58 protein-coding genes, 2 tRNA genes, 2 rRNA genes, 1 other RNA gene and 1 riboswitch (2 of these 64 only partly in view) are annotated in these 57,671 nt (G+C 50.6%); of the genes, 18 read left to right on the top strand and 45 right to left on the bottom strand.

What is annotated here, in order from left to right; all coding sequences use genetic code 11:
• The 10 genes from dnaX to rpoE all read right to left on the bottom strand — a co-directional run.
• On the bottom strand, positions 1-206 hold the 5' portion of the coding sequence (dnaX, locus tag PJDR2_RS00770; protein ID WP_012772146.1) for a DNA polymerase III subunit gamma/tau. Its footprint begins 1,567 nt before the window's first position; the window shows 206 of its 1,773 coding nt (coding positions 1-206); its start codon is at positions 204-206; its stop codon lies beyond the left edge, outside the window.
• A 155-nt stretch (positions 207-361) separates the two neighbouring features.
• Positions 362-629, bottom strand: an RNA gene (gene ffs, locus PJDR2_RS32275) — signal recognition particle sRNA large type.
• Positions 630-689: 60 nt separating this feature from the next.
• Entirely contained in the window at positions 690-1,124 is a 435-nt protein-coding gene (locus PJDR2_RS00765; RefSeq protein ID WP_012772145.1) for a hypothetical protein, read from the bottom strand.
• A gap of 75 nt (positions 1,125-1,199) precedes the next feature.
• Positions 1,200-1,397, bottom strand: coding sequence for a 50S ribosomal protein L31 (gene rpmE, locus PJDR2_RS00760; protein ID WP_012772144.1), 198 nt, complete (start codon positions 1,395-1,397; stop codon positions 1,200-1,202).
• Between the two features lie 109 nt (positions 1,398-1,506).
• Positions 1,507-2,760, bottom strand: a complete 1,254-nt coding sequence (locus PJDR2_RS00755; protein WP_012772143.1) for a radical SAM protein — start codon at positions 2,758-2,760, stop codon at positions 1,507-1,509.
• Between the two features lie 24 nt (positions 2,761-2,784).
• A complete protein-coding gene (rho, locus tag PJDR2_RS00750; RefSeq protein WP_012772142.1) occupies positions 2,785-4,134 on the bottom strand; it encodes a transcription termination factor Rho in 1,350 nt (449 codons plus the stop codon).
• Positions 4,135-4,252: 118 nt separating this feature from the next.
• Positions 4,253-5,506: a UDP-N-acetylglucosamine 1-carboxyvinyltransferase gene (locus PJDR2_RS00745; protein WP_012772141.1), complete on the bottom strand. Its 1,254-nt coding sequence runs from the start codon at positions 5,504-5,506 to the stop codon at positions 4,253-4,255.
• Between the two features lie 329 nt (positions 5,507-5,835).
• The gene (locus tag PJDR2_RS00740; protein WP_012772140.1) at positions 5,836-6,234 is read right to left on the bottom strand and encodes a response regulator; all 399 of its coding nucleotides are present in this window, start codon (positions 6,232-6,234) and stop codon (positions 5,836-5,838) included.
• 134 nt (positions 6,235-6,368) lie between these two features.
• Positions 6,369-7,973, bottom strand: a complete 1,605-nt coding sequence (locus tag PJDR2_RS00735; protein WP_012772139.1) for a CTP synthase — start codon at positions 7,971-7,973, stop codon at positions 6,369-6,371.
• Between the two features lie 373 nt (positions 7,974-8,346).
• A complete protein-coding gene (gene rpoE, locus PJDR2_RS00730) occupies positions 8,347-8,928 on the bottom strand; it encodes a DNA-directed RNA polymerase subunit delta (RefSeq protein WP_012772138.1) in 582 nt (193 codons plus the stop codon).
• Positions 8,929-9,298: 370 nt separating this feature from the next.
• On the opposite strand from rpoE, the gene PJDR2_RS00725 reads away from it, so the two are divergent.
• The gene (locus PJDR2_RS00725; RefSeq protein WP_012772137.1) at positions 9,299-10,429 is read left to right on the top strand and encodes a S8 family peptidase; all 1,131 of its coding nucleotides are present in this window, start codon (positions 9,299-9,301) and stop codon (positions 10,427-10,429) included.
• Positions 10,430-11,089: 660 nt separating this feature from the next.
• On the opposite strand, the gene argS is transcribed toward PJDR2_RS00725, so the two are convergent.
• The 4 genes from argS to speE all read right to left on the bottom strand — a co-directional run bounded on the left by argS (position 11,090) and on the right by speE (position 14,807).
• Positions 11,090-12,769, bottom strand: a complete 1,680-nt coding sequence (argS, locus tag PJDR2_RS00720; RefSeq protein ID WP_012772136.1) for an arginine--tRNA ligase — start codon at positions 12,767-12,769, stop codon at positions 11,090-11,092.
• Complete coding sequence (locus PJDR2_RS00715; protein WP_012772135.1) at positions 12,766-13,212, bottom strand: DUF1934 domain-containing protein; 447 nt, start codon at positions 13,210-13,212, stop codon at positions 12,766-12,768. The genes argS and PJDR2_RS00715 overlap by 4 nt, the downstream gene beginning before the upstream one ends.
• A 79-nt stretch (positions 13,213-13,291) precedes the next feature.
• A complete protein-coding gene (locus PJDR2_RS00710; protein WP_012772134.1) occupies positions 13,292-13,825 on the bottom strand; it encodes a DNA-deoxyinosine glycosylase in 534 nt (177 codons plus the stop codon).
• A 154-nt stretch (positions 13,826-13,979) separates the two neighbouring features.
• Positions 13,980-14,807 carry a polyamine aminopropyltransferase gene (speE, locus tag PJDR2_RS00705; RefSeq protein WP_012772133.1) on the bottom strand — a complete coding sequence of 276 codons (828 nt, stop codon included), beginning with the start codon at positions 14,805-14,807 and terminating at the stop codon, positions 13,980-13,982.
• A 151-nt stretch (positions 14,808-14,958) separates the two neighbouring features.
• Here speE and PJDR2_RS00700 point away from each other — a divergent pair, with 151 nt between their 5' ends.
• The 7 genes from PJDR2_RS00700 to PJDR2_RS00670 all read left to right on the top strand — a co-directional run bounded on the left by PJDR2_RS00700 (position 14,959) and on the right by PJDR2_RS00670 (position 22,470).
• Positions 14,959-17,052 (top strand): transglycosylase domain-containing protein, encoded by a 2,094-nt coding sequence (locus PJDR2_RS00700; RefSeq protein WP_012772132.1) that lies wholly within the window; start codon positions 14,959-14,961, stop codon positions 17,050-17,052.
• A gap of 127 nt (positions 17,053-17,179) precedes the next feature.
• The gene (locus PJDR2_RS00695) at positions 17,180-17,488 is read left to right on the top strand and encodes a hypothetical protein (RefSeq protein WP_012772131.1); all 309 of its coding nucleotides are present in this window, start codon (positions 17,180-17,182) and stop codon (positions 17,486-17,488) included.
• A 222-nt stretch (positions 17,489-17,710) separates the two neighbouring features.
• Positions 17,711-18,664, top strand: coding sequence for a ubiquinol oxidase subunit II (gene cyoA, locus PJDR2_RS00690; RefSeq protein ID WP_012772130.1), 954 nt, complete (start codon positions 17,711-17,713; stop codon positions 18,662-18,664).
• Positions 18,665-18,685: 21 nt separating this feature from the next.
• Positions 18,686-20,662: a cbb3-type cytochrome c oxidase subunit I gene (locus tag PJDR2_RS00685; RefSeq protein ID WP_012772129.1), complete on the top strand. Its 1,977-nt coding sequence runs from the start codon at positions 18,686-18,688 to the stop codon at positions 20,660-20,662.
• A complete protein-coding gene (cyoC, locus tag PJDR2_RS00680; protein ID WP_012772128.1) occupies positions 20,663-21,289 on the top strand; it encodes a cytochrome o ubiquinol oxidase subunit III in 627 nt (208 codons plus the stop codon). It begins immediately after the preceding gene.
• A 1-nt stretch (position 21,290) separates the two neighbouring features.
• A complete protein-coding gene (cyoD, locus tag PJDR2_RS00675; RefSeq protein WP_012772127.1) occupies positions 21,291-21,623 on the top strand; it encodes a cytochrome o ubiquinol oxidase subunit IV in 333 nt (110 codons plus the stop codon).
• Positions 21,624-21,744: 121 nt separating this feature from the next.
• Positions 21,745-22,470 (top strand): peptidylprolyl isomerase, encoded by a 726-nt coding sequence (locus PJDR2_RS00670; RefSeq protein WP_012772126.1) that lies wholly within the window; start codon positions 21,745-21,747, stop codon positions 22,468-22,470.
• A 52-nt stretch (positions 22,471-22,522) separates the two neighbouring features.
• On the opposite strand, the gene PJDR2_RS00665 is transcribed toward PJDR2_RS00670, so the two are convergent.
• From PJDR2_RS00665 to PJDR2_RS00645, 5 genes are all read right to left on the bottom strand, one after another.
• Positions 22,523-23,155: a hypothetical protein gene (locus PJDR2_RS00665; protein WP_012772125.1), complete on the bottom strand. Its 633-nt coding sequence runs from the start codon at positions 23,153-23,155 to the stop codon at positions 22,523-22,525.
• Positions 23,152-24,300: a hypothetical protein gene (locus PJDR2_RS00660; RefSeq protein WP_012772124.1), complete on the bottom strand. Its 1,149-nt coding sequence runs from the start codon at positions 24,298-24,300 to the stop codon at positions 23,152-23,154. The genes PJDR2_RS00665 and PJDR2_RS00660 overlap by 4 nt, the downstream gene beginning before the upstream one ends.
• Positions 24,301-24,334: 34 nt before the next feature.
• On the bottom strand, positions 24,335-24,889 hold the full coding sequence (locus tag PJDR2_RS00655) for an anti-sigma factor family protein (RefSeq protein ID WP_012772123.1): 555 nt from the start codon (positions 24,887-24,889) through the stop codon (positions 24,335-24,337).
• The gene (locus tag PJDR2_RS00650) at positions 24,886-25,500 is read right to left on the bottom strand and encodes an RNA polymerase sigma factor (RefSeq protein ID WP_012772122.1); all 615 of its coding nucleotides are present in this window, start codon (positions 25,498-25,500) and stop codon (positions 24,886-24,888) included. Before PJDR2_RS00650 ends, PJDR2_RS00655 begins: the two co-directional genes overlap by 4 nt.
• An 84-nt stretch (positions 25,501-25,584) precedes the next feature.
• Complete coding sequence (locus PJDR2_RS00645; RefSeq protein ID WP_012772121.1) at positions 25,585-26,106, bottom strand: YwhD family protein; 522 nt, start codon at positions 26,104-26,106, stop codon at positions 25,585-25,587.
• A 103-nt stretch (positions 26,107-26,209) separates the two neighbouring features.
• Here PJDR2_RS00645 and PJDR2_RS00640 point away from each other — a divergent pair, with 103 nt between their 5' ends.
• From PJDR2_RS00640 to PJDR2_RS00630, 3 genes are all read left to right on the top strand, one after another.
• Positions 26,210-28,216 (top strand): M1 family metallopeptidase, encoded by a 2,007-nt coding sequence (locus PJDR2_RS00640; protein WP_012772120.1) that lies wholly within the window; start codon positions 26,210-26,212, stop codon positions 28,214-28,216.
• Between the two features lie 94 nt (positions 28,217-28,310).
• Positions 28,311-29,132 (top strand): hypothetical protein, encoded by an 822-nt coding sequence (locus PJDR2_RS00635; protein ID WP_012772119.1) that lies wholly within the window; start codon positions 28,311-28,313, stop codon positions 29,130-29,132.
• Between the two features lie 310 nt (positions 29,133-29,442).
• Positions 29,443-29,599: riboswitch (cyclic di-AMP (ydaO/yuaA leader) on the top strand.
• 5 nt (positions 29,600-29,604) lie between these two features.
• Positions 29,605-30,072, top strand: coding sequence for a C40 family peptidase (locus tag PJDR2_RS00630; protein ID WP_012772118.1), 468 nt, complete (start codon positions 29,605-29,607; stop codon positions 30,070-30,072).
• Between the two features lie 114 nt (positions 30,073-30,186).
• Here PJDR2_RS00630 and PJDR2_RS00625 read toward each other — a convergent pair whose 3' ends face one another.
• The gene (locus tag PJDR2_RS00625; RefSeq protein WP_012772117.1) at positions 30,187-31,422 is read right to left on the bottom strand and encodes an MFS transporter; all 1,236 of its coding nucleotides are present in this window, start codon (positions 31,420-31,422) and stop codon (positions 30,187-30,189) included.
• 106 nt (positions 31,423-31,528) lie between these two features.
• On the opposite strand from PJDR2_RS00625, the gene PJDR2_RS00620 reads away from it, so the two are divergent.
• A complete protein-coding gene (locus PJDR2_RS00620) occupies positions 31,529-32,047 on the top strand; it encodes a GNAT family N-acetyltransferase (protein ID WP_012772116.1) in 519 nt (172 codons plus the stop codon).
• 5 nt (positions 32,048-32,052) lie between these two features.
• Here the strand turns inward: PJDR2_RS00620 and PJDR2_RS00615 are convergent, their stop codons facing one another.
• Both PJDR2_RS00615 and PJDR2_RS00610 read right to left on the bottom strand, forming a co-directional pair.
• Positions 32,053-33,291: an EAL domain-containing protein gene (locus PJDR2_RS00615; protein WP_012772115.1), complete on the bottom strand. Its 1,239-nt coding sequence runs from the start codon at positions 33,289-33,291 to the stop codon at positions 32,053-32,055.
• A gap of 24 nt (positions 33,292-33,315) precedes the next feature.
• On the bottom strand, positions 33,316-33,609 hold the full coding sequence (locus PJDR2_RS00610; protein ID WP_012772114.1) for a hypothetical protein: 294 nt from the start codon (positions 33,607-33,609) through the stop codon (positions 33,316-33,318).
• Between the two features lie 168 nt (positions 33,610-33,777).
• Between PJDR2_RS00610 and motA the strand changes: the two genes are divergently transcribed.
• Complete coding sequence (gene motA / locus PJDR2_RS00605; protein WP_012772113.1) at positions 33,778-34,575, top strand: flagellar motor stator protein MotA; 798 nt, start codon at positions 33,778-33,780, stop codon at positions 34,573-34,575.
• On the top strand, positions 34,562-35,380 hold the full coding sequence (gene motB, locus PJDR2_RS00600) for a flagellar motor protein MotB (protein WP_012772112.1): 819 nt from the start codon (positions 34,562-34,564) through the stop codon (positions 35,378-35,380). The genes motA and motB overlap by 14 nt, the downstream gene beginning before the upstream one ends.
• Before the next feature lie 126 nt (positions 35,381-35,506).
• On the opposite strand, the gene rluF is transcribed toward motB, so the two are convergent.
• The 3 genes from rluF to PJDR2_RS00585 are packed head-to-tail and all read right to left on the bottom strand — an operon-like array spanning position 35,507 to position 38,853.
• Entirely contained in the window at positions 35,507-36,208 is a 702-nt protein-coding gene (gene rluF, locus PJDR2_RS00595) for a 23S rRNA pseudouridine(2604) synthase RluF (RefSeq protein ID WP_012772111.1), read from the bottom strand.
• 6 nt (positions 36,209-36,214) lie between these two features.
• Positions 36,215-36,961, bottom strand: coding sequence for an NAD-dependent epimerase/dehydratase family protein (locus PJDR2_RS00590; protein ID WP_012772110.1), 747 nt, complete (start codon positions 36,959-36,961; stop codon positions 36,215-36,217).
• A 17-nt stretch (positions 36,962-36,978) separates the two neighbouring features.
• The gene (locus PJDR2_RS00585; RefSeq protein WP_012772109.1) at positions 36,979-38,853 is read right to left on the bottom strand and encodes an ATP-binding protein; all 1,875 of its coding nucleotides are present in this window, start codon (positions 38,851-38,853) and stop codon (positions 36,979-36,981) included.
• Between the two features lie 213 nt (positions 38,854-39,066).
• Between PJDR2_RS00585 and tadA the strand changes: the two genes are divergently transcribed.
• Positions 39,067-39,537, top strand: a complete 471-nt coding sequence (gene tadA, locus PJDR2_RS00580) for a tRNA adenosine(34) deaminase TadA (protein WP_012772108.1) — start codon at positions 39,067-39,069, stop codon at positions 39,535-39,537.
• Positions 39,538-39,539: 2 nt separating this feature from the next.
• Here tadA and PJDR2_RS00575 read toward each other — a convergent pair whose 3' ends face one another.
• Positions 39,540-39,731 (bottom strand): aspartyl-phosphate phosphatase Spo0E family protein, encoded by a 192-nt coding sequence (locus PJDR2_RS00575; protein ID WP_041613239.1) that lies wholly within the window; start codon positions 39,729-39,731, stop codon positions 39,540-39,542.
• 282 nt (positions 39,732-40,013) lie between these two features.
• Here PJDR2_RS00575 and PJDR2_RS00570 point away from each other — a divergent pair.
• A tRNA-Arg gene (locus PJDR2_RS00570) sits at positions 40,014-40,091 on the top strand.
• Between the two features lie 114 nt (positions 40,092-40,205).
• On the opposite strand, the gene PJDR2_RS00565 is transcribed toward PJDR2_RS00570, so the two are convergent.
• Positions 40,206-40,931, bottom strand: a complete 726-nt coding sequence (locus tag PJDR2_RS00565) for an MBL fold metallo-hydrolase (RefSeq protein WP_012772107.1) — start codon at positions 40,929-40,931, stop codon at positions 40,206-40,208.
• A 139-nt stretch (positions 40,932-41,070) separates the two neighbouring features.
• Between PJDR2_RS00565 and PJDR2_RS00560 the strand changes: the two genes are divergently transcribed.
• Together PJDR2_RS00560 and PJDR2_RS00555 are read left to right on the top strand one after the other, a co-directional pair.
• Complete coding sequence (locus tag PJDR2_RS00560; RefSeq protein WP_041613238.1) at positions 41,071-41,400, top strand: low molecular weight protein tyrosine phosphatase family protein; 330 nt, start codon at positions 41,071-41,073, stop codon at positions 41,398-41,400.
• Between the two features lie 455 nt (positions 41,401-41,855).
• A complete protein-coding gene (locus PJDR2_RS00555; protein WP_012772105.1) occupies positions 41,856-42,374 on the top strand; it encodes a DinB family protein in 519 nt (172 codons plus the stop codon).
• A 1-nt stretch (position 42,375) separates the two neighbouring features.
• Here the strand turns inward: PJDR2_RS00555 and PJDR2_RS00550 are convergent, their stop codons facing one another.
• The 18 genes from PJDR2_RS00550 to PJDR2_RS00470 form a co-directional block, all read right to left on the bottom strand.
• Positions 42,376-42,978 (bottom strand): methionine ABC transporter permease, encoded by a 603-nt coding sequence (locus PJDR2_RS00550; protein ID WP_083778236.1) that lies wholly within the window; start codon positions 42,976-42,978, stop codon positions 42,376-42,378.
• A gap of 52 nt (positions 42,979-43,030) precedes the next feature.
• Positions 43,031-43,816 carry a methionine ABC transporter ATP-binding protein gene (locus PJDR2_RS00545; protein ID WP_012772103.1) on the bottom strand — a complete coding sequence of 262 codons (786 nt, stop codon included), beginning with the start codon at positions 43,814-43,816 and terminating at the stop codon, positions 43,031-43,033.
• Positions 43,817-43,919: 103 nt separating this feature from the next.
• Positions 43,920-44,687 carry a glycosyltransferase family 2 protein gene (locus PJDR2_RS00540; RefSeq protein WP_012772102.1) on the bottom strand — a complete coding sequence of 256 codons (768 nt, stop codon included), beginning with the start codon at positions 44,685-44,687 and terminating at the stop codon, positions 43,920-43,922.
• Between the two features lie 232 nt (positions 44,688-44,919).
• Entirely contained in the window at positions 44,920-45,345 is a 426-nt protein-coding gene (locus tag PJDR2_RS00535; RefSeq protein ID WP_012772101.1) for a NucA/NucB deoxyribonuclease domain-containing protein, read from the bottom strand.
• Positions 45,346-45,387: 42 nt separating this feature from the next.
• The gene (locus PJDR2_RS00530) at positions 45,388-46,113 is read right to left on the bottom strand and encodes a DsbA family oxidoreductase (protein WP_012772100.1); all 726 of its coding nucleotides are present in this window, start codon (positions 46,111-46,113) and stop codon (positions 45,388-45,390) included.
• Between the two features lie 22 nt (positions 46,114-46,135).
• Complete coding sequence (locus PJDR2_RS00525; RefSeq protein ID WP_012772099.1) at positions 46,136-47,194, bottom strand: hypothetical protein; 1,059 nt, start codon at positions 47,192-47,194, stop codon at positions 46,136-46,138.
• Positions 47,195-47,323: 129 nt separating this feature from the next.
• On the bottom strand, positions 47,324-47,476 hold the full coding sequence (locus tag PJDR2_RS00520; RefSeq protein WP_012772098.1) for a small acid-soluble spore protein P: 153 nt from the start codon (positions 47,474-47,476) through the stop codon (positions 47,324-47,326).
• 23 nt (positions 47,477-47,499) lie between these two features.
• Positions 47,500-47,676, bottom strand: a complete 177-nt coding sequence (locus PJDR2_RS33030) for a hypothetical protein (protein WP_012772097.1) — start codon at positions 47,674-47,676, stop codon at positions 47,500-47,502.
• 12 nt (positions 47,677-47,688) lie between these two features.
• Positions 47,689-48,033 carry a hypothetical protein gene (locus tag PJDR2_RS00515; RefSeq protein WP_012772096.1) on the bottom strand — a complete coding sequence of 115 codons (345 nt, stop codon included), beginning with the start codon at positions 48,031-48,033 and terminating at the stop codon, positions 47,689-47,691.
• Positions 48,034-48,293: 260 nt separating this feature from the next.
• Positions 48,294-48,382: transfer RNA gene (locus tag PJDR2_RS00510), tRNA-Ser, on the bottom strand.
• Positions 48,383-48,462: 80 nt separating this feature from the next.
• Entirely contained in the window at positions 48,463-49,746 is a 1,284-nt protein-coding gene (gene serS / locus PJDR2_RS00505; protein WP_012772095.1) for a serine--tRNA ligase, read from the bottom strand.
• Positions 49,747-49,782: 36 nt separating this feature from the next.
• Positions 49,783-50,370, bottom strand: a complete 588-nt coding sequence (pdxT, locus tag PJDR2_RS00500; RefSeq protein ID WP_012772094.1) for a pyridoxal 5'-phosphate synthase glutaminase subunit PdxT — start codon at positions 50,368-50,370, stop codon at positions 49,783-49,785.
• Between the two features lie 32 nt (positions 50,371-50,402).
• On the bottom strand, positions 50,403-51,284 hold the full coding sequence (gene pdxS / locus PJDR2_RS00495; RefSeq protein ID WP_012772093.1) for a pyridoxal 5'-phosphate synthase lyase subunit PdxS: 882 nt from the start codon (positions 51,282-51,284) through the stop codon (positions 50,403-50,405).
• Between the two features lie 178 nt (positions 51,285-51,462).
• Positions 51,463-52,749 carry a D-alanyl-D-alanine carboxypeptidase family protein gene (locus PJDR2_RS00490; protein ID WP_012772092.1) on the bottom strand — a complete coding sequence of 429 codons (1,287 nt, stop codon included), beginning with the start codon at positions 52,747-52,749 and terminating at the stop codon, positions 51,463-51,465.
• 286 nt (positions 52,750-53,035) lie between these two features.
• The gene (gene guaB / locus PJDR2_RS00485) at positions 53,036-54,493 is read right to left on the bottom strand and encodes an IMP dehydrogenase (protein WP_012772091.1); all 1,458 of its coding nucleotides are present in this window, start codon (positions 54,491-54,493) and stop codon (positions 53,036-53,038) included.
• Between the two features lie 166 nt (positions 54,494-54,659).
• Positions 54,660-55,841 (bottom strand): GNAT family N-acetyltransferase, encoded by a 1,182-nt coding sequence (gene eis, locus PJDR2_RS00480; RefSeq protein ID WP_012772090.1) that lies wholly within the window; start codon positions 55,839-55,841, stop codon positions 54,660-54,662.
• A gap of 125 nt (positions 55,842-55,966) precedes the next feature.
• A 5S ribosomal RNA gene (gene rrf / locus PJDR2_RS00475) occupies positions 55,967-56,083 on the bottom strand.
• A gap of 95 nt (positions 56,084-56,178) precedes the next feature.
• Positions 56,179-57,671: ribosomal RNA gene (locus PJDR2_RS00470) — 23S ribosomal RNA — on the bottom strand; it runs 1,439 nt beyond the window's last position.

The following is a 57,671-nucleotide window of genomic DNA, read 5'->3' as shown; positions in this document are numbered from 1 at the left end:
GCAGGGCCCCGTTCACAGTTAACCGCTTTCGCCAATACCTTTGCCGCCGTTGTTTTCCCCGTTCCCCGAGGACCATTAAATAAATAGGCGTGCGAAACACGATCCTCTCGAATCGCATTTTGCAACGTTTGTATAATATGCCGTTGTCCAACCATATCCTGGAACGTCTGCGGACGCCAGGCACGATATAATGCAATATGACTCACGCGTTTACGTTCCCTTCGGCTTGCTCATTCTTGTTCTCTATTATACATCATGATGTCTATAAGCAAAACAAAAACACCCGCATTTCTGGCATCTGCTTCTTCAAAACAGATCCCCATCGCTGGTGTTCCTACACTTAAACTATGAAAATGATGAACCGTGCACCTGCCCTCGATAACATGCGATCCAGGCGGCACTCTTGCGTCTCAGCTCGGGTCAGGCACTCCCCCGGCACATGAACAAACTTGCTTATGGCTGCTTCCTTCCGGACCTGACCAGGTTCACAAGCGTCCATTGCGGAGGACCCAACCGTCAACACTGATTGCAAGCGCCAAACCCTGCATCACATAACCTAAAGCAGGAATTCAACCTCGCTAAAGCGGATTGCGAGTTACAGGGCACCGCTAACTCCCCATCTAGCACGGCAAAACTAAGTATAGCCCATCCACACGCAAAGCGCAACCGTAGGATAATGGCAGCAAGAATTACCGGGATGCTTTCACTTTGACATGGTAGCGCGGCATGTTGAGCTGCACAGCCTGTTCCGTCTTTGCCCGCAGCGCCTCAACCTGGGCATCCGACAGATTGGAAGCGGCCTTGATATGAACGGTAAGATCCCCGCCGTTAAACGCGACACGGCTGCTTTTAATCCCGTCGATCGGCTGCAATACCTGATTAATAAGCTTCCTGTCCGTCTCGTAATTAAGGAATGTCTTATTATTAGGCAGGTTCGGGTTGCTATTGGAATAACCCATATATCCGTCATGGCCATAGGTCTCCACCTTGCCGTCATTCGTCCGGTGACCATTGTTCACCCCGTCGGCAGCACAGCCTGTCAAACTAGCAAAGACCAAAGCAGGTATAGCAAATCCCATAAATATTAAGCGCAGCTTGCGGCGCAGCATCTTTTTGGTAAGCAATCAAAAAACCTCCCTTTAACCATAGGATGGCTAAGGGAGGTTTTCTTATTCTGCCAAATTAAGCGGCAGATGAGATTAAATGCCGTATTTCTTTTTGAAACGATCGACGCGACCGCCTGCATCCAAGAACTTTTGCTTACCCGTGAAGAACGGGTGACATGCGGAACAAACCTCTACGCGAAGATTCGATTTAATCGAACCAGTCTCGAACGTGTTACCGCAAGCGCAAGTGATGTTGGATACGTGGTATGTCGGATGAATACCTTGTTTCATCTCGTTCACCTCTTTCTGCCCTGAACCACATGCGGGTCCAGAGTTATAAATCACACAACACGGATTATAGCACGACGACTACAAGCATGCAATGCCGATGTTTTGCCAGCTACTTGCGTGCAGCTGCCGGCGGAAGATGCGTGTACGAGCCGATAACGACATCAGGCAGTTCTTCACGGAAGATTTCAAGCATCTGCTTCATCCCGTAAATCTCGCCTTTGGCGGGAGGAATCAGCTGCAGATAGCTCTCCGGATCAATATTCAGGTTGCGCATTTGAATAAGTTTAAGTCCGGTCCGCTTCGCAAATCCGATCATCGCCTCGATCTCTTCCTCACGGTCGGTCACCCCGGGGAAGATCAGGTAGTTGATGGATGTATATACCCCTTTATCGGTCGCATACTTCAAGGATTTCTCTACATTGGCAAGCGTATAAGCACGCGGCTTGTAGTAAGCATTGTAATGCTCATCAATAGCGCTGATCGTGCTGACGCGCATCAGGTCAAGACCCGCGTCGACAATCGCGCGCATGAAGTCAGTAAGTCCCGCGTTCGTATTGATATTAATATAGCCTTGGTTTGTTTGGCTTCTGACGATCTTCATCGCTTCCACGATGATTTTGGCCTGCGTTGAAGGCTCCCCTTCGCAGCCTTGGCCAAAGCTGATAATCGACTCCGGCGTTTTCAGATGCTCCAGCATCACTTCTACGATCTCATCCACCGTAGGCTTGAAGTTCATCCGCGTCTGAGGCGCAACAAACCCGCTGTCATCCGGCTGCTCCGAAATACATCCGAAGCATCCCGCGTTACAAGAGTAGGAAACAGGCACGCCACCCTCCCAGCGCTGCAGGAACGTATTGGAAGAAGTCAGGCATTCATAACCAAGCGCACAGTGCGACAAATGCTTGTACAGCCTGTTCTCCGGATATTTGGCAGTCAGCTGCTCTACCCCTTTGCGGACATCTCCACGGTCACAGTTAAGCGGATCCCATTTGTACGGATCATCGCTTTGCTCCGCCGCTACATAGAAACCGCCGTCCTTCCAAACAACAGAGGTGTAGCCAAAGAGCGGAAACTTCTCATTCTTATCGGTCTTCACATAGCTTGGCAGTGCCAGACGCGTATAGCCCTGCGGCAGCAAAGCGCCTACGGCCTGATAGCTGCCGGAGAGCATTTTCATATCGCCGGTATCCGGATCCATAAAGACCGGACGGGTATGCGGCAGCCCTACAAGCGTAGCTCCCCTTGGCAGAGGGATCAGCTCTTCTTCCATTAATTCGACGATCATATCGCCGCTGCGCCCAAGCGCAATATAGTCAGGATGATCAAAAACATTGCCTTTCTCATCCGCGTATACGAGATTCATCTTGATGTCCTCCTTCCGGCGGCACTAGGAGCCGTGCGTCGTGCGCGGTGCTGGTCGCCTTCCGGTTGCTGCGCTGCTTTTGAGTCCCGTACCTGTGCTTGTCCGCTGCTGCGGGGCGGGTTTTTCTTCCGATGTGTCAAGCGACATCAGGAATTCCTCATTCGTCTTCGAATCGGCGAGCTTCTTCAGGAAGCCGTCGACGAAGTCAGGCGTATCGGTCATATTGCGGCGCACAACCCATAATTTATCCAATTCTTCTTTCGATAAAAGCATTTCTTCGCGGCGCGTACCCGATCTGCGGATATCGAGCGCCGGAAAAATACGGCGTTCTGCAAGCTTGCGGTCAAGATGCAGCTCCATATTGCCCGTACCTTTAAATTCTTCATAAATGATATCATCCATACGCGAGCCGGTCTCGATAAGCGCCGTCGCGAGGATAGTCAGACTGCCGCCTTCTTCCACATTCCGGGCCGCGCCGAAGAAACGCTTCGGACGATGGAAAGCTGCCGGATCAATACCGCCGCTAAGCGTTCGTCCGGATGGCGGCACAACCAGGTTGTAAGCACGGGCAAGGCGGGTAATACTGTCGAGCAAAATAACAACGTCTTTCTTATGTTCGACCAGCCGCAATGCTCGCTCAAGCACAAGCTCGGCTACCTTTATATGATTCTCAGGCACTTCATCAAACGTCGAAGCAATAACTTCGCCCTTCACGGAACGTTGCATATCCGTTACTTCCTCGGGGCGTTCATCAATAAGCAGCACAAACAACTCGATATCCGGATGATTCGTCGAAATACTGTTCGCTATTTCTTTGAGCAGTAAGGTTTTACCCGCTTTAGGCGGCGCCACAATCAGGCCGCGTTGACCAAGGCCAACAGGCGCAAGTAAATCCATAATTCGCGTAGAAAGTTTGGAAGATGCCGTCTCCAGCACGAGCTTTTTCTGTGGATAAAGAGGAGTTAGAGCGGGAAAATGAAGTCTTTCGGCCGCTTGTGCAGGATCGGTGCCGTTTACGGCGTTTACCTGGAGGAGGCCAAAGTATTTCTCAGAGTCTTTCGGCAGCCGGCATTTGCCTGATACAAGGTCGCCGGTACGAAGGTCGAACTTTCGAATCTGGGAAGCAGAGATATAAATATCCTCTTTGCTAGGCAAATAGTTGATTGGCCGTAGAAAGCCAAAGCCTTCCGGTAACGTTTCAAGTACACCCTGCATAAACATGAGGCCGCTTTTTTCCGCTTGTGCCCGTAATATTGCAAATATTAATTCCTTCTTCTTCAGCTGGCCGTAGTACGGTATTTGATACTGCTTCGCCAATTTGTACAATTCGGTCAGCTTCATTTCTTCGAGATCGGAGATCTGAAGATCTGTCATATTCTCACCACTTTGTATTCAGTTTTAGCTATCATTATATACCCGATTTGACGAATTCTATTCGTCCAATCTCCTAGAAAGACGTCAAATCGGGTGTTACATTTCGTTAAAATTATAATTATTCCGTCTCCCGCCATACATCCGCGCCAAGTCTGCGCAAGTTATCAACGAGATTGTCATAACCGCGGTCAATATATTCTACGCCAGTGATCTCCGTAATTCCTTCTTTGACGGTAAGACCCGCGATCACAAGCGCGGCACCTGCCCGCAGATCCGCAGCTTTTACCTTTGCCGCAAACAGCTCCCCGCCTTCAATAATCGCTGAACGGCCCTCCACTCGGATATTCGCGCCCATCCGGTTTAACTCCGGTACATGCTTGAAACGGTTGCTGTAGACATAGTCGCTCAAGATGCTTACTCCCTTGGCTTGAGCAAGCAGCGTCGTCATCGGCGACTGAAGATCCGTTGCAAAGCCCGGGTAGACCAGAGCCTTCACGTCAACGGCCGTATACTCCGGTGCACCGATAATACGGATAGACTCGTCCATTTCCTGAACGGTTACGCCCATTTCTTCAAGCTTCGCCGTCATAGCTTCCATATGCTTCGGAATGACGTTATCGATGGTAACATCACCGCGTGTTGCAGCGGCTGCGATCATGTAAGTACCTGCCTGAATCCGGTCCGGAATAATCGAATGACGGCAGCCATGCATGCTGTCTACCCCTTCAATCCGGATCGTCTCCGTACCAGCACCCTTAATCCGTGCGCCCATCGCATTCAGAAGCGTTGCTACATCTATAATCTCAGGCTCTTTTGCCGCATTTTCGATAATCGTGGAGCCCTTGGCCCGAGAGGCCGCAAGCATTATATTAATGGTCGCGCCAACGCTGACGACGTCGAGATAAATTTTTGCTCCGCGCAGCTCTTTGGCGTGAATCCGCATCGAGCCATGTTCGTTGGTAACGGTAGCCCCTAAGGCTTCAAAGCCTTTAATATGCTGGTCGATTGGTCTTGGTTCGAAATTACAGCCGCCCGGCAATCCGATAATCGCTTCCCCGAAGCGTCCAAGCATAGCGCCCATCAAATAATAAGAAGCACGCAGCAGCTTCACTTTTCCATTAGGCATCGGTTTCGATTCAAGTCGCGAAGGATCAATCTTCATGACATCGCCCTGCCAGCTTACGACAGCACCGAGGTCCTGCAGGATCTCACTATATACGACAACATCGCTCAAATGGGGCAAATTGTCCAATACCACTTCTGATTCTGCCAATATGGCAGCCGGAACCAGAGCGACGGCACTGTTCTTTGCTCCGCTTATTTGGACGGTGCCCCGCAGCGGACGTCCACCGCGTATCATCAATTTCTCCATCAAATATAGTCCTCCCGAAATGTAAGAAGAAACATAGGAAAACCGCCATATGGCGCGAGCTCATACTGACACGCTCGCCGTGATGGGCGGCTCATTATCCCGTACTCCTATTTAGTACACTTTGCTTGTTTTGCTTCCTTGCGAAGCGCAATTTTATCATTAATAAAAGATTAACATAACTATTAGACCTTTGATTCTGAGCCATTATACCATATCGGGACAGGGAATGGTATTTCTCTTACAGAAGTAGGCAATTGGTGAGAAACCTTTAATTTTGGACACGCAAATTAATCCTCAAAGAAGGGAATTCTCATAAAAAAAAGGGTCCCTTAGGACCCTACCGCAAAGCGGTTATTGGAATTACCGCCGTGGAGCTGCATATTAACCGCAATCCGCATCTCATCAATATCAAACGGCTTCGTGAAATGCATAACGGCACCCAGATCAGTCGCTTCCTTGATCATGTCAAGCTCGCCGTATGCAGTCATCATGATGACTTTGATATCACGGTTGATTGCCTTCACATGCTTTAAAATTTCAAGCCCGTCCATCCCCGGAATCTTCATATCAAGCAGAACGAGGTCAGGATTCTCGGCTTTTACAATTTCCAGTGCCAACCTACCGTTTGAAGCTTGGAAAGTATTGTAGCCTTCACTGCTGAACACTTCCATCAGAAGCACACGGATGCCATTCTGATCATCAACGATCAATAGCTTCTTCTTCTCCAAGATATTTACCTCCCGCGACTCGACCTACAACTGGTCAACTCTTCCATAATCGTTAATATATTCGCGCGGAGAGGTACATTATCCTGCTTTTCCATTAAAAAAATTGGAGACATCGGATGTCAGAACAGCTGTTCTTACTGTCCGGAGTATTTCAATGCCGCACGCACAAAGCCGCGGAAGAGCGGTTGCGGACGGTTCGGACGAGATGTGAATTCCGGATGGAACTGAACCGCGAGGAACCATGGATGCTCAGGAAGCTCCACCATTTCCACCAGACGGCCGTCCGGCGAAGTACCGGAAATACGAAGACCCGCCGATTCAATGCGCTCACGGTACTCATTGTTGAATTCATACCGGTGACGGTGACGCTCGTACACAAGCTCGTCGTTGTATTCAGTAGCCGCAAGCGATCCCGGCTTCAATTTGCAAGGATAGAGTCCAAGACGCATAGTGCCGCCCATATCCTCGATGTCTTTCTGATCCGGCAGAAGGTCGATAACCGGATAAGGCGTCGATGGATTGATCTCCGCGCTGTTCGCATTGAACAAGCCTGCTACGCTGCGCGCGTATTCGATAACGGCAACCTGCATGCCAAGGCAAATGCCGAAGAACGGAATTTGCTGCTCGCGGGCATAACGGATAGCCGATACTTTGCCTTCAATACCGCGATCGCCAAAGCCGCCGGGTACCAGAATACCGTGAACGCCCTTAAGCATTTCCGAAACATTCTCGTCGTCGATTTCTTCTGCGTTCACCCAACGGAGCTTCACTTCGGAGTCCGCATCGTAACCTGCATGCCCCAGAGCTTCTACAATGGAAAGGTAAGCGTCATGCAGCGCAACGTATTTACCGACAATGGCGATTTCCGTTGTTTTATGCAGCGATTTCACGCGGTTCACAAGATCTTCCCATTGCGTCATGTCCGGCTGGTTTGTTGTAAGCTTCAGATGGTTCACAACGATATCGTCGAGACCTTGCTCGCGAAGCATCAGCGGTACTTCATACAAGGTCGAAGCATCGATGCATTCAACAACCGCGTTAGCGTCGATATCGCAGAACAAACCGATTTTGCGTTTCAGGTCCTCCGACAGCGCATGCTCAGTACGGCATACGATTACGTTAGGCTGGATGCCGATGCTGCGGAGTTCTTTTACGCTATGCTGCGTTGGCTTAGTTTTCACTTCGCCCGCTGCTTTGATATATGGAATAAGCGTTACGTGAATATACATCACGTTGTCGCGCCCGATGTCGCTTTTAATTTGACGGATCGCCTCAAGGAAAGGCAAGCTTTCGATATCGCCCACGGTACCGCCGATTTCGGTGATAACAACGTCGGAGCCGGCTTCTTTGCCCGCGCGGTATACGCGCTCCTTAATTTCGTTCGTAATGTGCGGGATAACTTGAACCGTTCCGCCCAGATATTCGCCGCGACGTTCTTTGGAAATAACGTTCGAATAGATCTTGCCTGTTGTTACGCTGCTGTACTTCGTCAGGTTAATATCAATAAACCGTTCATAATGCCCAAGGTCAAGGTCTGTTTCCGCACCGTCGTCTGTTACGAATACTTCGCCATGCTGGTACGGGCTCATCGTTCCCGGGTCAACGTTGATATAAGGATCGAACTTTTGAATCGTTACTTTCAAACCTCTGTTCTTAAGCAGACGACCGAGTGATGCAGCAGTAATCCCTTTGCCAAGCGATGAAACGACGCCCCCGGTTACAAAAATATATTTTGTCACTTTGCTAATACCCTCCATGCTCCTCTGGTTATGTTTAGGTTATCCCATTTGTACAATAAACATGGATTAGCAGACTCTCTATTCCTCTGTCCAGTTTATGGATGAACAAATCAGGCTCCTGAACTTGCTTCTACAAACAAAAAAAGTGACACCCGTCTTCACGGGGCACTTTTCATTTGGCATATTATTATAACGTTTAGCTTGCCGGAAAACGCGGCAAATGCTAAATCCGCAGAGGCTTGTATCCTTCAAAAACGGGAAGGTAAGCCATTGCTGCTTATGCGGTACGTTAACCGAATCTTAAAGCCCATGCAATAGTTTACTCTGCCCGTATGCGGACTGTCAAGCTTAAACACGGCAAGCCTGAGGATGATTATTTATCGTCTTCTTCTTCCTCATCGTCTTCAAAATCTTCGTCCTCGGAGTCTTCATCGTCAAGCTCAGCATCAGCGTCGATTTCCTCTTCAGACTCATCATCTTCGAGTTCTTCGTCTTCGATGCCAACCTCTTCGTCAACTTCTTCTTCAGCTTCCGCTTCGCCGAATTCACGATCTTCATCGTAAGAATCGTAATCTTCCTCATCCGCTGTGTACGAATCATCTTCTTCATCCGCGAACAGATCTTCATCATCATCTTCGTCATTAATGATACGAGGACGCTTCGCGTTCGTGATCGGATCCTCGTTCTTTTCAACCGGATACCAGCGTTTCAATCCCCACATATTGCTTCCAACGCAGGCGAAACGGCCGTCAATATTAATCTCCGTATATACTTGAGCGATTACTTGGTTAACTCCGTCCGCAGACAGGCCGCGAACCTTCGCGATTTCCATCATCAGGTCACGGTAGTAATAAGGCGTATTGGCCGATTTCAACAATTCAAACGCCAAGTCGACCATAGGCATTTCTTTTATCCGCTCAGGATCGAGCTTCAATGCAATATTGCCGCTGCTCATATGGACACATCCTCTCTTGCTATCTTCATACTTTCGTAATCATAACCATTATCAAAGTATAGTAAAACCTATTTTATTCAAAAAAGCAAGCCGTCCCCGGGCTGCTTCCCGGCTATGCAAATCTTCCCTGCAAAAAAGAAAAAAGCGAAGGGCTGTCCCTTCGCTTTGACTGTATCCATCCGGAGCACGCATTGTGTAATGCGAGACCGGAGCGTAAGAGTCGTTAGAACTCTTACATCATCCTATGTACTGAACGTCATTTTGACACGGCTTCACGCCTAATTATCTAAAAAAAGGCAAGTTGCTCATGCGGCCGCTCTCCCTGCTTCATACAATAGTTCAGCATCGTCCGTCGGGAGGGGACGCGTAATTGGACATCACCGCTTTTCTCCATTGGTTGAAGGACACGATGGCTTGCACGGGCCAAACGACAAAAAATCGGATTATCCGATTTCAGCAGCAAGGTGACTATCGACGGTTTCTGCAGGAGTGGTCAGAAGCATCGACAGCATCCCCGGAACTGAAGCCGGTTAAGCAAATGCGCATCATTCGTGCAATATCTTGTCAGCTCCCTGTCGAAGCAACTTTATCCGGCTTTTCCGGTGGCGTATGGATCGAGGACGACCGCCGTATTACCGTTCACACCGCAGCAAAAACCATGCCACTGGAAAAAGGCATCCCCTGGGGCGTACAGCAAATCAAAGCACCGCTTGCCTGGAGCACGACTACCGGACACCGCATCAAAATCGGCGTCATCGATACCGGCGTAGACTTTAGCCATCCCGATCTCCGCCAATCGTTGTCGCGTGGCATTAACTTGCTCAACCGCAGCATGCTGCCTCATGATGACAACGGTCACGGCACGCACATCGCGGGCACCATTGCGGCCGCTAACCAGGTACAAGGCATGATCGGCATTGCTCCGCGGGCACAAATTCTCCCGGTAAAAGCATTTGACCATAACGGCAGCGCCTTTGTATCCGACATTATTCTCGGCATCGATTGGTGCGTCCGCAACCGGGTCAACATTATTAACATGAGCTTTGGCATGAAGACGCGCAGCAAAGCTCTCCTCAATGCGATAAACAACGCTTATAATGCCGGCGTTATCGTTGTTGCGTCTTCGGGCAACGACGGCAAACGCCGGACTGTCGATTATCCGGCCAGATATCCGCAGACGATCTCGGTCGGGGCAACAAACAAGCTGCGTCGCATCGCGCCGTTCAGCAACCGGGGTACGTTTATTGACATTTACGCGCCCGGCGACAAAATCTTTTCCGCTTGGCTCCGCGGCAAGTATCACGAGATGAGCGGGACATCGATGGCTACCTCCCATGTCAGCGGGGCCATCGCTTTGCTGCTGGCTCATAAGCCGGGATTGTCTCCCGCGGAGATTAAAGCGATCTTGAAAAAGTCGTACCTGCCGCTTCGGAGCACAAAGGCTCCCCGGTATACCGGGGAGCTTGATGTGATGAAGATGCTGGGGGCGGCGGACCGATAGAAAGAGAAACACACTTTGCCTTTGAATATCTGGCGGCGAACAATGTATCTCCCTACAGTTGCTGTTGACGCTGAGAAATTTGAATGTGCTCGTTGGTAAACGAGATTTCTCAGTCATCAAAGGCAAGCGCTTCGCTCTTCCGGGAGATACATTGTCCTTGCCCTTTTCATCGGTCCTGATTAAAGAAACAGAAGAAACCGTTCTGGGTACCCCGGAACGGTTTCTTTTCGTTTAGGCCGACAGCGATTGCTACGCTGTATTGAATGCAGGATATTGGCCGAGTTTAGGCCAATATTGGGAGCTATGTTGTATCGAATACATGATAATTGGGCTAAAATGGCCGATTAGTGCCTCTTTAGAGTTGATATACTGCATTAAATGCGATGTACGAAGCGCTTGCATGCTCAAATAACGAAATTTACTGTACTCCTTACAACGTGTGCAATAGTTACTGCGTGTGAGCAAAGGTTATGGCAGCGCAAGTTACCTTCGGATGGCCGCACTAGATTGGAACGCCGGCGCACGGAATGGAGATCGGCTGCATATAAGCGAAGACTTGCTCGCTCTTGCAGCAGACAGCGGGTACGAAGCGCCGCTCCCAAAACGCAGCAAAGCCGCCAGCGTAAACCGGCGGCTTTGCTTTTTGTTTAACCGAGCGGATTACATACGCTCCGGAGCCGATACGCCAACTAGACGGAGCGTGTTGGCGATAACGATGCGGACAGCGCCGAGCAAAGCGATGCGCGCCTGGGTTTGAGCCGCGTCTTCGGTAATGACGCGCTCGGCTTTGTAATAGCTGTGGAACTGCGAAGCCAGTTCATACACATAGCGGATCAGGCGATGCGGCGCGTATTGAGCCGCGGCTTCCGACACTTCCTGCGGCAGCTCGCCGAGCTTGCGAAGCAGATCGAATTCGGCTTCGGACGAGAGCTTGCCGAAGTCGATGTCGCCGATAGGCAGGATAGCAACGCTTTGCTCCTCCGCCTGGCGGAAGATGCTGCAAATGCGGGCATGCGCATATTGCACGTAGAAGACCGGGTTCTCGTTCGAAGTCGAGATCGCAAGGTCCATATCGAAATCCAGATGCGAATCCATGCTGCGCATCGTGAAGAAGTAACGAATGGCGTCAACGCCAACTTCGTCCATCAGATCCTGCATCGTAACGGCTTTGCCGGTACGCTTGGACATTTTCACTTTTTCGCCGTCCTGGAACAGGCTTACCATCTGAGCGATCAATACAACCAGCTTGTCAGGGTCATTCCCAAGCGCAGCCATAGCAGCCTTCACGCGTGGAATGTAGCCGTGGTGGTCAGCTCCCCAGATGTTGATCATTTTGTCGTAGCCGCGGCTGAATTTGTCTTGGTGATACGCGATGTCCGGCGTCAAATACGTGTACGAACCGTCATTTTTCACAAGAACGCGGTTCTTGTCGTCGCCGTAAGGCATAGTCGACAGCCACGTAGCGCCTTCTTCTTCGTACACCTGGCCTTTTGCCTTCAGTGCCTCGAGTGCCGTTTCCACTTGGCCGCTCTCATACAGCGAAGTTTCGCTGTACCAGATATCGAAGTTGACGCGGAAGAGTCCAAGGTCGCGTTTGATTTTGTCGAGTTCTTTTTCCAGACCGAATTGGCGGAAGAATGCGAAGCGCTCTTCATCGGACAAGGACAGAAGGCTGTCGCCCTTCTCTTCCGCAAGCAGCTTGCCGAAACCAACGATGTCCTCGCCATGGTAGCCGTCTTCCGGCATTTCCGCGTCTTGACCAAGAGCTTGGCGGTAACGTGCTTCAATCGAGCGCGCCAGATTGTTGACTTGGTTGCCCGCGTCATTAATATAGTACTCGCGGGTTACTTCATAACCTGCGAAGTCCAGCACGTTGCAAAGCGCATCGCCTACGGCTGCGCCGCGAGCATGGCCGAGGTGAAGATTGCCTGTCGGATTCGCGCTGACGAATTCGACTTCCACGCGTTGGCCGGATCCTTCTTTTGTACGCCCGTAGTCGTCTCCCGCAGCCGTAATCTCGCCGACAACGGAATATAAATAGCTTTTGTCCATGCGGAAGTTAATAAAGCCCGGGCCTGCAATCTCGGCCGATTGAATGCCGAACTTCTCACCGTTCAGGTTCGCGATAATCGTCTCGGCAATTTGACGCGGGTTTTTCTTGGCCAGCTTGGTAAGCTGCATAGCCGCGTTTGTCGCCAGGTCGCCGTGCGCCTTATCCTTCGGTACCTCCAGCACAAAGGCAGGAAGCTCCTCGCGAGCCGCAAGACCGCCTGCTACCGCCGCGTCCGCAATCGCCTCCTTCACCTTCTCATACATTTGCTCCAACACGTTCGTACTCATTGTTTCTCCTCCTGTATATGGAGCCGGTTAAGGAACCGGCCCGACAAATGTTCATTCATCCATAGTTCATACTGCCACTCAATCGCGCATGGCGGTTCCGCGGAAGCCGGCTTCTCGCCGTCCACTCCCTTGAGTTCAATAAATGCGGTTGCCGTCTCCATCTGAAACGATGTAAAGGGAGAGCGGTAGTAGCCGTTTCTTCGCATTTCGCCGGGCACAAACAGCTGCTCCGATTCAACGACGCCCCGGCGCGTGATCGACAGCTCGTCCTCCCGGTAACGCACAAGTGTCCGAATTGGGGAAGCACTTCCCTCCACCGGCTCTTCGTACCGGATATAAACCGATCGTTCCTTGCGGAACCATTCCCCTGTATACGTATGTACGACGGACTCCCCATCCTGGGTGCTAGTCAGCGTAATTTTAACCGCCATTCTGTCTTGCATCGCAAAAGCTCCTATATCTCCAGTCTTCTCGTATGTTACTACTATATACAGGAAGCCCCGTAATTTCAACGATTGGGCGCTATTCCGATAATTCCAGGTACGGAAGAATCGCCTTCCAAGCCTCGATCCGGTCCTCGAGATTCCGCATCTTTTGCGTGGGAATCGGACTTGTCGAAGGCATTTTCAAGAGTGCGAGATGCTGAAGCGCCGGATGGTCGCGGTAATATTTGCGGAACGTATCGTACGCCTTGCTTCCATTAAAAGCAAAGCATTTCAGCTCCGGATACTCGCCCGCCAATGCAGGCAGATCATTGGGCTCCTCGTTTTTGATGTTTACGTCAAGGCTGCCGGGCCGTTCGCAGGACTTAATCACGTCAAACACAGCCATATGATGATCCTGCAAAAAAGAAAGACGCTTCCCATAATCCTCATCCGGTACTCCCGCGCCAAACAAGCCATACACCATTCCCCAAAAATAATTGCGGGGATGACCGTAGAACTGCCGGTGCTCCAGCGACTTCACGCTTGGCGCCGTACCCAGCACCAATACGCGGGCCCGCTCGTCAATGACCGGCGGGAATGAATAGATGCGCTCCGCTTGATCTTGCTCCATATACCGTCCACTCCTTTTAGCTCCTGCATCAAAAATCTTCATTACGTATTCTACACCAGCAGCGCCTTAAAAATAAAAGAGACGCCTAATCCGTGCAGCTTATTAAAAGCCGCGGGAGAAGGTCGCCTCTTCGCATGAAACGTTACTATTAATATTACTTCACGAGGTCTTCAACAAATTTAGGCAAAACGAATGCCGCTTTGTGAAGGCGCGGAGTGTAGTACTTCGTCGGGATTTCAGTGATGGAAGCTTCGTCCACTTCAAGCGGATCGTACTTCTTGCTGCCCATAGTAAAGGTCCACAGGCCGCTTGGGTAAGTCGGGATGTTAGCGCCGTATACGCGAACGATCGGGAATACTTCCTTCACGTCTTTGTTTACGCTTTGAATCAGGTCGGCCTTGAACCAAGGGTTGTCGGTTTGAGCCACGAAGATGCCGTCTTCCTTCAGCGCTTCGTAGATGCCTTGGTAGAAACCGCGCGTGAACAGGTTAGCTGCTGGGCCAACCGGCTCCGTAGAGTCAACCATGATGACATCGTAAGTATTTTTATGATCATGAATATGCATGAAGCCGTCGTTTACGAGCACTTCAACGCGAGGGTTGTCCAGTTCGCCTGCGATGGTCGGCAGGTATTTCTTCGAGTACTCGATAACCTTGCCGTCGATATCAACGAGAACGGCTTTCTTCACTTTTGGATGCTTCATAATTTCACGGATAACGCCGCCGTCGCCGCCGCCTACTACAAGCACATGCTCCGGATTCGGATGCGTGAAGAGTACCGGATGGGCTACCATTTCGTGATACACGAACTCATCTTTAACCGTAGTCATGACCATGCCGTCGAGAACCAGCATTGTGCCGAATTCTTCCGTTTCGATCATATCGAGCTGTTGAAACTCAGTTTGTTCATTTACATACGTTTTTGTAATCTTCGCCGTAATGCCGAAGTTCTCGGTTTGTTTTTCTGTATACCACAATTCCATTTCGATAAATCCCTTCTTTCCGTCAATGGTTCACCATGTATTATAGTAGTTCGGGGCGAAAAATCAACCTTTTCTGCTCGCTTCCATGAATATCGTCACTCACGTTTTTCCATACTAAGGAAAAGGTCGTTCTTGCGAAGGGAGCACCATCATGAAGAAGCAGCAGATCAGGCCGGGCAAGCCGCGCCGCAAATATGCTTTTCCTATTATAACCGAACGTTTTCTTCCTCATGTTATGAGGTTCAAAAAAAGCCTGCGCTTAACCGCAGCCATTTCCGCCGTTGTCGTGCTTGGCATCGTGTCCATGCTCCTCTATTTAAAGTTTCAATCTCTTCCGGTCACTTCGATTAGCCAATCCTCCCGCATGCTTGATCTGCAGGGGCAGGTGATCGATACGTTCCACACCGGAGAGAATCGCAGCTCCGTACCGCTTAAAGAAATTTCACCTTATCTGGTGGAGGCGACGCTGGCGATCGAAGACCACCGCTTCTACGAGCATAGAGGGTTTGATATGAAAGGAATGGCCCGTGCCGTTCTGGTCAACGTGGAAACGATGTCGGCCAAGCAAGGAGCCAGTACGCTGACGCAGCAGCTCGCCCGCAACCTGTATCTCACTCACGAGAAGACATGGCAGCGCAAGATGAAGGAAGCCATGTATACGGTACAGCTGGAGATGAATTACTCCAAGGATGAGATTCTGGCTCTTTACCTGAATCAGATCTATTACGGGCATGGCGCCTACGGAATTGAAGCTGCTTCCCAGCTGTATTTCAAAAAGCATGCCTCGCAGTTAACGCTAGCGGAAAGCGCGATGCTAGCCGGCATTCCGAAGGGACCCAAATATTATTCGCCGTTTATGGATATGAAAAACGCGAAAGACCGGCAGCTGACCATCCTGCATGCAATGACCGAATCCGGCGACATTACGCAGGAGCAAGCGGATGCAGCTTACAAGGAAGTGCTGAACTTCCAGCCGCTTGGTTCCGGCGAGCAGGCAGGCTTTGCTCCCTATTTCCGCGATTATATCCGTTACATAGCCGTCGATAAGCTGGGCATCAATGAGCAGCTATTTAATGAAGGCGGCGTAACGATCTATACCACGCTGGACTCTGCCGCGCAGCGTGCTGCGGAGGATGCTGTCAAGAATGGCCTTGCCGGCAGCGGAGAGCAGCAGGCGGCGCTTGTTTCTATTGACCCGCGCAACGGGTATATAAAAGCAATGATCGGCGGACGCGACTATAAGACGAATCAGTTCAACCGGGCACTTGCCCAAACACGCCAGCCCGGATCCTCGTTCAAGCCGGTGCTGTATCTGACGGCGCTGCACAGCGGCTTTATGACGCCGGTCACCAGGTTCAAGAGCGAACCGACAGCTTTTACATACGACGAGGGACGAAAAAAGTATGAGCCGCATAACTACAACGATAAATATTTCAATGACTTCATCGATATGCGCACAGCGATTGCGAGCTCGGATAACATTTACGCCGTGAACACCATTATGACGGTGGGCGCCGACCGCGTTATCGAAACGGCCCGCAAGCTGGGCATCACAAGCCCGATGAACCCGGTTCCTTCCCTGGCGCTAGGCACCTTCCCGGTTAGTCCGCTTGAGATGGCTTCCGCATTCTCCGTTATCGCAAACGGCGGCGTAAAGGTAGAGCCTGTTGCTATCTTACGCATCACCGATAAGAGCGGACATATTATATATGAAGCGGAGCATCACGAAGAACAGGTTATTAATCCGGCGGAAGCTTATGTGATGACCAGTCTAATGGAGAGCGTGTTCGAGGGAGGCGGTACAGCTAACCGGGTTTCTTCCATTATTAAGAGACCGGTAGCCGGCAAGACCGGAACCACCTCAACGGATGCCTGGCTGGTCGGCTATACGCCGGAGCTGGCTACCGCCGTCTGGGTAGGCTACGACAAGAACCGCAAGCTGACCGTAACCGAAGCTCACCGCGCGGCTCCAATCTTTGCCCAGTTCACAGAGCAGGCGTTAACTGCCATTCCGCCTAAGATCTTTCCGATTCCGGACGGCGTCGTTAACGTATATGTCGATCCGACTAGCGGCAAGCTAGCAGCAGCCACCTGCGCTAACAAACGGCTTGAATCCTTTGTGGCGGGAACAGAACCTACCGAGGTTTGCGGCGGACCTGCGTCGAAAGATACCCCTGCGGACAATGCAACCAAGGATAACAGCCAAACCTGGTGGAATGATCTGAAGCGCTGGTGGAAGAATTAGCATGTCCTGGAATCAAAATTTGTCCGAAATATGATCAAAAAGTGAAATTTCTTTGAACAAACGCCATATACTGTGGTATAGTAGAACCAAGAAGTAAGCACTTACAAACTTTATGGGAGTGTTTCAGATGGCTACGAAAACTGCAACGGTAAGCAATGTAAAGTCGGATTCGGAAGTAACAGCTGCAAGCGTGAAACGTCTCGTTACTCTAATGACTATATTTGCATGGACATGTTTGACAGTAGGTGTGTTGTTATGCCTAATCAAAATCAGCCACTTTAGTGATAAGAATACAACTCTGATGATTGGTGTCGGGTGCCTTGTCGGCAGCGTATTTATCTACACGATCGGCACGGCTATCGGTTTGGTCCACGCAAGAATCCATCAAGCAAAAGAAGACGAACAAAAGGATGATCCGTCCAATCCTATTTTGTGAAGTGAAATCCGCTTTTAAAGAGCCGCCTTTTCGTCAATATTGACGGGAGGCGGCTTTTTTGTGTTTTATTTCCAAGGAAAAAAGGTACAGTTGTCAATATAGTGAACTTTCTTTTACAGAAAAAAGACGAATTGTTGTCGTAATTGTTAAGCCAGCAGTTATTTTGAGCGACTTCTGCTAATCTTAATGACAAGAAGCAATATTGAGGAGTTGAAACAAATCATGAGAAAGTACATTCGCTTTCTGGTTCCGTTGATGATTATGCTGATAGCCGTAATGCTGTCCGGCTGCAGCGACCAATACGTTGTCCTCGATCCTAAGGGGCCAATCGGCGAATCGCAAAAAGATCTCATCTGGATCACTGTCTGGCTGTGTGCGATCATTCTCGTTCCGGTCCTGATCCTGACTGCGATTATCGTGTGGCGTTATCGCGACAAGAAAGACAACAAAGCCGGCTACCAGCCTAACTGGGAGCACAGCACAAAGCTGGAGACGATTTGGTGGGCGATCCCAATTATCATTATCGCTATTCTAGCGACGGTGACGATCAAATACACGTATGATCTCGAACCAAGCAAACCGCTTGAGTCGGCTAAACAGCCGATTACTATTGAAGCGACATCGCTTGACTGGAAATGGCTTTTCACGTATCCGGATGAAGGCATCTCGACGGTCAACTACCTTCAGATCCCTGAAGATACTCCAATTCGCTTCCGCGTAACGGCGGACCAAGCGATGAACTCCTTCTGGATTCCGCAGCTTGGCGGTCAGATCTACGCGATGAGCGGTATGGCAATGACCTTGTACCTGCAGGCTGATGAGGTTGGCGATTTCCTTGGTATGGGCGCAAACTTCACAGGCGAGCAGTTCGCAAAAATGATGTTTAACGTTAAAGCAACTTCAGATGCCGATTATCATGCCTGGGTAGACAGCGTGAAGCAAACTTCGCCTGCCCTTACAGAGGAAGGCTTTAAAGAGTTGAAGCTGCCAGGTTCGTCCGAACAGCAATCCTTCTCGGCATTCCCTAAAGGCTTGTTCGATCAAGTCGTTATGCAATATGTTGGTCCAAACGGAGCGGATGCTCCTAACTCCGGGCAGAAATCGAAGCCTATTCATGATGCGGAAGGCGGACATGACACAGAGTCGGCCTCCACTTCTAATGAAGTTAAATCATAATGTAAGGAAAGGAGATGCACTATGTTTAAAGAATTTTGGGACTTCCTGATGAATGACTTTTTCATCACGGGCGATCCGCTCATCCTGGGTGCCCAGGTATCGATCGGGCTTTCCACGGTAGCGATTGTCATCGCTCTGACTTACTTCAAAAAATGGCGCTGGTTGTGGACCGAATGGCTGACAACCGTCGATCATAAAAAAATCGGTATTATGTACGTTATCGCAGCGCTTCTCATGCTGTTCCGCGGGGGCGTCGACGCCCTTCTGATTCGTACTCAGCTGGCCGTACCGCAATTAGAGTTCCTGCATGCAGGACACTATAATGCGATCTTTACAACCCACGGCGTTATCATGATCTTGTTCATGGCGATGCCTCTCATGTTTGGTTTGTTCAATATCGTTGTACCGCTCCAGATTGGCGCGCGCGACGTTGCGTTCCCTTACCTGAACTCCCTCAGCTTCTGGCTCTTCTTCTTTGGCGCCATGCTGTTCAACGTATCGTTCGTTATCGGGGGTTCGCCTGATGCAGGCTGGCTGGCTTATCCGCCGCTCTCCGAGCTGTCCGGTAGCCCGGGCCTTGGCCAAGACTTCTATATTTGGGGTATTCAGATCTCCGGTATCGGTTCCCTTGCGTCCGGTATCAACTTCGTTGTTACGATTCTGAAGATGCGTGCGCCAGGCATGAAGCTCATGCAAATGCCGATGTTCACCTGGTCCGTATTGTCGTCTTCGATTACAATCATGTTCGCATTCCCGATTCTGACGGTTACGCTGTTCCTTCTGTTCATCGACCGTTACTTGGGCGCTCACTTCTTCACGCTTGACGGCGGGGGCAACCCGATGATGTACGTCAACTTGATATGGATGTGGGGTCACCCGGAAGTATATATCGTTATATTGCCGGCCTTCGGGGTATTCTCGGATGTCGTATCTACCTTCTCGAAGAAAAAACTGTTCGGCTACAAGTCCATGGTATTCGCTCTTATGTCGATCAGCTTCTTCTCGTTCTTTACTTGGCTTCACCACTTCTTCACCATGGGCTCCGGCGCCGACGTCAACGCGTTCTTCGCGGTTACGACGATGCTGATTGCCATACCGACCGGTGTAAAAGTGTTCAACTGGCTGTTTACGATGTTCCGAGGAAGGATCACCTTCAGCCAGCCAATGCTCTGGACCATTGCTTTTATTCCGTGTTTCGTCGTCGGCGGTATGACGGGGGTTATGCTCTCGGTTGCGCCTGCTGACTTCCAGTTCCATAACAGTTACTTCCTGATTGCGCACTTCCACCAAGTGCTCATCGGCGGCGTTGTATTTGGTTACTTCGCGGGCCTGTACTACTGGTGGCCAAAAATGTTCGGCTTCAAGCTGCATGATGGCCTTGGCAAATGGGCGTTCTGGCTGTGGAATATCGGCTTCTATGTCTGCTTCATGCCGCAATACGCGCTTGGCCTGATGGGTATGACACGTCGTTTCAACGAATACAACTTCGACCTTGGCTGGCAGCCGCTTAACATCGTTTCGACGGTGGGCGCCTTCATCATGGGTCTGGGCTTTATTTTCCAAGTGTGGCAGATTGCGCACAGCATCAAGTTCCTGAAGAAAGAAAAATCCGGAGACGCATGGGGCGAAGGCCGTACGCTCGAATGGTCGATTCCATCGCCGGCTCCAATGTACAACTTCGCACATCTTCCTGAGGTTACAAGCTCGGATGAATGGTGGGAAGAGAAACAGCGCCGCGCGAAAGGTATTCAACCTAAACCGCCTGGTCCGCTGGAACCAATTCATATGCCGAGAAACTCCGGTATTCCGTTCATAATGTCTGTGTTCTTCTTCATCGCCGGCTTTGGCTTTGTATGGCACTGGACTTGGATGATTGTTCCGGGCCTGATCGGCGTTGCTTGCTGCATGTTCGCCCGTTCCTTCGATTACGACCCGGATTATTACATTCCGGTTGATGAGATTGAACGCACGGAAGCAGCATTAAAGGGGGTACGGTAAATGGCACACACAGTGACGCCTCATGGCGGCCATGATCATAACGATCACGGCCACCATGATGATCATCACGATCATGAATCGATTAAGGTTCTTGGCTTCTGGATGTTTCTTATAACCGACGTTATCTTGTTCGGTACGCTGTTCGCGACGTTCTCCGTCCTGCATAACAGCACAAACGGCGGTCCTACGCCGCATGAAATGTTCGAAATGCCCGGCGTAATCGCCGAAACGTTTATCTTGTTAACATCCAGCTTCACCAGCGGTATCGCTGTTCTTCAAATGCACAAAGGCAATAAAAAAGGCCTGATCGGCTGGCTGATCATTACGGCTCTTCTAGGCGCATCGTTTATTTTCCTTGAAGTATCCGAGTTTATCAAAATGGTCGACGAAGGCGTTACGATCGGTACAAGCGGTTACTGGTCCGCATTCTTCACGCTGGTAGGTACTCACGGACTTCACGTTTCGGTTGGTCTTTGCTGGATGGTTGGCCTGATGATTCAGATCGGCAAACGCGGCATCACGCCGGTTACCAAACGCAAAGTTACCATTGTCAGCTTGTATTGGCACTTTCTTGACGTTGTGTGGATCTTCGTCCTCACGGTCGTTTACTTGATGGGGGTGATGTAGGATGGCGAACCCTAACACGCATGGACACGGGCATGATGAACACGAATCCCATGGCTCGATGAAATCCTATGTCATTGGTTTTGTTATTTCCATCGTTCTTACGATTCTGCCGCTTGTCGTTGTATTGAACGATATGATGGACAAAACGCCGACTTTGATCTTTATTCTGATCATGGCGGTCCTGCAGTTCGTCGTTCAGCTCTTCTTCTTCATGCATCTTCGCGAAGAGAAGAAGCCGCGCTACAACGTTATGGCGCTTATCTTCGGTCTTGTCATCTTGGTTACAATCATTGCTGGCTCGATCTGGATTATGGCTTACAACACTGTAGGTTAACAAGCAAGAAGCCCGGGTCTTCTCCTTGGAGAAGCGCCCGGGCTTTTTTTCATTCCGAACGCTATGGTATGATTACGGTTAGAACGATAGGACAAACACCCTCAGAGGAGGCTTTTTAACGATGTTTAAACGCAATAAAGGGTTGCCGGTGCTTGTACTGCTTACGGCAGCGTTACTGCTCGTCATTGCCGGCTGCGGCGGCGGCAGCAAGACTAGCTCCAACAGCAACGGCACAAGCGGCTCCGGAGCGGCTAACGCAACGGCAACGCCGGAAGCCACCCAGCCGCCTCAGCCGGACAAGCTGCTTGGCTCCGATAAGCATCCGGTCGTAACGGTCGAGATGGATAACGGCAAATCGTTTAAGGTTGAGCTGTACCCGGAGATTGCTCCAAATACCGTCAACAACTTCGTTTCGCTTGTGAAAAAAGGCTTCTATGACGGCACGATCTTCCATCGCGTGATCCCCGGCTTCATGATTCAGGGAGGCGATCCCGAAGGCACTGGCATGGGAGGCCCTGGCTACGGCATTAAGGGCGAGTTCATGAGCAACGGCTTCCAGAACGATCTGTTACATACGCGCGGCGTAATCTCCATGGCACGTTCCGGAGATCCCGATTCCGCAGGCTCCCAGTTCTTCGTTATGGTTGCCGATGCCCCGTCGCTTGACGGCGATTACGCGGCATTCGGCAAAGTATCAGAAGGTATGGACACAGTGGATGAAATCGTCAATCAGGCAACCGAGAAGACGGGCGAAGGCTCCCGTCCGGTTAAACCGATGGCGATTAAGAAAGCGACTGTCGATACAAAAGGCATGACCTTTGCCGAGCCTGAAAAGGTGAATAAATAGTAAAAAAGGCAGTTCATCGCAATAAGCGAGAAACTGCCTTTTTTCAACCGTATTAAAAGCCCCGCTTCTCTACCTCTATCTCTTGCGGCAGAACAAGCGTCAGCTCCTGATTGATGTTCTCCGAACCAATGGAGCCATCCTTATGCTCGAAGCTATTAATAAGAACGTACATAGTGCTGCCTACTGTGCTCGTTGCTACCATCTTCTCCGGCTGCTTAAGCGGCTTAGGCGACCAGTACTGCACTTGCCCGAGAAGCTGTACGGCGCGAACCTCTCCTTGGTCGAGCTGGATCGGGCGAAGCGACTGCACGACAATCTTCTTGATACCGTCCGGTACCTTTACCGGATCCGACTGTACGATAGCCGTACGCTCCGTCATTTGCAGCTGGTCCCGTACTTCCCCGAGCAGTCCCGTCGACGTAAAAGACGCCATAAGCAGGCTGCCTGCCCCGATAACCGCCACGTAGAACATGCTCATCCAATCGTAACGCATAACCGGCCGTTCCTTCCCCGACAGCTTGAGGTGGATGAGAAGCTCCGCTCCAAGCAGGATAAAAACGACGGGCGCCACCCACAGCAGCGTATTCAGCGCATCCTTACCGCTCCAGATCGATATGGCAATGGAAACGCCGATCAGGAGAAGCGTAATGCCCATAGACAGCGAACCTACCCGCCATTCTCTCATCGGTCTCCCTCCTCTTCTCTCATCATCTCCGCGGGATGAGGCGGAAGAGGTTCAGGCGCCGGATACGACTTTCTGCTGCCGCTTCCAAACACTAACCGGAAGCCAAGAGCAATCATCAGAAAAGCAACGATGGCGGTTGGCAGATTATATTTCAGTTTTACATACTCCGCATAGATTCCCGGCCATGTCTGCGAGATATAGCCGCCCATTACCCGGTCACCCAGATAATAAATGCCAAGCAGCAAGAGGCCAATTCCGATCCACTTCTGATAAGGGGCAAGCTGAGCGACTACCGCCTGATCGTGGAGCTCGCCGCGTTCGTAACGCGACATCTGCTGCATGGAGTCAAAGAAGGCATAGAACCAGAGCAGCGGCATCAGGAATAAGAAGATCGACAGCCGCAGCGAATCCATCAAATAGATGGCGATAAGAAAACCGCCCATCAGCTGAAGGCCCCGCTTCTGCATGCCCAGATACAGATGTCCCGCTCCGGGAAAGAGCGACAGAATCGCGGCCAGCACTTTATTTTTCCGGCCGGTACCCATATGGTTCTCAATCTCCTCGAACAACGGACGGTCGTTCAGCTCTTCCCCGCGCTGCTTCTTGTGAAGCTGTTGAATCGCATCAAAGATACTATAGATCCAGATTACAGGCAGCCCCAGCAGAAAAACTAGGAACGCCGAGGTATTCGTTACGACCCCGATAAAGACGACAATCGCGAACAGTCCAAGGAAAGCCACCAGGAACGTAATGCCGCGCTGCATAAGACCAAGCGACATATGACCGAGACCCGGAATAAGGGACAGCATCACGGTGCTTGTCTTCTCCCGCTGCTGCTCGTACGCCATATAGCCCGGATCAAACGGGATATCTCCCCGCTCGTTGTACGGTACAACAGGAGGTTTAGGCGACAGCAGCGTCACGACCATATCGATCATATTAATAAGCCAACTGAGAGCGGCCGTGAATAAGAAGAAGAGGCCAATGTCTCCCCCGTCCCCGGATTGTATTGCAATAAACAAAAGCATTAAGGAGCCAAAGAACCCTCCTCCATACAGCAGGCAGCGAAACGGACGCCCTAGATAGGCATGCCCGACGCCCGGAATAAAGGACAGCAATAAAGCGACTACCGGATTTTTTGACATTTCGTCTTTCCTCTCCTCCATCAATCATTCTTCCTTATTTAAAACGGTCATTCTCCAGCTTATCGAACCAGGAAGACGTACGGTTTACCATTCTGTCCGACCAGGTTGGTCCTTGCGGCTGCTCCGCGTCCTTCTCCATCGTCTGCTCCGCAGGTACGGAATGGGAGTCCATCTCTCCCAATTTGGCCGAGATTCCGCTAAACGTTCCTGTACCAAGCAGCAGCAGCGTAATGGCCGCAGCGGCAGTGAAATGAACAACGGGCCGTTGCAGGAACGATTGGCGGCGGGCAGGCTCCGCCCGCATAACCGGTTTCTTTCTTGCCGACTCGGCGAGCAGGATATCGACAACCCGCTTCCCCAGCTTTTTCATATCCGGGATGACAGTCCTTGCCGCTGCCGGTCCATCAGATGCCGGATTCGATTCCCCAGCCTCCGATGCCTCTATCGCGGTCATAAAAAGCTCCATGCACGGTTCGCATGCCGCGATATGCAGCTCGATCTCCTCCCGCTTATGTTCAGCCAGTTCATCATGGATATAAGCGGCCAGGTCTGCTGCCGTCACATGTTCCTTCCACTCTTGCTCATTCATTCGAAGTCCTCCTTCCGCCAATGCCGCTTGATCCAGTTACGTGCCCGGTAGAGCCTCGACTCTACGCTTTTTTTCTCTAGTCCGGTCTGAACCGCGATCTCCTCGTACGATTTGTTCTCCATATAATAAGCGGTCACGACTTCACGGTAATTGTCCGGCAGCTGTTCCACCTGCTCACGCACCTGCCGCTGCTCTTCGCGGTCTATAACCGCTGCCTCAACGGCCGGCCCGCGGCCTGCCATCATGCCTTCCGCCTCAAGTCCCGTCAAGCTGTCCACCAGCTCCTCGGGCTTGCGCATCCGGCTTCTCTTCCAATCAATCGCCTTATTGACGGCTATGCGGGTAATCCACGTCTTAAAGCCGTCCATTCGGAACTCCGGGAGGGAGCGATAGATTTGCAGCAGCGCTTCCTGCGTCACGTCCTCCGCATCATGCGGCGAACGGATGACAGCAAACACGGTTCGATAGATATAGGGCCCATATTCGTCTACAAAAGTCTGAAACGCCGCAGGACCGCCGTTCTTGATGGCTGTGATCCATTGTTCGTCTTGTATCTCGCTCTCCTCCCTTCCCGCTATAATAGACGACAGCTTTGCACTCAACCCCTGCACATCTTTCAAAAATAATTCTTCAAGAAAAAAACCGGGGATCGCGCGGCCATCCGCCTTACGATCCCCGGTTATTAAATTCTCTGATTACGCTAAGGCTTCCTTAAGCTCTTCAGGCGAATTATTCCACCATTCTTCATTATGTTCGGCCAGAAGCTTGCGGAAAGCCGCTTTCTCTTCCGCATCCAGCTCCTCAAGCTTATACTTGCGCTTGATCGCAGCATCCAGCTTGTTCACATGATCGGCGAGAATTTTCCAGCCGCGGCGCGCTTCGGTATCGATCCACATCTCGCATGCCGTAGCCCCCGCATAATAGGAGCCTTCTTCTCCGCGCTCAACGGCTGTCCATACAATCCAGCATTTGCGGCCGTTCGGGCAGTCTTCTTTGTTCGGACTGAACTTGATGCCCCGCTCCACCTTGCTCTTCGCATGCATCGCTCCGTCATCGATATAGGCTACGCCATTATCAATAATGACGCAGGATACTGCACTTAAATCTATCGTTCCGGCTCCAAAGCCTTTATGTTGTTTGTTGCTCACTACGTTAAGAGAGAGAGACTTCTTCTCTTTTTTTTCCGGCTCTGCCGGCTGTCCTTGCTGTTCCGTCATAGCTCTTCCACCTTCCCCGTACAATAATTCCATTTTAGCTAATAATCCGCGAAAAGCAAACATATACATGCTGTAGATGCTTGTCACGGGAGGGAATTGTATCATGTCTCCACGCTACGTCAAACGATTGTTGCTGTTTACGCTTACCGCCGTCCTGCTCGGCCTCTCCATCCAGCAGGGCTTCGGCCGCGCTTGGCAATCCCAATATACCTATGCTCTCGCCCCTGCCGCCAAAGCAGCGACCGATTCTGCGCCAAAATCGGCCAAGCCGCCCGCCTCGTCCCAACCTGACAACGTGGCTCCTAAACCTCAGGCGCTTAGCAAGCGGATCACCGAGTACCATATCAACGTCTCGCTTCGCGACGACATCCGGTATCTCGACGGCCAACAGACCGTCACCTGGACGAATCCGGGCAAGAAGACGGTGTCCGAGCTGTACTTCCACCTCTATCCGAATGCCTTCATGTCGGACAAAACCACGTTTATGAAGGAATCCGGCGGCAAGCTGCGCTCGGATAAAGCAACCGAAGCAAGCCAGGGCTACATGAAGCTGCTGACGCTGGAGACGACGGAAGGGGAAAGCCTGCTTCCGCGATTGCATTATGTTCAGCCCGATGACAACAATCCGAATGACTTTACGCTGGCCAAGCTTAAGCTGCCCGAACCGGTAGCCCCGGGCAAATCGGTCACCCTCGAGATGGGCTTTGAAGTAAAGCTGCCCGAAGTATTCGCGCGTATGGGCTACTCCGGCAATTACGTGATGGCGGGACAATGGTTCCCTAAGCTGGCCGTGTACGAAACAGCTGGGACAAGAGGCCGCACGACGGAAGGCTGGAATACGCATCAGTACCACGGCAACTCCGAGTTTTACAGCGACTTCGGCATTTATTCCGTCCGTATCCAGGTGCCGGAATCCTATACCGTTGCAGCAACGGGTTTTCAGACGAAGGCAGTAGAGAAAAAGGATAACCGGGCGATCTATCAATTCTACGCAGATGACGTTCATGACTTTGCCTGGGCCGCTTCCCCGGACTTTATCTATTATGAAGACACATTATCCGGCCCTGGCATTCCGGGTGTGCGCATCAAGCTGTATCTGGATCCTGCGCATGAGGATTTGAAGGACCGGTATATGCATGCCGCCAAATCCGCGCTCTCCAAATACGGGCAATGGTACGGCGAGTACCCGTATTCAACCTTATCGGTTGTTGTGCCTCCCAAGGGAGCCAACGGCTCCGGAGGAATGGAATATCCGACACTTGTTACGGCCTTCGCCGCAGAGACGGACAATCCGGGCTACAGTCTCGAGAGGACCGTCGTGCATGAGGTCGGGCATCAATACTGGTACGGCATGGTAGCTTCGAATGAGTTCGAGGAAGCCTGGCTCGACGAAGGCTTCACCTCCTATGCAGAAGATAAAGTCATGGCCAGCGAATACGGCATCGAAGCCAACCTGCCGCTGGAAGCGAGCTATATGACGGATCCCGCTCCGCTGAAGCAGCCATCCTGGGCTTACCCAAGCAATAACGTCTATGCCGAGAATGTGTACATGCGGGCGAAGCTCGTACTGATTGGCATCGAGAAGCAGGTCGGCGAGAAAATGATGCAGAAGATTATGCGCACCTACTTCCAGAAATATAAGTTCAAGCATCCGACCACCACCGACTTCCAGCGCGTTGTAGAGCAGGTAACCAAACAGAAGTGGAACAATTACTTCGACCAATATGTCTACGGCAATCAGATGGCGGACGTATCCGTGGAGTCCATTAATGTCCATCCCGTCGAGCAGGATGGAACGCGGATGTATGAATCGGTTGTCTCTCTTCAGCGCAACGGCGGCTATAACGGTCCGGTTCCGGTTGTCCTGAAGTTCAAGGACGGCACCATTGTTCCAAAGTCCTGGGATCCGACAGAGGCTCAAGTTCAGTACAAGGTTGTCCTTAGCTCTCCGCTCGAATGGGTTGCCGTCGATCCGCAGCATACAAACGTTCTCGACAATAAGCATATCAACGACTATATGAAGGCCGACTTATCTGAGGTCACGCGTACCCGTTGGAGTCTTGGCACTTCTAATGTCATTCAGGGCCTGCTCGGATTATTGGGCTGGTGAACTATGCTTTCGAAGTAAGAATTGCTTCGCAATTCTTTAGGTCCATGCTTTCGAAGTAAGAATTGCTTCGCAATTCTTTTTAGGAGGATAAACCATGAAAAATCATATGAGACAAGGCTGGCGGCTTACGATCAAGCACTTTTATATCGTTATCCTGCTATTCCTGTACCAGCTGCTATGGGGATTCTTCCTGTACCGGTTTATCGATTCGGTTGTAGCGCCTCTGCTGCGCCGGTTCCCGGATCATTCCCCGTCCAAAGCAGCCGTCCAGCTATTTTTGAGCGAAGCGCAGTTCCAGATTATGAAGACGGATTTGCTTACTCCGTACCTGTGGCTGCTTGGCGGCTTGTTCGCCGCAAGAATGCTGCTCTCTCCGTTATTTAACGCGGGACTGCTCTACTCCCTGCAGCATGCGACCGATACAGGAGGAACGCAGTTCCTTCAAGGTATCCGCCGGGCATGGAAGCCGGTTACCTTGCTCTACTGGATCGAGACGATTCTTGCTCTCGCTCCCGCTTGGTGGCTGCTGCCCAAGGGACTTGAAGCCCTCCTTCACAGCCGTTCGATTGGGGACTTGCTGCAGCAGACGCTTCCCGCCGCGGGAGGCTGGCTGTTATGGGGCATCCTGCTCCATCTGCTGTTCCTGGCCATGCAGCTTGGGGCGACCAGCGGCAAAACCGGCGGCATTGTCCAATCTCTTGGCACAGCTGTTAAGCATCTTCTGCCGTTTGCCGGATTATCGCTTCTCATGTGGGCGATCGGATCGGGAGTCGGATTGTTCGTCAGCGGCTTTTCCCTGGTATGGGCCGGCTTTATCGCTCTTCTTGTCCACCAAGGCTATCATCTTGTCCGTACCCTAATGAAAGTATGGACTCTAGCCTCCCAATACGACATTTTAAGATCAAAGGAAGTTTAAAATTTTCTCATAATTATAGAAGCAGCCCGCCCTGCGACCTAGTCGCAGCGCGGGTTTTTCGCGTTTTTTCGGGCTCGCATGTCCGCCATTCTCCAAATAAATCAACATATCGGCTAGCAAAACCACATAGTAAAGAGTTAGTAAATCTTTATAGTGCTTCTCTGCTAGTCTGCGCGCCCTACATGAAGACTACTAACCGCAGGATACAAGCTTTTCCGCTTTCATTAGTCAAAAGGTTGCATGAGAATTATTAGAAATTGCCGTATAGAGGAGGAGATAAACGAAAATTACCGAATAGTTACCAAGTACATAAAACAAACTGCCTAATTCCTTGTACTGGAAACGGGGGAACCACCCCTGGGTGAATTGACTTCGACGTCCGAATGATTGTATCGGCGCCCGAGAAGTCATAGGGATCCTTCAACCGAACCCCACAGCTAACCTCGTCGGCATTGGAAGGAGCTTTACCGCTTTGAAAAAGGTTACAGCACTACTCCTTGGACTTGCGCTAATGCTAGCTTTTCAGGCTGGAAGCGTTTTCGCAGACTCCAAAATGGACGGCATTGTCAGCAACTTGATTGGCACGCCGTACGTTGCAGGTGGAACATCCACGAAAGGATTCGACTGCTCCGGATTTACTTCTTATGTTTTCGACAAAATGGGCATCGATCTTCCTCGTACTTCCACTTCGCAATCTGAAACAGGTAAGAAGATCGCAAAAAGCGATCTAGTGGCCGGAGATCTCGTGTTCTTCAACACGAACGGTCGTGGTGTATCTCATGTCGGCATTTATGTAGGGGATGGCAAGTTTGCTCATGCATCGTCCAGCAAGGGCGTTACGATAAGCAACCTTAGTGACTCTTATTATGTCAACCGGTATGTGACTGCTCGACGTGTCATGGACCCTAGCACTTTTGATAAATATGCCGACGAACAATAGAATCAAGCAGCCGCTTCAACCGAGGCGGATTGACAGGATTCCTACAATAAAGCCGCATGCAGCTTGTCCTACCGGACAAACCGCATGCGGCTTTATTGTTTCCTGCTACTCTATTCAGGCAGCTGCCGCCTGCTGCTTCCGGCCGAGCGCCAGCATCGCAAGCAATACGACAAACATTGCAATAAGAAAAGCCCCAAGAATCCAGACCGTTCGGTCCGCGCCATAGTTGTCCATCATCCATCCCGTTAATTTCGGGAAGATCGCCCCGCCTACGCCTCCGCAAGCGACAAGCAGACTGGTTGTCCGCTCCGTCATCCCCGGAATAAGTCCGTTTGCGAATACAAGAGCAATCCCGAACACGCCGGAGAAGAACAATCCGCTTAGTCCGACTAGGACCATCATTCCGCTTAACTGCCCGACAGCCCCCATCGCAAGAATAACGACGCAAGCTCCGGCAATCGCAACAAACAGATAGCGGATGTATCCGACACGATCCGCCAGCCGTCCGGCGAACAGACGCCCAAGGATCATCGTGCCCCAGAACAAGCTAAGCGAGGAAGGAGCATTCGCCTCCGACATACCGGAGCGTTCAATCATAATGGAAGGCAGATAATTGGAGAAGCTCATTTCCACGCCAACATAAATGACGAAAAATAACGCCGACAGCAGCAGGAACGGAATCGCGGCTCTCTTATATCCGAACCATCCTTTTGGACGCGGATCGCCAGCTTCCCGCTCCACCGCCGCCTTCTTCCCTCTGGCATGAAAACCAACTCTGGCATGAAAACCAATCTTGTCATCGATTGGCCCAAACGATATCGTCATCCATAAGATAAAGGTAATGCCGGCAAGCGCCGAGAGTATCGGGAAGGATAATTGCCATACATCGTATCGGATCAATATGCTCGCCATCGTTGGCATCAGGAAAGCGCCGATTCCAAAGAACGTCTCCAGCTTGGTCATCGCGTTAGCCTTGCCGTTCTCTTCCGCCAGATCAATAACCATGGCTCCAATGACGGATTCCGTCATTCCAAAGCCAAAGCCGGCAAACAAGGCGATAAACAGCATCAGCCCCCAGGAGTGGGGAGTAAGGCTGTAAGCCGCTTCCCCAAGCGTCAGGAGACCAAGCGAGAGAAGCACTCCCCCTCTTTTGCCCAGCTTGGACGTAATAAATGGGGACAGCAATACGCCCACCAAGAAACCGAAGAACTGATTCATCATCCACTGCCCGCCGTCGTCATACGACAAACCGTATTTATCGAGCATCTGCTCCATTACCGATCCGCCCACAACATGAGCTAATCCAATTACGAGATAAGACAAACAGCCAAGCGCTATTAATTTCCGCATCGTAAAAGTTCTCCTTCGTTGTCCTTCGCCAAATCCTCATGAAGTCGATTACCGAAATGTTATAATGGAAAGAAACTTATAGATTCTTATTAATGAGGGTAGATCCATGACTAATTTTACTGATGAGGTACATTATAAACCATCTCTGGAGGACATGACTATCCAGCCGCTGGAAATTGATCATGCCCGGCAAATCTGCGGATGGCAATATGAATTCCCCTACGATCTTTACCATTGGCCGTCGTGGGATACGATGCAAAAGGACGAGATCGAATTTGGCGACCCCGTCCTGCGACGCATGCAATATGCGGCTGTCGTGAATCGCAATCAGGAACTGATCGGTTTTGCCCAATTCTTCCCCATTGTTGGCGTTATCCGCCTCGGTCTCGGCCTTCATCCCGCTTTATGCGGCAAAGGTATCGGCCCCGACTTTCTACGGCTGTTGGTTCGTGAAGCCCTTCGCCGGGCACCTCAGAACAGCATCGATCTGGAGGTGCTGACGTGGAATACGCGTGCCATTCGCGCTTATGAACGTGCCGGCTTTGCCATTGAAGATACCTATGTACGGCCAACGCAACAAGGGTCGGCGGAGTTCCATTGTATGGTGTACCAGTCTACTCTTTAATATCCCTATAACCGGTAGTAATCAGGCTCGGGATCCTTCATATCAACGAACAGAATAACGCCGGGTTTCACCAGGACCGATACCGTCCGGATCCACGCTCTGGAATCCAGGTCGGTATAGGCGCGGGAAACCATGGAGCGGCGGTTCTCGTTTAATTGAACCACATTCGGAACAAAATACGGTCGCCAGCTCCAGTTAGCCCCGCAGTATTCGTCCTCCCGCCGCCAGCTGCCGTCTTCTCTTCTCGAATAGTTGGAAGAGATCTGAATACCGTCTTCACGGCAAAGATAGACGCGGATGCTGTTGTTCTCCAATTCCTGCAGCAGCCGGACGATCCATTCATTATCCTCTTCCTCCAGCTCCTCCAGATGACCAATCCGATCGATCTTGCCGGACAGCCTGTCCGACAAATAGCGCCAGTAGTTTTCCGAATAGAGCTGCAGCTGCCGGTGATCCTCCAGTTCTTCTTCCAAAAGGACAGAAAAACGGGACGATTCGCCGAAATCCGGCTCGGCCTTCGCGAATAGAAAGCCCTGTACGTACCGGACCCCAGCCTGGATCGCTCTCGCTAAATCCAGCTTGGTCTCCACGCCCTCGGCAAGCAGCGAAGCCCCAAGCTGGTCAGCCAGCGCGGAGAGGGAACGGAGCGTGCCAAGATAGCCGCCATGACTCGCACTCCGTTTCAGCACGTGAATGTCGATTTTCAGAATGTTCGGCTGAATCAAAGCAATTCGGTCCATACCGCTAAAGCCGCTGCCAACATCGTCAATTGCAATCAGACAGCCCTTGGAGCGGTACAAATCGATAATTTCCCGCAGCTCCTCAAACTCGCCATTAAAGCTTTCTTCCGTAATCTCTATCACTACTCTGCGGGGATCAATCTGATATTTGTCCAGCAGAGATAAGGTATACAGCTCCCCCGACTGCACGCCCCGGTGCATCCAGTTCGGCTTTAAATTAATAAACAGCATCGGAGGCTGCGGGGTTGCGCCTATTTTCTGAAATGCCTGTTCGCGCAAAATCCGGTCAACCGCGATATGATCTTCGACCGGTACGCCGGCGTCGCAGAAAAACGGCCCCAGACTGCGGACGGTATCGCCCTTGCAGGCTCTTCCAAGCACCTCATAGCCAACCACTTTTCTCGTATCAAGCGCGATAATCGGCTGATAGAAGGCAGACAGCTGCTCGCCATCCAGCTGCAGCGTCTGCGGTAACGTCGTATTTGATAAGCAATCGTTCGTCACGCTCACGCTCTCCCTTTGTTGCCTTTATGTCAACCGAATCATACGGGTCACGTTATCTCCATGCGACACTTCAATGACATGATGCTTCGGATGATACGTAATCGCTCCTTTGCCAACCTCGATTACCGGCTGCTCGCCAAGACCGAAGAACACATCGTCGGCAAGCGCCTCCATAACTTCATGCCGGTCGTCCGACCCAAGCGCCGCCCACTCTTCCTCTTCCATCTCAAAAAACGTGTAGCTGCCTTCTACCTCGCTTACCGCTTCCGTCAGTTCTTTCAATATATCTGCATACTCTCTTGCATGTCTAACTCCCACTATAGGTCAACCACCTTTACCATAATTATCTTCTATACTCATTTTACCGCATTTTCACGAAAATTAACGCTTCTCTCTTAAATCATTTCTGAAAGTCTAATTTCCGTACGATAACTTGTCGATATAAGAACTAGAGATTTGTCGAAAACGTACTGGACGGGGTGCATGATGAAAAATTCTACAATTATCGGTATTATATTAGGACTCGTAGCGGTACTGGTCGGTATGACGCTGAAGGGTGCCGCTCTTAGCAATCTGTTAAATCCCGCCGCTTATATGATTATCGTCCTCGGGACCATTGCTTCGGTTATGATCGCCTTCCCGATGTCGGAGCTTTCCAAGGTCGGCAAGCTGTTCAAGATCGCATTTAAAGAACAACCGCTGATGCCGCGCGAACAGCTGATCGAGAGCTTTATGGAATGGGCTTCGATTACCCGCCGCGAAGGTCTTCTTGCCCTGGAAGCCAAGGTAGAGGATATTGAAGATACTTTCCTCCGCAACGGCATGCGCATGATTATTGACGGGAATGACCAGGATTTTGTTCGCGATGTCCTGCTCGAAGATATTTCCGCAACGGAGGACCGCCATAAAGCCGGTGCCTTGATCTTTACGCAGGCCGGTACTTACGCGCCAACGCTTGGCGTACTCGGTGCCGTAGTTGGTCTGATTGGCGCGCTTGGCCATATGGACGATATGGAGACCCTTGCCCACTCCATTGCCGGCGCCTTTATCGCAACGCTGCTCGGTATCTTTACCGGTTACGTGCTATGGCATCCGCTTGCGAATAAATTGAAGCGTTTGTCCAAGAAAGAAGTACAGCTTCGCCTGATGATGGTAGAAGGCCTGTTATCGATTCAATCCGGCGTATCTACGATCGCGATTAACCAGAAGCTGTCTGTATTCCTCACCCCAACGGAACGGGTGGCTATGAGGGAGAAGGAGGCTGGCGCCGGTGAAAAAGCGTAAGCACGACGATCACGATGAACATATCGACGAATCATGGCTTATCCCTTATGCCGATCTGCTGACGCTGCTTCTCGCGCTCTTTATCGTATTGTATGCGGCGAGCTCCACGGATGCCAGAAAGTTCGAACGGATGAGCGAGGCGTTCAGCGCCGCATTCAATTCCGGGGCCGGTATCATGGACAATCCGTCGGTTATCAAGTCGGGCGAGCAGCCCCAGCAGCAAATCGATGACGGGAAGAAGACGAGCAAGGACCGGCATGAGGATACGGAGTCCAATCTTCAAGAGCTGATTAAGAAAGAGCAGGAAGATTTGGAAAAGCTGAAGAAGCAGCTTGACCAGTATATAAAGAAGAATGGCTTGTCCTCCGAGCTGGAAACGAAGCTTAATCAGTCCCAGCTGATGATTACGATTAGCGACAATGCGTTATTTGCTTCCGGCAGCGATGCCCTCAAGACAGAATCGAAGGAGCTGGCAGCCAACATCTCCAAGATGCTGGAGCCTTATACCGGCTACGAGATTGTCGTATCCGGCCATACCGATGATCAGCCGATTCGAACGCAGAACTTCAAATCCAACTGGGATCTGAGCTCCTCGAGGGCGATCCGGTTTATGGACGTGCTTTTGCAGAATAGCAAGCTGAAGCCGGAACGGTTCAGCGCCATCGGCTACGGCGAGTACCGGCCGGTTGCTTCGAATGACACAACCGCAGGGCGGGCGAAGAACCGCCGCGTAGAAGTATCGATTATTCGCAAGTATGTCGATTCGGGCAACACTCAGCAAATTCCTGCAACGCCAAAGCAGTAATGTCTGAACCAAACGGCCGCAAGTTCCCCGAGACGAGCAGCTACGTTTCTCAGAAGATAAAAGGGCTATCTCATTCGTCATGACATGACGGCGAGATAGCCCTTCTTTAATAGATCTGATCTATGCCTACGACGGGCGGTAATCCAGCGAACCGAACAGCTCCGCTTTTTCCGTTTCCGTCAAGTCCCGCCATTTGCCCGTTGGCAACTGCCCGAGGTGGATATTCATAATGCGGATACGCTGCAGCTTCCGCACATGATAACCAAATGCCTCGCACATCCGGCGGATCTGCCGGTTCTTCCCTTCGGTGAGAACAATCCGGAAGACACGCTCCGCTACTCTGGTCACCTGGCATGGCAGCGTCATGCTGCCCAGGATACGAACCCCGCTCGACATTCCTTTGACAAACTCCGCCGTAACCGGACGGTCAACCGTAACGATATACTCCTTCTCATGCTTGCCTTCCGAGCGGAGAATCGGATTAACCACGTCACCGTCATTGGTGAGCAGAATCAGCCCTTCGGAATCCTTGTCCAACCGGCCGATCGGAAAGATCCGCTCTTTATGGCCGACAAAATCGACAATATTACCGCGGATATGCAGCTCGGTCGTACTCGTAATGCCTACCGGCTTGTTCAGCGCAATATAAACATGATGCTTCTGCTCGCCGATCCGTTTTCCGTCTATTCGTACATCATCGCCAAGCTCCGCTTGGCTGCCGAGTTCAGCCTTCGCTCCGTTTATCGTGACGCGTCCGCTATCGACCAGCTTATCCGCCTCACGCCGCGAGCAATATCCTGTCTCACTTATAAACTTGTTAATACGCACAAAAGTTCACCCCGTAGTCTGTGCTGCCATTTCCGCTATGCGATCGGAGGAATAGGTATGGATAGCTGGCTGACCTTCCGCCTGCCTCTCCAATGCTTGCTCCGTCATGGCTTGCTTCGCTGCTATCCGCATCGCTTTGGCGACAGCTTCGCCTGCGATCGGACGGTATGGCCGAAGCGAGCCTACCATACCCCATTGTACTGCCTTCGACACGGCCGCGCCAATCGTTTCTCCAAGACGGAACGACTGACGCGGGCCAAGCAGCAGGGACGGCCTGAAGATCCGGACCGATTCCAGCGGAATCAGTGCCAGCTGCTCCTCAAGCTCGCCTTTTACCCGATTATAGAAAAAAGCTGAGGAAGACGATGCCCCCATCGCCGTAATGACCAGAAAATGACGCGCTCCCGCATGCTGTCCCCACTCTGCCAAGGCAAGCGGATAGTCATAATCCACCTTGCGGAACTCTTCCTGCGATCCCGCCGTCTTTATCGTAGTCCCCAGCGTACAGTACACGAGATCAACCGCCACGTCATCTAGCGCTTCCCACATCCGGTCGAAATCCGCGATAATGACATGCAGCTTAGACCTCGCTTCCGGCTCCATCTCTATACGGCCGATCGGCCGCCTGGCTAATACCGTAATGGAATGACAGGCCGGATCGTTCAGCAGCTGCTCTAGCAGCGCCGATCCGACAAGTCCCGTAGCTCCCGCAATCAAGCAGCTGTAAGTACTGGTACCTGCAATGTTGTCCATTGACGGATTACTCCTCCTCAGCCGACATTTGCGCTTCGTTTATCCAATCCTTCACCTAGTATACCGTTCGTGTTCCCTTCTTTCAAAGCGGGGAGCGTGATGATAATCGTTGTCCCGACATTCACCTGGCTCTTGATCTCCATCAGCCCCTGATGGCTGTGAATAATACGTTGGCTGATCATCATGCCGAGTCCCGTGCCGCTTTCCTTGCCAGTGAAGAACGGGTTGCCGATCTTCGGGATCATATCCTCCGGTATTCCGATGCCTTCATCCGTAATGGAAATCGTAATCTGGTCGTTTTTCGAAGCGATATGGGTATGTATTCTTCCCCCGGAAGGCATTGCTTCGATCCCGTTCTTGAGCAGATTAATGAAAACCTGCTTCAGCTGATTCTCTTCACAGGATACAAGGCATGCCGATTCGGTAAAAGAGGTCGAAAAGGCCACGTTATGCAGATGCCCTTCGCTATCGATCAGCGATAGAACGCTGCGGAAGACGTCACGGACGTCTTTTGTCGCGAATCTTGTCGCCTGAGGCTTTGCCAGAATCAGAAATTCTCCGACAATTAAATTGATCCGGTCAAGCTCCGAGAGCATCAGTCCGGTATGCTCCAGGTTCATTTTGCCCGTATGTTGTTGAAGCTGCAGGAAGCCCCGCAGGGTAGTTAACGGATTGCGGATCTCATGCGCAACCCCGGCTGCCAGCTGTCCAACCGTCGTAAGCTTCTCAGAACGGCGCAGCAGCTCTTCCATCCGGTTACGGCTTCTCATATCACGGGTGATGCTGGCGAAAGCCTGAATGACGCCCTCCGTGTCCCTAATAGGCGATATGGTGACGCTGACGGGAATGATCTCGCCGCTTTTGGTCAAGCGTATTGTCTCCTGGGCAGGCAGCACCTTTCCCTCTTGCAGAGAATTGATAATCAGGCGCATTTCTCCCCTATGCGTGTCCGGCACCAGCTCGATTTCCGCGCCAAATACCTCTTCCGAGGTATAACCAAACAATTGCTCGAATGCTGTGTTCACTTGAATAAACTTTCCTTGCAAATCGACGACATGGATTGCATCGCTGGTATGGTCGATAAACGACTGCAAATATTCCTTCATCTGCCGGTTGTCCTCAAACGCCTGGCGGAGCTTCTCCATATAAATGCTAAGGTTCTGGGACATCGCGTTAATCTTCAGCGCCAACAGCCCGAACTCATCCTTGCCTCTAACTTTAATGGCCGTCTGGAAGCGTCCAAGCGATACTTCGTTTACCTTCCACAAAATCGCGTTTAGCGGCCTCAGCATAAATCCGGCAAGCAGATAACTACTAATAAGCACAAACAGCAGGATGATGCCGGCATACGCAATCGCATCCATCCGTTTCATGCTCATAATCTGGTTATATTCCTCGCAATCGTACACCATGCCAATCACGTAGGGTGCAAGGCTGGCGTCGCTGTAATAACTCTTGATGTATTCCTTGCCGTTCAAATTCACCTCGCGGACCTGGAAGCCCTTCTCGGCAGCCTGCGCGGCATAAGCCATGTCCTTGGCTTCGTCCCGGAAGGTATAAGTTCCAAGCAACACCTTATCCTCAGACATAATTCCTGTAGAATCCGGACGGAACACGGTTACTTCCTCCAGTTCGGGGTAAAGCTTTTTTAATAAGACCTGCATTTCATTGGGTTCAAACTCCGGGTCATCTCTTAAAGAGGCTACGGCGGAGCTCCAGCCCGGATGCTGGTCAAAAGATTCCGAAAGCTTGGCGGAAGCCTGCTCCATCACTTCCTCCATATCCTGATTCATATTGCGAAGCGCGGCATATTGGTCCAAAATAACGATAAGGATAAACATCGCCAGAACAATCATAAATATGTAGATGGAGAACTTGGCTTTAAAAGACACTGGCTATGCACATCCTTTAAATTGGGCATTAGTTATCCACAAGTTATTGACATTATCAACAACTAATCCACATGCCCATAGAATAGTTTGTGTGTAGTTTTGTGGACATTACGATAGTTATCCACAATTTTATCCACTACATGTTAACAACGGAATATCTGTTCGATGAATAAATGCGAATTTTTTCGATTTTATCGTAAGTTGGAGGGTAATATGATTCGAGAACAAGAAGATCAGGCCTGGATGCAGCTCGCCATAGAGGAAGCCAAAAAAGCCGAGCAAATAGGCGAAGTACCGATCGGTGCCATCCTTGTGAAAAATGGGGAAGTTGTCGGAAGGGGTTATAACTTGCGGGAGACTAACCATGATCCGACTGCGCATGCCGAAATGGTCGCTATTCGAGAAGCTTGTGAGCGGCTTGGTGCTTGGCGGCTCTTGGACTGTACGCTGTACGTCACACTTGAGCCTTGTCCGATGTGCGCAGGCGCCATAGTCCAGTCCAGAGTGAAACGGGTTGTATACGGAACGGGCGATCCTAAAGCAGGCTGTGCGGGCACGTTAATGAACTTGCTCCAGGAACCCCGTTTCAATCATGAAACAGAATTAACTAGCGGCGTTCTTCAAGCGGAATGCGCCGAACTGTTGACGAATTTCTTCAGAAACCTGAGAAACAAGCGGAAGTAAGCTTACTCGCTTCTGCGCATCGAAGAACAGGCAACTTCGTTACGCTGGATATATTGCAGGGCAACAATCAATTGATCAGCCTCTTCGCTGATCGCAAGGACATCGGGGTCGGTCAAGCTACCGCGTGCCTCCGCTACTTCATGAAGCTTCAGCCGCAGCGATTGCAATTGTATTAGCAGATCTGTTTTGTCCATAATCGCTTTGGGGCACGCTCCTTAAATTCATTGATGTAGGTATAAAATTATTATACGCTTTCTTCATTTTACTGTTTGTAAAAACCTGTCGACAAGAAAACACAATTTTCAGGCACGATTCGACACGAATTGGACCAACAGTACTAAATTACCATCTTTTGTGGGAGTCGTCTAGATGTTTCATACTCGTTCATATATTTGTTGATAAGAAATCTTACAATTAGAGATAAAACAGGGGCGTTGCAAGTTCCAAGCCACCCGTGCTAAAATAAACCATACTGCGCGCCCGTAGCTCAGCAGGATAGAGCGACAGTTTCCTAAACTGTGCGTCGCGGGTTCGAATCCCGCCGTGGCGCGCCATACTCATAGCATTCAAACCGCACTTTGTGCGGTTTTTTATTGTAAGTAGCCAAAAATAAGAAAAGCGCGCAAATTGCCCTAAGGAATTTGCGCGCTTTAAATTTGATCCGCTTTTTACAAACCTTCCGTCAACGCGGCAATACGGCCTTGGACATCGCCTTTAAACACTCCGCCATGATAGCAGATAACGGTTTCGATGTCGAAGTCCTTGAGCTTCTTCAGCGACTGAAGCGCGGACGCCATATCGGGCGTTACAGCCTCTCTAGGGCCTTTAAGCTCTCCATTATCCACTACCATCGCATCGCCTGCAATTAACGTCTTGCTTGACTGATGGTAGAGGCTCACATGCCCCGGCGTATGGCCCGGCGTATGAATAACCGTAACCCCGCCCCCAAACGGCAGGTTTTCTCCATCAGCCATAGTTCGGTCTACGTTTGCGCCTGTAGGATGAATGAAAGTCGCTTCGAACTGGCTGCGAGCGACCTCCGGCAGCGCTCCGAGCAGAGCGGCTATTCTTTCGGGCGATGCCTTAAGCATTGGCTTCTTGCCGTCTATAACGGCACGGTCGTCCTCATGCGCGTAGATGACAAGCTCAGGATTATCCGCTTTGAAGCCCGGAAGGCCTCCAATGTGATCGAGATCCTGATGAGTCAGAAGGATCGTATTCAATTTCTGTTCAACAATACCCGCCAGCTTGGCAAGCTCTATAATTGTCGAGGCCGAACCCGGCATGCCCGTGTCGACCAGCACCCATTCATCCTTGTCGAACAAAACGGTCGGCCAGACTGTCATCGGCCCCAAATCAAGCTCCAACATCTCAATACCATCTGCAATCCGCATAGCAATGCCTCCATTTCAAATGAACCTGCAACATACGAGTAGAGTATAGATCTCTCCGTAGCCGCGCGTCAAATCGTCCGCATTCTCCGTTGTCAAAGATGGATTTGGCAGTAAAATATGTATAAAAGGAAGTGATTTTATCAAGCTGTTGTTTATATGCAGCAGGAATAAATGGCGAAGCCTCACGGCCGAGAAAGTATTCGAATCCTACAGCATGTACGAAGTAAGATCGGCTGGCACGGAAGAGAACGCACGGATTAAGGTGAACGCCGGACATGTAGGCTGGGCTGATCTTATTTTTGCGATGGAGAAAAAGCATCTGAGAAGACTCCAGGCCAAATTCGCCTCCGAATTAATTGGCAAACAGGTTATTTGTCTCGGAATTCCCGATGAATACGGCTTTATGGATGCAGAGCTTATTGATCTGCTGAAAAGCACGGTATCGGATTATATCGAAGTTCCGGAGTAACCCTTCATTTTACCCATGGTAGGAAATCCGGGATCATCTGGTCGGCCATTTGCGGATTGGCATTAAGAGATTCGGAATAGCGCATTTACAATTTCTTTACGATTCGTGCATAACAATCGCTCAAGCCGACCATAATACTTGTGACGGTGTAAGTGAGGTGTGGTTCCATTGGACTTTATGGTGCAAGAACTGCTGAGGGATCTTAACTAGCCACTTATAACGATGGAAGCGAGGGGTTGTGCCGCAGAGTACATCCAACCGCGCGCTTAACGCGTTCCGCCCTAACGGTTCGTGAGTAAGCCGCGCCCGAGTGATCAATACGTGAAGTGTGATATGTAAAGTCTCATTCAAACAACACACCGTCGGAAGAGGGGCCTGTAAAAGGGCTCCTCTTTTCTATTGAAAATAGCCAACGCAGGCGGTATACTCCAATTAATTCTAAGGAGGTGCCATTCATGCTCGAACGTCCGCAAGCAAGTGAATACAACGAGTTTTTCACTCGTTACATCGGCCTTGTACCTGAAGGAAATCTAATTGCTTTATTAGAAGAACAGCAAGCGGAAACAAACCGCATCTACTCCGCCTTATCCGCAGAACAAGCGGATTACCGCTATGGCGAAGGCAAATGGTCACTAAAAGAAGTACTGGGTCATGTGACGGACACGGAGCGTATTATGAGCTATCGTCTGCTTCGCATTGCAAGAGGCGATCAAACCCCGCTTCCGGGCTTTGACCAGGACGCCTACATGGAAGGCAGCCCGTTCAGCGGGCTCACCGTTACGGATCTTCTCGAGAATTATAACGCCGTACGCCACGCAACAATTGTTCTGCTTAAGCAGCTTTCGGCGGAAGCCTTCACCCGCTCCGGCTTCGCAAATCAATCGCCATTAACCGCACGCGCAATAGCTTATATTATGTATGGCCATGAACGGAATCATCTGTCGATCGTTCAGGAGCGTTATTTGAACAACTAAATTATTTGCGTTTATCCAGCAGGGTAGCAGCAAAGCTGCCTGTCCATTGGACAAGTTGAACGAGAACAACGAGAATAACGATACACGCCGCCATTACCTCGGTATCAAACCGCTGATAGCCATAACGAATCGCCAGATCACCGATGCCCCCGCCCCCGACGGTACCTGCCGCAGCCGAATACGAGATAAAGCTAATGATCGTTACCGTAAGGCCGGATACCAGTCCCGGGCGGGCTTCGGACAACAGAACCCCCCATATGATGTGCTTCATCGGTGCCCCCGAGGCTACTGCTGCCTCAATAACCCCTTTAGGCACCTCCCGCAAGCTTTGTTCCGCCAGCCGCGCATAGAATGGAATAGCCGCTACCGACAACGATACCGAAGCTGCAAGAGGGCCGATCGCAGTTCCTACAATCATTCTGGAAAAAGGAATTAATGCTACGAGCAGAATTAAGAATGGAAAAGAACGAACCAGATTCACCGCATAACTGACGATACTGTATAACGGGCGGTTTGCCCGCAAATGGCCAGGTGCCGTCAGGAATAGGAATATGCCGATTGGCAGGCCGATGATGACTGCTGCCGCAACGGAGATGGAGACCATCGTGAGGGTCTGCTGAATCGCTTTTATGATCTCAGATTTTAAAGCCAGAACACTATCCACGGTAACCCTCCCCTCTTTGCCAAACGGAAGAGGAAGATCCCTCGGCGGTATCGAACAAAATCTGTCCCAGCGGCGTTACCGGCTTAACTCCGGAAAGGTTCATCATATCCAGCTGCTCGGTGATCCGTCCATTCTCCATGACCGCGATCCGGCTGCATAACCGCTTGGCCACCTGAATCTCATGCGTCACCAGCATGATCGTCACCTGGAACTCGCGGTTAATCTTCTCCAGAAATTCGAGAATCGACAATGTCGTAACCGGATCAAGCGCCGAAGTCGGCTCATCGCACAGCAGTACCTTTGGATTGTTCGCAAGAGCTCTGGCGATTGCCACCCGCTGCTTCTGCCCGCCGCTCAGTTGAGCCGGATACTGCCTCGCTTTATCCGCCAGCCCCACAATCTCAAGGCATTCCTCTACTCTTCTCTTCCGCTCTCTGGAAGGCAGCTTTGCTGCTTTTAGCACGAATTCGACATTTGCCGCACAAGTCTCGTTGCTCAGCAAGTTATAATGCTGAAAAATCATTCCGATCGATCGTCTTGCCTCCCGCAATTCTCCTGCGCTCAGCCTCGTAAGTTCTTGTCCATCTATATAAACCTCTCCGGAAGTTGGCGTCTCGAGCAGATTGGCCATCCGAAGCAGGGTTGATTTGCCCGCTCCGCTGAATCCGATCATCCCTTGAATCTGCCCCTTCTCTATATGCAGCGAGGTGGGCTTGACCGCTTCTACCCACTGCCTGCCGGCTTTGTACCGTTTGCTGACTTCTCTAAACGTGATCATCGTTTTCTCCTACTTATCTCCTGAACTTGCCCTTATGGTAGCAAACTTGGGCAGATAAGGGCAAGCTAAGCCTCTCCTCAAGAGGCTTAGCTGTCCATCGTCCTTATTGAGCGTTGGAACTTGGCCTGCGAAGTCCCATTCCATGGAGCTGCTGCAGACTGCGGTTTACACGCTTTCGGTAACTATCGGTTCTGGTTAAGACTGCCCCCTTAGAACGAAGCAAATTTTGATCCGTTATTTTCCATGTGTGAGAGCTGCGGTCCGCTCTTCGCATAGCCGTAAAGTTATAAGGCGACGTCGTGTATACGCGGAACTTATGGCCCAACGCTCCCTTAATAAACCGTACGTCAGAGCCTTGGCGGACCTTGGTGTTGAAGGATACCTTCTCCAGTACCCGCTTGTGGAACATAATGGTCGCCCCGGCAACCTTACTCACCGGTGTATACCACGATTTCCCCCTTCTTCGTAACATTAAAGTTGAGCGATGCGGGAAAAAATAATAGATTTCCAGCTTCCCGACAATATCCGCTTTACTGGTCTGGAACATCGTCATGGCCTCAGAGATATAATTGGGACCGTAATAATCATCGTCGTCGAATTTGGCGATATAGTCATACTTAGCCAGCGAAGCCCCATAATTGAGGCAGGCGCCAAGCTTTGATTTCTCCGACATCCGGAAGACACGCACATTCGGGAAAGATTTGGCCTTATTCTGGTATTGCTGAAGCCCGGCCCTATCTTTATTGACAATAATGATAAGCTCCTTATTCGTCCAATCCTGCCGGGCATAGTTCTGGAATAATTGATTAATATGCTGGGGGCGCATAGTAGATGTAATGATCGTGACGCCTCTTGCGTCTGCTGCGCTCATTGCTTTCGCAACCTCCTATAATGTTGTGAAAATGAACATGACATTCGAGCTTATGCCATGCTCATCTACTAACAGCTTTTTAATATTTAGTGAAATAGGATCGCCGTTTTGCGCCGATACCGTTATTATATGCATACCTACCCCATTATCGTCGGACAACAGCCCTGATTAATCATTCTGATAAAATAGGCCTTTGCTGACGCGATCAGACGCGCTTGCAAAGGCCTATTCTTTACTTCACTATAAATTCCACACGAGTTCCGTCCGGGAACGTATCCAGCTGGTTGCTTACCCAAGCACCCGCTCCGCGATTGTCAGATGGAGCGATATATGCGATATCAGCTCCATCTCCGCCTTCCTTGCACATGGCCATCGGCCATTCATCGCGGTCATAGCCCTTTTTGGTCGGGATATCCTTCAGCGATTCTTTACGGTTCTCCTCGGCATTCTCCCGGTCTATCGTACAGATCTTGGACTCCCCTGAAGCCATGGCTTCGCGGATATGCTGGGCCGTCTCCGGATATCGGTCAGCCGGGAACTCCAAGGTATAGTTACTGGATGAGGCAGGCTCCGCTGAAGGCTGCCCCTGCCAATCGTCTAAATGAGGAACAACATAGATCATAATAGCCACAAATAAAATGGCAAGTAGTTTCTTCAAAGCTAAATGACCCCCTGCTGCATTGGACAAGCTTGATTAAGTTTACTTATCGGATTTAGGAGCGCAAACCCCGTCAACGCAAGCATCGTCTGCTCCGTTCGCTCCACTGTCACCGCCAATAACGGTAAGCGGCTTGTTTTCCTCCCAAGCCTTGGATACCGCTTGCAGGAATACTTCGCTTGGCTGAGCACCGGAAACCGCGTATTTGCGGTCAATGACGAAGAACGGTACGCCACGTACGCCAAGCTGTCCCGCTTCCTGCTCGTTAGTACGAACTTCCTGCTTGTAAGTGCCCGCTTCCAGAGCCTTTAGCGCTTCCTCGCGGTCAAGACCGATTTCAGCGGCCAGATCGGCTAATACTTCTTTGCGTCCAAGATGCTTGGAATCCGTGAAATAAGCTTTGAATAGACGCTCCGCCATCTCTTCCCGCTTACCGTATTTAGCTGCAAAATGCGTCAGCTGATGCGCGTCAAATGTATTGGTGAGAATCATTGTATCGAAATGATAATCCAGGCCAAGCGTCTTTGCCTGCTGCGTCAGCTGAACATTATTGGAAATCGCCTGCTGGCGGGACATGCCGTATTTGTTCGACAAATAATCGTATACATCATGACCAATTTCGACAGGAGCGTTTGGATCGAGCTCAAAGCTTCTGAATTCCACCTCTACCTGATCTCCATGCTCGAACTCGCTAAGCGCCTGCTCCAAGCGGCGTTTGCCAATATAACAAAACGGACAAGCGAAATCGGACCATACTTCAATTTTCATAACGAACACCATCCCTTTTTAATTACAGCCCCAGCGGAAGCTGCATCTGCTTCATCAGATCTTCGAATTTCACGGCATCTGTCGGCACCTCATACAGGAACTTCGGATTGCCGTTCAAGTCGCCGTATGTCATGTCATAATGAACATTAACTTTAGTTGCGCCGCCGGTTTCCTTGTCTGTCAGTTCAACATTAACTTTCCCCGCCTGATACGCCAGTATCTTATCCTTATTGATGGCGCCGGTAACAGACAGCTCATTGACCTTCACATTCTGGTTCAGATAATCGATCTTAGCCGCCTTATCTGCCTCCCAGTCGGTTTTCATCTTCTCTACATCTTCCTTGGACTTCTGAATCGCCTGCATATAGGATTCGTTCGAAGCGATCACCGTCAACAATTCCGGAACCATTTCATTAACAATGGTGTCAACAGACTGCTTATAGTTGCTCTCATCCATCTTGAACTGGACCACTTGCTCGGCTTTTACACCGTCCGGTACACCGGCATCCTTCGCTTTTACGCTCTTGAAATAGGTTTTCTCGTCAAAATGCTTAAGTACGACCGCGCCAAGATCTTGCACCAATTGCTGCTGGGCTGCGGCATCCAGCGTTGTTGCTGCAGCACCCTGCTGCTGCGCCAGCGCCTTCAAATCCAGTTCAACGAATTTACCAGCTGCCGATTCCGGAAGCTGAAGCATCGGCAAAGCCGGCAGCTTCATGTACAGCTTCTCAGCCGTCATAATCATCGGGATCGTAATCGTAGTTCCGGATAATTGAAGATTAAGCTCCATATCCGTACGCTTAGGCTCCTTCGCGTAGACCATCTTAATATCCAGCTTAGCGCCCTTCATCATACCGGTTATTACCGTCGTCATATCGATTCCGTTTTGTGCCGTACTTGCGGGTAATTCAAGATTATCTATACCAAGAGACATTTTTGCGGAGTAACTGTCTAGTTTTTCCATATTTTTCATTGCATCTTGGAGAGCCTGCTTGGGCGGTGCATCGCCGGAGCTGCAGCCTGCAATAATGAGTAGAACAGCAATAAGTGCAAGATAAGCCAACCGCTGTACCATTTTCAAATCCGTTCGTCCCCCTTTATAAACAATACCTCCATTCTATAACATCACCGGGCCATTTAGAAGATAAATGCAGCAAAATCCCGTTCCAGCTAGCCGGAACGGGATTTTGTCTAATCGGATTTATAAAGTTCATGAGCCCTCAGGGTTATTATGCCGAACATGATTTCTTTGCTTTACCTTCTTGGAACCGGACAGAGGCTCCTGCTGACGGCCTTGGTTTTGACGCTGTCTTCCGCCGTTTTCTTGTGCTTCAGGGACGGGGTAAGAATCGGGTTTGCTCATTGCTTAACGCCTCCTATAGAAGGTTAACTGCGCTGATGATGCAAATCTGTCGGTTGATCATGATTAAGCGCATCTTGATGGCGCCGGTCATTCGCATCCTGATTGAGCTGCTGAGCCTGATGGCTGTTCACTGGCGTTTGAGCCAGATCGTCAATTACGTTCGACAGGTTTTTGTCGAGCGAGCCCTTTGCCTTCGTCATGGACGGTCCCTCCTACGCGTGTGTCAGCTGATGAAGAGCTTGCGCGCATTCATGCAGGTGACGAGTGTAGTCCTGTATTAATTGCTGCATCGGATCGGTACGTTCATCAATGGAAACTTTATTTTTATCCACATCAATCACTTCGACCTTCACTTCGCGGCTATCCACATAACATACCTTGAAGTCAAAGGAGTAAGCTTGATGTCCTGCCGTACTAATGGTGACACGCAGTGCGTTAGGATCCGACTCATCGGCGAAAACCTCGCAATTGTCCGCATCCTTAATCCATTCCGGCAAGGTACGCTGCCATGCAGCTACAAGCTGATTCTGATCAATTTGAAGCTTATCATTAGCCATTTTTAAAAGCACCTCCACAACCTATAAGATGCGGCAATGCGATTCGAATTATTCGGCAGCGGCCATTCAACTTATCCACAGACTTATCCACATATTCTCCCCTTTATTCACAACGCTGTGTATAAGGGCCAGCAAGGGTTTATTCACAGGTATGCAACAAGCGCGGAACATGTTATCCCCAAATAACTTAAACTAAAACAACAAAAAAACGCCCGAGACAATCGTCTCGGACGTGCTGTATGTATACAGTTGATAAAAACTGGCGGAGAGGGTGGGACTCGAACCCACGTGGGCTTGCACCCTAACGGTTTTCAAGACCGCCCCGTTATGACCGCTTCGGTACCTCTCCATATAAAGAACTGACAAAAGTTATTGTACCACAGGCCAAAAACCAGAATCAACTGCATTTTTGGCCCATGGAAAAATTATTTAAACACGCGGGCTGATTTTTTCCAGTCCACCCATGTACGGGCGAAGAACTTCCGGTACTACAATCGTTCCGTCAGCTTGCTGGTAGTTCTCCAGAATAGCTGCAAACGTACGGCCTACCGCCAGACCCGAACCGTTCAGCGTATGCACGAACTCCGGCTTGCTCTTCGCATCGCGGCGGAAGCGGATGCCTGCGCGGCGAGCCTGGAAGTCCTCAACGTTCGAACAGGACGAAATCTCGCGGTACGTACCTGCACTAGGCAGCCACACTTCAAGATCGTAAGTCTTCGCTGCCGTAAAGCCCATATCGCCTGTGCAGAGCGCCAGAACACGGTATGGCAGACCAAGCAGCTGCAGAACTTTCTCTGCATTAGCTGTCATTTTCTCCAGCTCATCATAAGATTCTTCCGGCTTCGCCAGCTTGATCAGCTCGACTTTGTTGAACTGATGCTGACGGATCAGACCACGCGTATCGCGGCCAGCCGCACCTGCCTCCGAACGGAAGCACGAGCTGTAAGCAACAAAATGCTTCGGCAGCTCTTCAATCGACAGAATTTCTTCCCGGTGAAGGTTCGTCACAGGAACTTCAGCCGTTGGAATAAGGAAGTAATCCGAATCGCTGATCTTGAACAAATCCTCTTCGAACTTCGGCAGCTGGCCTGTACCGATCAAGCTGTCGCGATTAACAAGGTAAGGCGGCAGCACTTCTTCGTAACCATGCTGGTCGCTGTGCAGGTCCATCATGAAGCTGATCAGAGCACGCTCTAGACGCGCGCCAAGACCACGGTAGAAGGTAAAGCGCGAGCCTGTTACTTTGCCTGCGCGCTCGAAATCCAGGATGCCCAGATCTTGCGCAAGATCCCAGTGAGCCTTCGGCTCGAAGTCAAACGTCGTTTGCTCGCCATTACGACGAATCTCGACATTATCTTCTTCCGAAGAGCCAACGGGGACGCTCTCATGAGGCAGGTTCGGGATAGCCAGCATCAGCTCTTCCACTTGGGCCTCAACCGTGCGAATCTCCTCGTCCAGTTCTTTAATCCGGTCACCCACTTCGCGCATTTCGATAATCAGCGCTTCAGCGTCGCCGCCGGATTTCTTCAGCTTCGCCACTTCCTGCGATACCGTATTGCGGCGAGTTTTCAAATTATCTGTTTCAACGAGCAGAGCGCGGCGCTTAACATCCAGCTCCGGAAAACCGGAAATAAGGTCGAGCGAAGCGCTACGGTTCTTCAGCGCCTTCTCCACCTGCTCATATTCGTTACGTAACCATTTCACGTCCAACACGACAGTTGACCCCTCTCTATTGCTTAACGAAGCATTTTACTTCGTTGTAGTTTTAGCCGCTTCTTTCACCATATCGACAAAATAAGCATGCAGACGATAATCGTCCGTGAGCTCCGGATGGAAGGAGCAAGCGAGCAGATGCCCTTGTCTTGCAGCTACAATCTCATCGTTGTATACGGACAATACTTCAACGCTGCTGCCAACTTCTTTAATGAGAGGAGCACGGATGAACACCGCACGGATCGGTTCATCGATCCCTTGAATCGGAAGGTCCGTCTCGAAGCTTTCACGTTGGCGGCCAAAGGCGTTGCGCGCCACAACCATATCCATCAGCTCCAGATGGGCATCATCCTGACCTTCGATTTTGCGTGCCAAAATAATAAGACCGGCACAAGTTCCGAATAACGGCTTGCCTTGCTTCGAGAACTCCTTAAGAGCCTCGAGGAAGTCGTACTTGCGGATCAGCTTGCCGATTGTTGTGCTTTCGCCGCCTGGAATAACGATACCGTCGAGCTCAGCAAGCTCTTCAATTCGTTTAACGGCGACCGCTTCCGCGCCCGCCGCCTCCAAACTGCGTATATGCTCTGCTACTGCGCCTTGAAGCGCCAGTACACCAATTTTCATAAGCCTACACGCCTTTCTATAGATACCGCCTCTTACAGACCGCGGTCTTGCATACGCTCAGCTGCTTGCAGCTTCGAAATTTCAATGCCTTTCATCGGAGTGCCCAGGTTTTTGGATACTTCCGCGATCAGTTTGTAGTCTTTGTAATGCGTTGTAGCTTCAACGATTGCACGAGCGAATTTCTCAGGGCTGTCCGATTTGAAGATACCGGAGCCTACGAATACGCCGTCAGCGCCCAGTTCCATCATAAGTGCTGCGTCGGATGGAGTTGCAACGCCGCCTGCCGCAAAGTTAACGACCGGCAGTTTGCCGCTCTCATGAACTTGCAGAAGCAGATCGTAAGGAACGCCCAGAACTTTAGCTTCGTTGTACAGTTCGTCTTTGGACAGGTTTTGTACTTTGCGAATTTGACCGTTAATCAAGCGAAGGTGACGAACAGCCTCAACGATGTTGCCTGTTCCCGGCTCGCCTTTTGTACGTAGCATAGCTGCGCCTTCTTGGATACGGCGAAGAGCCTCACCCAGGTCCTTCGCGCCGCATACGAAAGGTATAGTGAATTCGTTCTTGCTGATATGGAATACTTCGTCCGCAGGAGTCAGTACTTCGGATTCGTCGATGTAGTCAACGCCCATCGATTCGAGAACGCGTGCTTCTACGATATGACCGATACGGGCTTTCGCCATAACCGGAATCGATACCACTTTCATAACTTCTTCTACGATAGTTGGGTCAGCCATACGGGCTACGCCGCCTGCTGCACGAATGTCAGAAGGAACGCGTTCCAATGCCATAACGGCAGTTGCGCCCGCTGCTTCCGCAATTTTCGCTTGCTCGGCGTTCATAACGTCCATGATGACGCCGCCTTTTTGCATTTCTGCCATACCGCGTTTTACGCGCGAAGTACCTGTTTCCATGCTTAGAAATCCTCCTTAAAATGGAGCGCAGCCCCCGCTAAGGGGGCTAAGCGCTTAATCGCTTATTTAGGTTGAAGCTCGCCGCTTACTCTAACCATTTATTTTACAGGATGGGCCAATAATCGACAACCCTTGATTTGCCTTACCTGCCACGCTTTAGAGCATATCCTGCGTTGGATTAGAACAAATCGACAATACCGTTGAACAGACCGGAGAAGAAGCCTCCGATACCGCGGAACATCAAGGCGAACCAGCTTGCCTTCTTCACATCTTTACTTGCAATCAGATTGACCGTTTTCTCCAGCGCTTTGCCTTGCTCATCGGTATATTTGTACGTAGCCGTACCTACAACTTGACCGGCTTTAATCGGAGCGACAAGCTCCTCCGGTTTCTTAAGCTCGTAGCCGGTAAGCTCAACCTTCGGATCCGCACCTTTTTTCACAATAAGCGAAATATCGGATTCTGTAATGATCGGAACCGATTTTTTCACACCTTTTTTAATTTTTACCGATTCTGCTTTTTCTACCACGGATTTTGCCGGAATAACCGTTTTCTTCTCCAGGGAGTTAAAAGCGTAGTTGTACAGCTTCGCTGTTTCGTTAAAACGCGCTTCCTTCGACTTCGTATTCATAACAACGCTGATATAACGCTGGTCGCCGCGTTTTACTGTACCCGTAAACGTATAACCTGCAGCGGAAATATAGCCTGTTTTCATACCGTCAACACCGTCATAGGCAAAAGCCTTCAGATAAGTGTTGCTCTTATTGGATGCAAGCATCCAGTTAATATTTACGATTGGTTTGTCATCGCGAGGACGGAATTTGTATTCGGTCGTCGACGCGTACTCCAGGAACTCCGGATCATTCTTAATAATGATTTGAGCCAGCTTAGCCTGATCTTTTGCGGAAATCACTGTCGTATCAGCCAAACCGGTTGCGCTTGTATAATGAGCGGAAGTAAGTCCGAGTTTTTGAGCGGTTTCATTCATTTTTTCCACAAAACCTTGCTCGCTGCCACCGATAGCGGAAGCCAAAGCGATTGTCGCATCATTCGCGGAGCCAACGGCCATAGCCATATAAAGATCCTTCACTTTATATTGCTCGCCTTGAGCCAGATAAACCTGCGAGCCGTCCTTTGGCGTATTTGCTGCTTCTTCGCTAACTGTAATCATTTCATCCCAATTAAGTGCTTTGCTCTTGATTTGCTCAAGAACGATGTATTCGGTCATCATCTTAGTCATACTTGCAGGAGGACGAGGCTCGTCCGCATTTACTTCATATACAACCTGGCCCGTGTCGGCGTCGATCAAGATGGCTGAACTTAACTCAAGGCCAAGGGAGTTTTCCACCCATTCGCCGCCCTTCGTACCTGCCGCATTCACCGAGGACGTCCCTAATGATAATGCTACTATACCTGCAACAAATGCTACTACTAGTGACCGTAATCTTACCGGCAATACTTTCAACGTTTTCTCCCCTTTTCATCCCTAAGTCGTTTGAATTTCATTGTAACACATGGGATAGGTAGAGTTAAACCGATGTAGGGTGATTCTACTTTCTGGCATAAATAGAGTCGTTTTTCAGTCTGCTAGCGGTTGAAACGTAATTCCGGATGCCAGTTATGTATATTTCAGGAGGCAGATTAAAAAAATCTTATCTATTAAGCGTACGCCGCCATATCAAAAAAAGCAGACAAGAGACCTAGACGTATAGTCTATAAGTCCTTGTCTGCTTTTTCCCGTGGTCGGGTTATTACAGCGAGTAGTTTGGAGCTTCTTTTGTTATTTGAACGTCATGCGGATGGCTCTCGCGAAGACCGGAACCTGTAATCCGGATGAATTGCGTATCGTTGCGCAGTTCATCAAGGTTTTTAGTACCGCAATAGCCCATACCGGAACGAAGTCCGCCAAGCAGCTGATGAACGGTATCGGCAAGAGGACCTTTGAACGGAACGCGTCCTTCAATACCCTCCGGAACAAGCTTGCTCTCGTTCTCTTGGAAGTAACGGTCTTTACTGCCTTCTTTCATAGCGCCAAGCGAGCCCATGCCGCGGTATACTTTAAAGCTGCGGCCTTGGAAAATTTCCGTTTCCCCTGGGCTTTCAGCTGTTCCTGCGAACAAGCTGCCGATCATAATCGCGCTTGCGCCTGCAGCAATTGCTTTTGTAATGTCGCCGGAATATTTGATGCCGCCGTCTGCAATGACTGGGACATTGTATTCGCGAGCTACAGTTGCGCAATCGTAGATAGCTGTAATTTGCGGTACGCCAATACCAGCGATAACGCGTGTCGTACAGATCGAGCCAGGACCGATACCGACTTTAACTACGGATGCGCCTGCTTCAATCAGATCACGAGTTGCTTCGCCCGTTGCTACGTTACCCGCGATGATCGTAAGATCCGGATACTTAGCACGCAGCTTGCGAACCGCTTCAAGAATGTTAATATGATGACCATGCGCCGAGTCAACGACCAGTACGTCGATGCCTGCTTGTACAAGCGCATCAGCTCGATCGGCTGTGTCTTTACCGATACCAACTGCAGCTCCGCAAAGCAGACGACCATGCTTGTCTTTCGCCGCATTAGGGAATTGAATCGCTTTTTCAATATCTTTGATGGTAATGAGACCCTTAAGCGTATTGTTCTCGTCAACGAGAGGAAGCTTCTCGATCTTATGCTTTTGAAGAAGGCCTTCTGCTTCTTGCAAAGTTGTTCCGACAGGTGCCGTTACAAGATCCGTGCGAGTCATCACTTCGTTAATTTTAATGGAATAGTCATGAACGAAACGAAGGTCACGGTTTGTTAAAATACCAACCAGCTTTTGTTCGCTGTCTACGATCGGCACACCGGAAATACGGTATTTGCCCATCAGTTCTTCAGCATCATAAACGTGATGATCAGGCGTCAACGAGAATGGATTTGTAATAACGCCGCTCTCCGAACGTTTAACGCGATCAACTTCTTCTGCCTGCTGAGCAACCGACATATTTTTATGAATAATGCCGACTCCGCCCTCACGAGCTATAGCAATCGCCAAAGCCGACTCCGTAACAGTGTCCATCCCTGCGCTTATCAGCGGAATGTTCAGCTTGATGCCTTCGCTAAGTTTTGTAGATACGTCCGATTCACGAGGCAACACAACAGATTTCCGCGGTACGAGCAGTACATCATCGAATGTCAGGCCTTCTTTGGCGAATTTCGTTTCCCACACGAGTAAGTTCCTCCCTTAATTTTGATACCTCTCACGCATATTATTGCAATATTATCAGAGGGGTCAGGGGCTGTCAAGGATGTTAGGTTTATGAGTGGAACGGTTCCCTTTTGCAGGAAAGTAAGCCTTTTTACACCCAGTTATAGGTAATCCCGATGTTAGCGTTTTAGAAAAAGTCAGGCAGGAACGTTGTGCGTACCGGAATTCTTCTCTCCAATTGCTTCATCTGAAGGCTTTGGCCTTGAATAAGTCCGTACCGAAGCAGCTCTGCCGGACGCTTATAGCCGGTCAACATCGCTGCCAAGGATCCTATTCCTGTCCGAATGGATTCCTTGTTAGTTTCTCCCGATAACCGTTGTACATTCGCTGTTCCGTCTGCGGCAATGCGAACCTCGAACCGTCCATTGTTCCAAGCTGCATGATCATCCTGAATGTCGAACAGGAAAGATTCTTCGTCGCCGGCCTCAAACGGATATTCTTTAAGGAATGCCTCCGCATCTACAATCCGGGCCATGAAGTATGGCTCAATCTCCTGCTTGATCCGAGGATTATTAAGCAAATAAGCAAGCCCGTCGTCTGTCGCTACCTTAATCTCAAGCCGGTCAATCATGGAATCATGCTGACCAAGGAAGGACCATAGAGCTCGGCGTGCTTCTTCAGTCAAATCAATCAACTCGTGAACGAACAGCTCTCTGTTCTTCACCTCATAGATAACATAACCCTGCGCTTCTCCCGCGCTGTCAAAAAAGACACAGGTCTGCCCCTTCTTGCGAGACGATATTCTGTAATTCCACCAGGCAACCGAGCGGTCCAATGCTCCATTCACCTTCTTGGCATAGACGTTATAAATCGGATTCAAAAGCTCATAGCTCTGCTCTACACGTTTAATTGTCCCGCTATATGGCGTCCTTGCGGGCAGATGGCCTACATCAATCCGATAAGTTTTAAGATCCGTATATACTTCCCAGCCAAACTTGCGGTAAAAGCCAATCGAGAAGGGATGGAGAAACGATAAAGTCTGCCCTTTCTCTTTCATCTTCTGAAGAGAGTGATGCAATAGTTCCGCAACTAAGCCCTGGCGTCTATACTCAGGCCATGTAGATACACCCGCAATGCCCCCCATGGCAAATCGCTTGTCCCCGATATAGGTAAATAAATCAAGGATGGCCAGCTGAGCTGCAAGCTTTCCATCTATGTAAATGCCCCAACGATCCGTTTCCTCCCGTTCAAAACGTTCCCGTGACTCTGCCAGCTTAGCAGGCGGAATCTCATATTGAAATGCGAACTGACTTAATTCAATCATATCGTCGAATTGATCCATCGTAAGCAACCGTGTTTCCTTGGTCATAACCAGACTCCTCTCAAATTGGCCTTTAAACATTCACATTATGGCACAGCCAGAGGAGACAGGGCAATGTTAGAAAGCAATAAACACAAAAAAACCTGCCGCGTAATGCGACAGGCTCTTTCATTGCTTGGCGACGTCCTACTCTCCCAGGACCCTGCGGTCCAAGTACCATCGGCGCTGGAGGGCTTAACGGTCGTGTTCGGTATGGGAACGCGTGGTTCCCCTCCGCCATCGCCACCAAACGTAAGGCGTTGCTTTCGAAGTACGTTTCTTGCAGAAATGTTTCGGGATTTGCGCCTTGAAAACTGGATGCGAAAGTTTGAATTCCTTAAGTCTTTAGGATAAGCCCTCGACCGATTAGTATTCGTCAGCTCCACACATTGCTGTGCTTCCACCCCGAACCTATCAACCTCGTCGTCTTCAAGGGGTCTTACTAATTGGGAAATCTCATCTTGAGGGGGGCTTCACGCTTAGATGCTTTCAGCGCTTATCCCGTCCGTACTTGGCTACCCAGCGGTGCTCCTGGCGGAACAACTGGTACACCAGCGGTACGTCCATCCCGGTCCTCTCGTACTAAGGACAGCTCCTCTCAAATTTCCTGCGCCCGCGACAGATAGGGACCGAACTGTCTCACGACGTTCTGAACCCAGCTCGCGTACCGCTTTAATGGGCGAACAGCCCAACCCTTGGGACCTACTTCAGCCCCAGGATGCGATGAGCCGACATCGAGGTGCCAAACCTCCCCGTCGATGTGGACTCTTGGGGGAGATAAGCCTGTTATCCCCAGGGTAGCTTTTATCCGTTGAGCGATGGCCCTTCCATTCGGTACCACCGGATCACTAAGCCCGACTTTCGTCCCTGCTCGACTTGTTGGTCTCGCAGTCAAGCTCCCTTATGCCTTTGCACTCTCCGAATGATTTCCAACCATTCTGAGGGAACCTTTGGGCGCCTCCGTTACATTTTAGGAGGCGACCGCCCCAGTCAAACTGCCCACCTGACACGGTCCCCGAACCAGTTTCATGGTTCCAGGTTAGAACTCCGATACGATCAGGGTGGTATCCCAACGTCGCCTCCACACAAGCTGGCGCTCATGCTTCTCAGGCTCCCACCTATCCTGTACAGATCGTACCAAAGTCCAATATCAAGCTGCAGTAAAGCTCCATGGGGTCTTTCCGTCTTGTCGCGGGTAACCTGCATCTTCACAGGTATTAAAATTTCACCGGATCTCTCGTTGAGACAGCGCCCAAGTCGTTACGCCATTCGTGCGGGTCAGAATTTACCTGACAAGGAATTTCGCTACCTTAGGACCGTTATAGTTACGGCCGCCGTTTACTGGGGCTTCGGTTCACAGCTTCGGGTTACCCCTAACCGCTCCCCTTAACCTTCCAGCACCGGGCAGGCGTCAGCCCGTATACTTCGCCTTACGGCTTCGCACAGACCTGTGTTTTTGCTAAACAGTCGCTTGGGCCTTTTCACTGCGGCCCCCTCGGGCTATTCACCCTACCGAGGCACCCCTTCTCCCGAAGTTACGGGGTCATTTTGCCGAGTTCCTTAACGAGAGTTCTTCCGCGCGCCTTAGCATGCTCTGCTCGCCTACCTGTGTCGGTTTGCGGTACGGGCACCTAGATCTAACTAGAGGCTTTTCTTGACAGCCGGAGTACATGACCTTCGCTACTGCAATTTTCGCTCCCCATCACAGCCTAGCTTACGCGAGTTGCGGATTTGCCTACAACTCTGCCTCACTGCTTGGACGGACTATTCCATCAGTCCGCGTCACTGCCCTTCTGTGTCACCCCATTGCTCAAACAATCTTCGGTGGTACAGGAATTT

The organism is Paenibacillus sp. JDR-2, assembly GCF_000023585.1.
Taxonomy (GTDB): Bacteria; Bacillota; Bacilli; order Paenibacillales; family Paenibacillaceae; genus Pristimantibacillus.
Note: the sequence above shows the minus strand (reverse complement) of the source record. Positions and strands in the feature narration are given on the sequence as shown.

What these genes read in the sequence shown, in the direction of transcription:
- rpmE (WP_012772144.1), bottom strand. Translation starts at nt 1,397, where the DNA reads ATGAAACAAGGTATTCATCCGACATACCACGTATCCAACATCACTTGC.
- PJDR2_RS00755 (WP_012772143.1), bottom strand. Translation starts at nt 2,760, where the DNA reads ATGAATCTCGTATACGCGGATGAGAAAGGCAATGTTTTTGATCATCCT.
- rho (WP_012772142.1), bottom strand. Translation starts at nt 4,134, where the DNA reads ATGACAGATCTTCAGATCTCCGATCTCGAAGAAATGAAGCTGACCGAA.
- PJDR2_RS00745 (WP_012772141.1), bottom strand. Translation starts at nt 5,506, where the DNA reads ATGGAGAAATTGATGATACGCGGTGGACGTCCGCTGCGGGGCACCGTC.
- rpoE (WP_012772138.1), bottom strand. Translation starts at nt 8,928, where the DNA reads ATGAGCAGCGGCAATATTGCATTGAAGCTCGATCCTGAGCGGATAAAA.
- argS (WP_012772136.1), bottom strand. Translation starts at nt 12,769, where the DNA reads ATGAGTACGAACGTGTTGGAGCAAATGTATGAGAAGGTGAAGGAGGCG.
- PJDR2_RS00715 (WP_012772135.1), bottom strand. Translation starts at nt 13,212, where the DNA reads ATGCAAGACAGAATGGCGGTTAAAATTACGCTGACTAGCACCCAGGAT.
- PJDR2_RS00710 (WP_012772134.1), bottom strand. Translation starts at nt 13,825, where the DNA reads ATGGAGCAAGATCAAGCGGAGCGCATCTATTCATTCCCGCCGGTCATT.
- speE (WP_012772133.1), bottom strand. Translation starts at nt 14,807, where the DNA reads ATGGAATTGTGGTATACAGAAAAACAAACCGAGAACTTCGGCATTACG.
- PJDR2_RS00700 (WP_012772132.1), top strand. Translation starts at nt 14,959, where the DNA reads ATGAAGAAGCAGCAGATCAGGCCGGGCAAGCCGCGCCGCAAATATGCT.
- PJDR2_RS00695 (WP_012772131.1), top strand. Translation starts at nt 17,180, where the DNA reads ATGGCTACGAAAACTGCAACGGTAAGCAATGTAAAGTCGGATTCGGAA.
- cyoA (WP_012772130.1), top strand. Translation starts at nt 17,711, where the DNA reads ATGAGAAAGTACATTCGCTTTCTGGTTCCGTTGATGATTATGCTGATA.
- PJDR2_RS00685 (WP_012772129.1), top strand. Translation starts at nt 18,686, where the DNA reads ATGTTTAAAGAATTTTGGGACTTCCTGATGAATGACTTTTTCATCACG.
- cyoC (WP_012772128.1), top strand. Translation starts at nt 20,663, where the DNA reads ATGGCACACACAGTGACGCCTCATGGCGGCCATGATCATAACGATCAC.
- cyoD (WP_012772127.1), top strand. Translation starts at nt 21,291, where the DNA reads ATGGCGAACCCTAACACGCATGGACACGGGCATGATGAACACGAATCC.
- PJDR2_RS00670 (WP_012772126.1), top strand. Translation starts at nt 21,745, where the DNA reads ATGTTTAAACGCAATAAAGGGTTGCCGGTGCTTGTACTGCTTACGGCA.
- PJDR2_RS00665 (WP_012772125.1), bottom strand. Translation starts at nt 23,155, where the DNA reads ATGAGAGAATGGCGGGTAGGTTCGCTGTCTATGGGCATTACGCTTCTC.
- PJDR2_RS00660 (WP_012772124.1), bottom strand. Translation starts at nt 24,300, where the DNA reads ATGTCAAAAAATCCGGTAGTCGCTTTATTGCTGTCCTTTATTCCGGGC.
- PJDR2_RS00655 (WP_012772123.1), bottom strand. Translation starts at nt 24,889, where the DNA reads ATGAATGAGCAAGAGTGGAAGGAACATGTGACGGCAGCAGACCTGGCC.
- PJDR2_RS00645 (WP_012772121.1), bottom strand. Translation starts at nt 26,106, where the DNA reads ATGACGGAACAGCAAGGACAGCCGGCAGAGCCGGAAAAAAAAGAGAAG.
- PJDR2_RS00640 (WP_012772120.1), top strand. Translation starts at nt 26,210, where the DNA reads ATGTCTCCACGCTACGTCAAACGATTGTTGCTGTTTACGCTTACCGCC.
- PJDR2_RS00635 (WP_012772119.1), top strand. Translation starts at nt 28,311, where the DNA reads ATGAAAAATCATATGAGACAAGGCTGGCGGCTTACGATCAAGCACTTT.
- PJDR2_RS00625 (WP_012772117.1), bottom strand. Translation starts at nt 31,422, where the DNA reads ATGCGGAAATTAATAGCGCTTGGCTGTTTGTCTTATCTCGTAATTGGA.
- PJDR2_RS00620 (WP_012772116.1), top strand. Translation starts at nt 31,529, where the DNA reads ATGACTAATTTTACTGATGAGGTACATTATAAACCATCTCTGGAGGAC.
- motA (WP_012772113.1), top strand. Translation starts at nt 33,778, where the DNA reads ATGAAAAATTCTACAATTATCGGTATTATATTAGGACTCGTAGCGGTA.
- PJDR2_RS00590 (WP_012772110.1), bottom strand. Translation starts at nt 36,961, where the DNA reads ATGGACAACATTGCAGGTACCAGTACTTACAGCTGCTTGATTGCGGGA.
- tadA (WP_012772108.1), top strand. Translation starts at nt 39,067, where the DNA reads ATGATTCGAGAACAAGAAGATCAGGCCTGGATGCAGCTCGCCATAGAG.
- PJDR2_RS00575 (WP_041613239.1), bottom strand. Translation starts at nt 39,731, where the DNA reads ATGGACAAAACAGATCTGCTAATACAATTGCAATCGCTGCGGCTGAAG.
- PJDR2_RS00565 (WP_012772107.1), bottom strand. Translation starts at nt 40,931, where the DNA reads ATGCGGATTGCAGATGGTATTGAGATGTTGGAGCTTGATTTGGGGCCG.
- PJDR2_RS00555 (WP_012772105.1), top strand. Translation starts at nt 41,856, where the DNA reads ATGCTCGAACGTCCGCAAGCAAGTGAATACAACGAGTTTTTCACTCGT.
- PJDR2_RS00550 (WP_083778236.1), bottom strand. Translation starts at nt 42,978, where the DNA reads ATGGTCTCCATCTCCGTTGCGGCAGCAGTCATCATCGGCCTGCCAATC.
- PJDR2_RS00545 (WP_012772103.1), bottom strand. Translation starts at nt 43,816, where the DNA reads ATGATCACGTTTAGAGAAGTCAGCAAACGGTACAAAGCCGGCAGGCAG.
- PJDR2_RS00540 (WP_012772102.1), bottom strand. Translation starts at nt 44,687, where the DNA reads ATGAGCGCAGCAGACGCAAGAGGCGTCACGATCATTACATCTACTATG.
- PJDR2_RS00530 (WP_012772100.1), bottom strand. Translation starts at nt 46,113, where the DNA reads ATGAAAATTGAAGTATGGTCCGATTTCGCTTGTCCGTTTTGTTATATT.
- PJDR2_RS00520 (WP_012772098.1), bottom strand. Translation starts at nt 47,476, where the DNA reads ATGAGCAAACCCGATTCTTACCCCGTCCCTGAAGCACAAGAAAACGGC.
- PJDR2_RS33030 (WP_012772097.1), bottom strand. Translation starts at nt 47,676, where the DNA reads ATGACGAAGGCAAAGGGCTCGCTCGACAAAAACCTGTCGAACGTAATT.
- PJDR2_RS00515 (WP_012772096.1), bottom strand. Translation starts at nt 48,033, where the DNA reads ATGGCTAATGATAAGCTTCAAATTGATCAGAATCAGCTTGTAGCTGCA.
- pdxT (WP_012772094.1), bottom strand. Translation starts at nt 50,370, where the DNA reads ATGAAAATTGGTGTACTGGCGCTTCAAGGCGCAGTAGCAGAGCATATA.
- pdxS (WP_012772093.1), bottom strand. Translation starts at nt 51,284, where the DNA reads ATGGAAACAGGTACTTCGCGCGTAAAACGCGGTATGGCAGAAATGCAA.
- eis (WP_012772090.1), bottom strand. Translation starts at nt 55,841, where the DNA reads ATGACCAAGGAAACACGGTTGCTTACGATGGATCAATTCGACGATATG.